Genomic DNA, 57671 nt, shown 5'->3' on the forward strand with positions numbered 1-57671 from the left:
CAATTCTCCAGTTACCATCTTCTTTTACCCAAAATTGATATACTGGTTGACTACTTCCTGTCGCTTTGGCTGTAAAAGTTATTGTTTGATCTAATTTTGGTGCTACTATATCTCTATTCAATTCTACAGCTGTGACTTTTTCTAAAGGTTTCACCTTAAAACTATGAGCTTGCATTGCTTCTTGTTGTGCTTTAGAACCTGCTTCTTTAGCATATACCGATACATTATAATCACCATTTTTGTTCGGTGTATACTTAAATTCATTTGTTTTACTATAATTTTGTGCCATTCTCCAGTTACCATCTTCTCTTACCCAAAATTGATATACTGGTTGACTACTTCCTGTCGCTTTGGCTGTAAAAGTTATTGCTTGACCTAATTTTGGGGTTTCTACATCTCTTGTTAACTCTACTTGATTCACTTGTCCGTTCACTTTAAAAGTCCCACGAGAGTATTTATCCCAATCTTTATCTATATACAATGAATTTCCCGCACGGTCCTTTATAGTTATGTAATCGTAAACCCATTCTCCACTCTCTGAAAACTCTGGTATATTGGCAGTTTTTACCCATCGACCTTTCTCATCTCGATCAAAATTATATACAGCTAACCTTCCACCTCCTGATGGACTCCTAAATGCAACATAGATACTTTCAATACCCGAATCTGTGTCCTCTGCATCTACATACACTTCCATTGATTCTCCTATTTTTACTACATCCTTACTAAATGTAATATTCTTTAGTACAGGAGGGGTTGTATCCACTTCCGTTTGACCTTCCACTTTAAAAGTCCCATGAGAGTATTTATCCCAATCTTTATCTATATACAATGAATTTCCCGCACGGTCCTTTATAGTTATGTAATCGTAAACCCATTCTCCACTCTCTGAAAACTCTGGTATATTGGCAGTTTTTACCCATCGACCTTTCTCATCTCGATCAAAATTATATACAGCTAACCTTCCACCTCCTGATGGACTCCTAAATGCAACATAGATACTTTCAATACCCGAATCTGTGTCCTCTGCATCTACATACACTTCCATTGATTCTCCTATTTTTACTACATCCTTACTAAATGTAATATTCTTTAGTACAGGAGGGGTTGTATCCACTTCCGTTTGACCTTCCACTTTAAAAGTCCCATGAGAGTATTTATCCCAATCTTTATCTATATACAATGAATTTCCTGCACGGTCCTTTATAGTTATGTAATCATAAACCCATTCTCCATTCTCTGAAAACTCTGGTATATTGGCAGTTTTTACCCATCGACCTTTCTCATCTCGATCAAAATTATATACAGCTAACCTTCCGCCTCCTGATGGACTCCTAAATGCAACATAGATACTTTCAATACCCGAATCTGTGTCCTCTGCATCTACATACACTTCCATTGATTCTCCTATTTTTACTACATCCTTACTGAATGTAATATTCTTTAGTACAGGAGGAGTTGTATCCCATTCTGCCTTGGCATTTGAGACACTAATAAAAAAACACATAAAAAATAAATTTAATATAATAATTTTCGTTAAAATATTTCTCTTCACTATTCGGCCCCTTTCAAAATAAATTTACTTAACTATGCAATTACCTATATCATTATATTCCAAAAATATGAATATTAAAATATAAATCTATCATTTCTTTTTCATTAGATAGAACCACTATAGACAAAGAAAGCATACCCATTTTAACAATTAAGAAAGAAAAATAAAATTTAAGCTTGATGAAGTTATTGATGTGAAATAACGTAAGGTTTACTTCATTCATTTTTATTTATGAATAATAAAGAACGACCCCTATGAGTCGTTCTTTATCACTTTATTATAATACCTTGCGATATAAAAGATTCTTGTATCTCCTTAGAATCTACATCTTTAGCATATACCGACACATTATAACTACCGCTTTTATTCGGCGTATACTTAAATACATTTGTTTTACTATAATTTTGGGCTATTCTCCAGTTTCCATCTTCTTTTACCCAAAATTGATATACTGGTTGACTACTTCCTGTCGCTTTGGCTGTAAAAGTTATTGCCTGACCTATTTGTGGTACTTCTATGTCTCTATTCAACTCTACAGCTGTGACTTTTTCTGAATTCTTTATTGTAAAGTCATTCACTTTTATTGCTTCTTGACTCGTTTTTGCATCCGCATCTTTAGCGTATACCGACACATTATAACTACCGTTTTTACTCGGCGTATACTTAAATACATTTGTTTTACTATAATTTTGGGCTATTCTCCAGTTTCCATCTTCTTTTACCCAAAATTGATATACTGGTTGACTACTTCCTGTCGCTTTGGCTGTAAAAGTTATTGCCTGACCTGATTTTGGTGCTTCTATGTCTCTACTCAACTCTACAGCTGTGACTTTTTCTGAAGTTTTTATTGTAAAATCATTCACTTTTATTGCTTCTTGATTGGTTTTTGCATCCGCATCTTTAGCATATACCGACACATTATAACTACCATTTTTACTCGGCGTATATTTAAATACATTTGTTTTACTATAATTTTGGGCTATTCTCCAGTTTCCATCTTCTTTTACCCAAAATTGATATACTGGTTGACTACTTCCTGTCGCTTTGGCTGTAAAAGTTATTGCCTGACCTAATTTTGGGGTTTCTACATCTCTTGTTAACCCTACACTTGTGACTTTCTCCTGCTCTCCCACCTTGAAGCTTTGTACTTTAAAAGATTCTTGTTTCCCTTTTGAATCTGTCGCTTTTGCGTAAACTGATACATTATACTCTCCAGTTTTATTTGGCTTGTATGTAAATGTATTTATTTTACTATAATCTTGTACAACTCTCCATTTGCCATCTTCCTTCACCCAAAATTGATATACTGGTTGACTACTTCCTGTCGCTTTGGCTGTAAAAGTTATTGCTTGACCTAATTTTGGGGTTTCTACATCTCTTGTTAACTCTACTTGACTCACTTGTCCGTCCACTTTTAAAGTCCCAAGTGAGTACTTATCCCAATCTTTATCTATATACAATGCATTTCCTGCACGGTCTTTTATAACTATAAAATTATAACTTAATTCTCCACTCTCTGAAAATTCCGGTATATCGAAAGTTTTTACCCATCTACCTTTTTCATCTCGTTCAAAATTATATACATCTAAGTTTTTATTTTTTGATGGATTCCAGAATGAAATATAGATACTTTCTATACCTGAATCTGCGTCCTCTGCATCTACATACACTTCCATTGATTCTCCTGCTTTTACTACATCCTTACTAAATTTTATATTCTTTAGTACAGGAAGAGTTGTATCCCATTTCGTTTGACCTTCTACTTTTAAAGTCCCATGTGAGTATTTATCCCAATCTTTATCTATATACAATGCATTTCCTGCACGGTCTTTTATAACTATAAAATTATAACTTAATTCTCCACTCTCTGAAAATTCCGGTATATCGAAAGTTTTTACCCATCTACCTTTTTCATCTCGTTCAAAATTATATACATCTAAGTTTTTATTTTTTGATGGATTCCAGAATGAAATATAGATACTTTCTATACCTGAATCTGCGTCCTCTGCATCTACATACACTTCCATTGATTCTCCTGCTTTTACTACATCCTTACTAAATTTTATATTCTTTAGTACAGGAAGAGTTGTATCCCATTTCGTTTGACCTTCTACTTTTAAAGTCCCAAGTGAGTATTTATCCCAATCTTTATCTATATACAATGCATTTCCTGCACGGTCTTTTATAACTATAAAATTATAACTTAATTCTCCACTCTCTGAAAATTCCGGTATATCGAAAGTTTTTACCCATCTACCTTTCTCATCTCGTTCAAAATTATATACATCTAAGTTTTTATTCTTTGATGGATTCCAGAATGAAATATAGATACTTTCTATACCTGAATCTGCATCCTCTGCATCTACATATACTTCCATTGATTCCCCTGCTTTTACTACATCCTTACTAAATTTTATATTCTTTAGTACAGGAGGAGTTTTATCCCATTCTGCCTTGGCATTTGAGACACTAATAAAAAAACACATAAAAAATAAATTTAATATAATAATTTTTGATAAAATATTTCTCTTCACTATTCGGCCCCTTTAAAATAAATTTATTTAACTATACAGTCACCTATATCATTATATTCCAGCAATGTAAATATTTAAATATAAATCTATAATTTCTTTTTCATTAGGTAGAATCACTATAAACAAAGAAAGCATACCCATTTTAACAATTAAGAAAGAACGAAAATACATTTTAAGATTGATGAATTTATTGATATGAAATAGTGTAAGATTTAAAATGAAAAATCATCAATTATAACAAAAAAAAAGCCGACTCAATTAAGAGCCGGCCCTTTTTATTTAAATGAACCCCAACTACTAACACGTTTCCCGTTACTAGTCTCGCCACTTGCAATATAGCCATAACCATCCGAACGTTTTTGACGTAACCAAACATATCCATCTTTTTCATAACCGAATGCATCATACTTTACTTCATCGCCTGCATTCAGTGTAGCGATAACAGGAGCATCAGTGAATGGTTCGGTACGAAGTTTAATAGATGTATTTAATTTTAATACACCGTCTTGTTTTATAAACCAACTAGAATCATATTGACCAGTTGCAATTGTTTTATCTACTCCTATAAACCACTCTAAACTCTTATTACCAATTAAATAATTCAAGTCGCATTTACCAATACCAGAAACATTTCCTGTTTCAGTGTACTGCCAAATATCACATAGATAATTAGGCTTATTACCGCCATAACGTGGAATCCAAACAAAGTCCGCTGAAATATTACGTGCTTCAAATTGCTCATAAGTATGATGACCTACATATAATCCAACCTTTTTAGCGCCAAGTCTGCGCAATTCATCAATGAAAGTTTGCGTACCTGCTCTCATGTCTCCCATTGTTTTTACTTCCACATCAGCAACCCAGAATAATGCATCTTTGTCACCACGATTCCAGAAGTCGCGAGCTTCCACTTTTGCATCTTCTACAGATACGAAACGACAGAAAGCATAGTTACCAAACGGCACATTACGTGCTTTCATAGAAGCTACATAAGACTTATACATGTGGTCAACATAGTTGGAACCGTCTTGAACACGAGCAATCACTAAGTCTAGTTGACCTGCTGCTACGTCCCAATTAATATTACCATTCCATTTTGAAATATCTACAATATGTCCCATTATTGAACATCTCCTTCAAAAAGTTTTTGTTTAATTTCTGTTACGTCTTTAGAAATAGATCCAAAAGCTTTTGCCTGCTCTTCAATAACTTCTTGGTTCTTTTGAATAACCGCTTGATACTGTGTTTCGCGTTGTTCATTCTTTTTTTGCGTGGTAAAAAGCATCCACACGAATAATCCTGCGAATGCTCCTTGTTGAATGACTGAATTGAAAATTGCATCTTCCATTTTTCCATCTCCTTTTTAGGCAAAATAAAAAGACCAGCTTATAGCTGCTCTGTAGGTTCCGTTTGCTCACCAGTTTTTCCTGAAGGTTCTTCAATTTTTTGGCGGTGTAAATGGGGCTGTCGGTTTCTCAGGTTCAGTTACAGGTGGTTGTTCTGGTTCTTTCGGCTCTCCTTTAACAAGCACAACTTGTTTTACATCAATTCGAGAGAAGATATAATCCCCAATTACAACAGTAATGTTATTACTATTGTTCAATTGTTCATTTAAGTAAATTGGATCATAATCATTTGTTACAATCTCAATTTCTTTTCCACCGCTTGTATGAACTTTTAACTTTGTTGTTCCTTCCACAGTAGGTAAATTGACTGGTAAAATACGTTTTACATCAATTCTTTGAATAATAAAATCACCGATAAGCACGGTGATCAAGTCATTACTATTCAATTGTTCGTTTAGCACCTGTGCATCGTATTTTTCGGTTTGTACCGTGTGTTTTAATCCGCCTTGTGTATGAATTCCAATCGTTTGCATACTATTCCATCTCCCTCTATATTTTTAATAATCTATCTTAATACGTACCGCCACTTCTTGACTGGATAAACAATCGCCCTGTAACAGTAGCGTTTATTCTAGCTAAACTATCTGGTGTAATTTTAATCTCAACATAACGACCACGTTGCAATTTCCCTTCACTATCCTTAGCTAAATACGGAATTAAATTAATATCTTGTCCCCTTATTGAATCGAACGGCAATGTATTTCCATCCACTTCAATCGTTACTTTCGATGGGGTTTGGTATAATTCGAAGATACCGAACTCAATTTCATGTGTGTGATCTGGCAATGTTATATCATGGCTGTGCGGGTTCAGGTGTATCTCGTGTTGGTGATCTGGCAGATTGATAGAGTGCTGATGGCCCGGGATAGTAATAGAATGTTGATGATTTGGTATTGTTAGGCTATGCGTATGCTCGCCACTAGAACCATGTGTGTATAGACTAGCTCCCGTTCCTTTTGCATAAAATGAAGCTGCTGTATTTCTCCCAGGATCAGAAAAAGCTGTGTACAATCCTATAGTTGATGGTTCAGAAGGAACAATCCCCCCACCATGAAACATTTTATGAACGTGATCTCCACCCCCACTAGACGTTTGTACACTTCCTCCACCACTAGTTGATGTTTGCGTACTACCACCTCCACTAGACGTCGACTGTACAATAGCTCCTCCAGAGGACGTGGATGACACTGTCCCACCGCCAGCAGATGTCGAACCTACGACAGCTCCACCGCCTTTAATCGCCCGTTCATACGCCCTAAATCGTAACGTTTCAAATGTCAGTATCAATTGATTCACATTCTTAACATCATTAGGTATTTGAAACCTTATAATAGCCGGATGTTCTGGATCGCAATTGTCTTGGAAAGGTTGACTATCAATATTAGTTGTCCCTTGAGAATACACTTCGTTGACTTTCTGTCGCTTCTCAATATCCGCTTGTATTGTCCCTAAATCAGTTACCTTATTTTCTAATACAAGCTTTACATCAAGAGGATTTCCGGTGACGTCATCTTTTTGGCGGTCCATTACTCGTAAGTCAACAAATATATTAAAATCCTCATCATACAAGCGTACTAACTTGCCAGTCTCATACTTTTCTATTTTGTATGGATCAATTAACTCATAATCAATTGCATCAATTTCATATGTGATCTTTGGCATACAAGCTTTTAACAACATTGCTTGAGCGGAAGCGTAAAGAGTTTTTGGGTCTTCGAATTTTCTATCTACCCAAATATAATCAAATCCATCATGCAACTCTCTGACAAAATCAGGAGCATCAATATATGGAAGACCGTTGTTAACACTTTTGATTGTGAGCTGATTAACTCCCTCACCATAACCAAGCGGGTAAATCCTTGTCATAACATCTTTAGCTTCTACTTTCCGCTTAATGCCCTTCATATTCTTCCGGTATCGAAGTTCACCCGTAATTTCTTCAGAATATCGGACAATGTTTAAAGTCCAGGGATAAGATGAATCATCCCAAGTCCATTGGAACTTTTCATCAAACGGTTTCGGTATACTATATATCGGACCTAATAACGTATCTTCATTTTCCCAACTATATGAAAAATATTTTGTGAAATCACATTGACCAAGTGTCCAATGCTTGATTCTTTGTTTACTAAGGAGGTACTCAATGTTCTGCCTTGTAGTTAAATTAATTCTTTCGTGATAACCAAAAAGCACGCTATCCATTAAAGTGGATAAAACGTGCTCACAGTCATAAGTTATTATTTTTTCGTGTACTTCCCTTTCTTCCTCGCTGTCCATAATACGGAACATACCAATACGTTTACCGTTATCAAATATCTCCACATAATCAAACGTTTCAATTTCATCTCGCTTTGGATCAGTAAATGGCAATGAAAAACCCGCCGTCCAAAGTTCATTGAGTGGCGGGTTGTACTTTATATTATATGCATTTTCAAGATAAGCCTTGAGTTGCATTTGTTTATTGTAGATTTTTAGCAATGTATCACCTACTTTCAAAATAAAAATTATACACCTATTCCATTACTATCGATCCAACCGTTATTATTTTTATTTCTGTAAATAGGCTTATTCAGATCAGTATCAAAGTAGCGTTGTCCAACTCTTGCAATCGTTGGGCGTTGTGAAGTTGTCCCACTTTCGATGTACTGTATGTTTTTCCAAGTCGAACCGTCTCCAATTCTAAGATCACCAATCACCTTAAAAAATCCATCCTTTGGGATAACACGCATATTTCCTGCCTTCGCTTCAAACATCATCCCACTGGTTTGGCTGGGTGGTGATACTATGTCTACTCTTGTCTTGTTGACCGAATTGTTGATATTTAAGATGTCATTAGTTCCATTCGTAAGAGCCAAGACATACGCATGAGCATTATTAACTTTTAATCGAAATGCAAAAGTAGCATCGTCTACTTTATTTTGAATAAATGTAGCAATTCCTTTTACACCCGTCCAAATGAATTCGCCAATTTTTGAAATATAGAATATTTCTTTTGAATACCCAGCGCTAGCGTCATGTTCGTGAAGCGCTAAAAATTTCCCGCTTCCAACGAAATTAGCCGGTTTATCTGGTCTTCTATTTGAATTATTAGCATTTTTAAGGGTAAGGATTGTATTAGCTTCACCGACATTGTCAATTTGATATACTCCCCCTTCAGTGTAGTGATGATAAACGAAACCAATTGGAGCATTTGTGTTTCCTTGTCCGGCAAAATTGGCTACATCAAGAGCACCTTTTGTATCAGTGGCAGTATTTATTACCTCTGCCCTTTTTTTAAACGTATCCAATTTCTTTTGTCCGTCATCAATTCTAGCTTTGAGGGTCGGAAACGTTTTTCCTTCACTGTCTACCCTTGCTTGCTTGGTTTCTGGATCAATAGAGCCTTCGATAACTATTTGATCAAACTGTTCTTGTACAGAATTAGCTTTTGTTTCTGCTGTATTGGCAGTATTCACCGCACTATTAGCTGTATTAATAGCGTTATTAGAGATTTTTTCTGATTGAAGAGATTTTTTTAACGCTTCATTAGCATTATCAATCCCCATATTAATTTTATAATAACTCTCTCCAAGTCTTTCTGTACCTTGCAACTTAGGCGCATCAGCCATTAATGTCACCACCTTATTAATATTTAGCGCGGTATTTGAATGCAACGTTGATATTTAGGTTGGAACCTGCTATTGGTATTGCATGAGCGCCTGGCATTAACTCTAATTTTTCTAAGTTTCCTTGCAATTGAAATAAAAAATTTTGCTCATTCTTTATTGCCGCATATCGCTCCGCGTCGATTAAAAACGAAGAATTTGTAAAAGACCCCAAGAAAAAACGCTCACCTTTTAAAGTGAACGCTAGATTATTAGCACTTCCGTTTATTTCAATTACAGGCCTCACAACTTTCTGTCCATAATTCTCTACAGTTAAAGTTTGAGGAGTCGTAACAGTATAAGATGTCTGTTTAAAATTAATAGGAATATCAGACATCCAAGGAACCATATCCTGCCAGCGGATTTCCTGTGTACTTTGCAATACTGAATATGCGTGGGGATCATAGGCAATTAAAGGTAATTCAAATTTACCCATTCTAAAATAACGATCAATTGGTATTGAACCGCTATATCGAACTAAATAATACTTATCTGGTTCATAATCGAATATCAATTTAACTTCCTTCGGTTTACCATAAGGATCAATAAAAACAGCCACCATTTTCCTGATAGCTGCCGTTAATAAAAACCTATCTTCTTGTGGCTTTATGATTAATGGTAAGTTAATTTGTAACGGATCAATATCTGAGCCAAAATAATAAGCACCAGGACGCCCCGGAATTGAAACAGTATAGTCGCGAATTGGTGGAGCGGCTGGATGTTGGAATCCTGGTAAAAGCGCTAAATTTAATTCATTTAGTCTTTTCCCATCTATCGTTAAACTCATGATTGCCCCACCCTTCTTCCTGATGTCTTTATATATTTCCCTAATTCTACTGCTATTTTTTTAATATCAGCTTCTTCACGAATAGGGAATGTAGCACCTTCAAACATTCTTTCGAAATTATATGAAATATTCCCATTTGAATTATTAGAATTACCGTCCGCACTACTTTGACTAGCGCTTTGACTCATTGCCTGTGTACTACTAGCCATACTGCCATATACATTGCTCATGACACTTTTTAAGCCGGATAGCTCTTTCATAGAACTAGCCATTGAATAGCTCATATCGCCAATTAATCGGCTCATAGTACCAGTAATACCAAGAGATTTTTCATTTGAGGATAAAGGCGTTACAGAAACACGATTTCCTCTCTTAGTAAATAACTCTGGTCCAGCTTCTCCAGCGATAAATGATCCGTCTCCAAGAACATGTCCGCCTGTTGCTAACATTGGGATTGTAGGGATATGAGTTTTCCCACCACCGACAAACGGGACCCAATCTGGCATATCTATACTGTTAATACCCTCAATTAATGCATTAATCATTGAAATAACAGCATTTATTGGAGCTTTTGCCGCGAGTTCTATTCCATTGAAAACTCCATCGAAAATTTCCACAATTCCTTTCCAAGCTTTATCCCAGTCTCCTGAAAAAGCACCAGAAATGAAATCGATAATTCCGTTTAAAATTGGTTTTAAAACTGTATCCCACACAACTTTTATCCCATCAAATGCATCTGATACAACACTCCCGATAACACTAAATACAAATTTAAATGCTGGTAACAGGACATTTTCTATGAATGATGAAATTTTTGAGAAAACAGGTGACAGTATTTCTTCCCAAACACGTTTGATAATATCAAATGCATCTTTAACAATATCTTTTATGATTGTGAATCCTTTATCAAACACTGGTTGCAATGTTTCAGTGATTATAGATACTATTTGATCTATCGTCGGCTTAAAATATTCGTTGTATATAGCCATGATTTTATCACCGAATAAAACCCAAATAGCAATTAATCCTGCTATAGCCGCAACTACTAAAGTAATCGGGCTTGTTAAAACAGCCATAACTCCTGCCCAAGTTAAAGTTTGGGTGGTGATTAATAAAAGTAAGGGTGCTAATGCAGCACACAGACCAAGAACTATTCCTAATACAGTAACTATCCCTGTAATTGCAGCCGCTAAAACTGGATGAGCCGAAATAAATTCTGCTATTTTAGAAACCATTTCAGCTACTGTAAGTAATACTGGTTCAAGAGCTTCTTTTAAATCGTTCATCGCTTCTTTCAACTTGACCATCGGTGATGCGTCCGTTTTGCTTACGGACTGTTGTAAATCATCTATTCCTTGTTTTAAGTCAGCTTGTTTTTGTTCAGTTTGTAAAATCGTATTTATGATTTTTTGACCTTGGTCTTCCCACATTGTTCCGAAAAGCTCTACACCAATTGCTTCTTTCAAATCCGCATCCTGGATTTGATCTAGCCATTTAACCATATCCACAAATGCTTGTTTACCTTCTTCTCCACCTTTAGCGATTGCTTTACCCCAGCCTTCTAATTGAGCGAATATTTCTTGTACCGCTGCACTATCGGGTGGATTTTTTGCAAGTTCTAATTTCTGTGCATTCATTTCTTTAAAAGACTCTAATTCAGCTCTATGCGATTCGCGAACAGCGTCCATTTCATCACTTAAACGTTCGCTTAGCACTTGTTTTCGATCATTATGATTTTCTTTTAAAGCGGATAAGTTCGCTTGATTCACTTCTCTTAATGAATCGAGTTGCGCTTTATTTGATTCACTAATAGCCTTTAAGTTTTCTTGTTTACTTTGCTGAAAAGCTTCTTTTTGTTCTTGTTGTCGTTCTTTCAGAGCTTCCTTTTCATTGTTTATTTGCTCTTTAACTTGTTCTTTACGACTATCAATTTCTGACTTTAGCGCTTCTTTCTTTGCGTCAGATGCTTCTTTAATACCGTCTTTTTCTTCTTTTAATCTATCAATTTGACTTTTGCGTTCTTCACGTATTTTATCCAAGCGCATTTTTTCTTCAAGTTCTTGTAACGCTTTGATTGCCGCCTGCCGTTCTTCTTCGTTTTTTGCTTTGCTTATTTTAACTTTTAGATCAGCACGTTTTTCAGCATTCTCACGATCTTTAAAATATTTATCTTCAGCTGCTGTTTTCGCATCCAAAGAATTAATTTGATCATCTACCGCTTTGAGACGATTATATTTTTCCTCATCGATTAATTTCATACGTTCCATGTATTCTTTATCGATGAGCTTTAATTTCTGTTCAGAAGACTTTTCAAATGCTTTAACTTCCGCTTCGAGTGACTTCTCAAGTGCTTTTTGCTGTCTATCATAATTTTTTGATGCTGCATCATATTCAGCACTAAGTTTCTTCTCTAAATTCTTTTGTTGATTTTCATAACTTTTAGAAACCGCATTGTATTCAGCATCGAGACTTTTAGCTAATGCGTTCTGTCTTTGACTATGACTTTTAGAAAGTGCTTTTTCTTGATTGCTAAATGAATTTGCAAGTGCGGATTCTTGTTTAGCAAATCCTTTTTGCATCGCTGATATCTGTGCATCAGACATTTTTTCAGTATCGTCTACAGCATCACGGACAGCATCCTTCATAGAATTACTTAATCCACGCGACATTTCAACAGAACGAATACGACCTTCTTTTAATCCATCCAATAGGTTATCTATATTCCAAGATTTTTCCTTTGCTGCACTTGCCATAATACTTTGTACTTCTTGTGCCGTATAACCAACTCGTCTTAACTGCGCGCCATATTCAGCGATAATATCAAGTTGTTCTGGTGGGAATCCGATTTTTAAAAGAGAATTAACTAACCCTAGCGCTTCTTTATTCGATATATTTAATTCGCTACCAATTTCATTGGTTTCTTGTATTAATTCTGTAAAATCAATCTGCGAATAAGAACTAGAAATGTTTGCTGCTCCTTTTACAATTTCCCTATTAGCTGCATCAGAAGCATCTTTATTCAATGACCATTGTCTTCGTACACCTTCCAATGCTTCCTCAGCGTCACCGCCATAGGCTGTAACAGTTCTGATTGCATCCTCCACAGATCTCTTTGATGATTCTGGAACGTCAAAGGTAATATCAATTTTTGTTTTTAATTCTGACATGTCTAGGGCCTGTCCAATGACTTCTTGAATTCCACCACCAGCAACGATTCCGCTTAATACGTTTTCTAACTCAATACCTAATTCTTTAACACTTTCACCTGTTTGATCGGCATCTTGAGAAAGCTGATTTAAATCATTTCTGATATTTTGAATGGAATTTCCATCATCAACAGAACGGAGTGCCTGTTGTAGCTTCTCAATATCAGCTTCAGTTCCTAGAGCTTCCCTTCCGATTATCTCAATAGCTTGTTCTAACTGCCTGCTTGATGCCGTTCCGTTTTTAATTGCATTCACAAGACGATTCCCTAATGCATCCGCAAAATCATCAACACTTTTCCCTGTGGTGCTAAATAAAGTCTCTAATTGTCTTGTTGAACTTGCTGCTTTTTCTTGCTCAGCCTTTAATCCTGCAAGGCTGTTCTTGAATCCATTAAGTTGCCCTTCTGTCAATTCAATTTCACGCCTAAACGCCCGATATTGCTCTTCATTAATCGCGCCACTTTCAAACTGTGCTTGCACTTGCTGTTGAGCTGACTTTAAGCTATCTAATTTCTTTGTGGTATTCTCAATTTGTTGTGTAAGTAACTGTTGTTTTTGCGCTAAAGCTTCCACGTTACCTGGATTGAATTTCAAAAGCCGTTCAATATCTTTTAGCTCTTTGGATAGTTCGCCACTTCGTTTATTGACATCTTTCAAAGCGTTTTGAAGACCGGTTGTTTCTCCGCCGATTTCTATCGTTATTCCCTTAATTCTTCCTGCCATGTTATCACCTCACTTGCTTAGAAATTATTAAAGTCCTCTTGTGTAGCTTTTCTTGTATTTTCTTTCTCTTTTTTCGGGTTTTGTAATTCTACATACTCATCGATATAATCCAAGCAATCACCGATTGTCATGTCTTCTAAATCTTCTTTTGAGAGTTTGCATGAATAACAAAGGGCAAGGAAAGTATCAACAGAAAATCCCTCTTTTCCATCGTTACTTCCTTGCCCCTGTTCATCTTCTATTATTTTTTTTTTGACTGAACCGTACTTTTAATTAAGTCTTGAATTTCAGTAATGATTTCAGCAATCGGAAACTCTCCGAATGTATCTAGCCAAGTTAACGGATCTGGAACACCTTTGTTTGCCGTTTTAGCAAACGCCCATACTAAGTTATAAATAACTTCGAAATCTAATTTACTTAAATCAACCTGTGAAAGATCAATATTACTTTGTTCGCCATCTGTTGAAATATATGAAGAAAGTACTCCTAAACTAAGGATATCAGCAAACATATCACGTCTAAATTGCGATTTATAACGAATAGCCGTACCAGCAGTGCTTTTCAAAAGTACTGCCTTTTCATCAATTACAATTGTTTTTTCCATCTAGTTACGCCCCCACAACTTTCTCATACACTTTTGTATACCAAGCGTCATAAATACCAGCTGGTGTAGTTACCTTTGTAGAAGTTTTTACTTTAAGAGTTTCAGGATGCTGGGATGCAACAAATTTTAATTCAGTTGTATTAGGTTCTGTTTTATCGCTCTTTGTAGAGGAACCAAAACCAGGGCGTGATACAGACACATTGTATAGTAAATGACGAGTTGCTTTTACATCACCATCAAATTCAAACATAAGAGCGATTCTCTTAATTTTTGCATTTGAAACTTCTGTTAGAACTTGATCGTCTTCATCCAAGATTTCACCTAATACATCAGTTCGAAATGCCTCAGTGATATTAGCGATATTCAATGTACCCTCATATCCTTGGTTACTAGAATCAGTGTAATAGTTACTATCATCAGCCCAGAAGTCCGATTGTTCACCTTTTGGATCTAACTTCATTTCAACTGCTCCTGGTAATTTTGCTGGTGTTCCATATATGATTTTCCCTGTTGGATCTTCAGTAATCAAGCTATAGTGTACTTTCTTTAGACCAAAAGTAACTTTATTTTCTGCCATTTATATCAACCTCGTTTCATATATTTTTTGATACAATTTTTCAGATTCGATAAAAGTTCCATATGATTCATAAGGAATTTCACAATCATCCAGGATCTTTTCAAGTTTTGCTTCAGCAACTAAATCTTTTCTGACTGTGTAAAGTTCAATGCTTAAATCATTTATTTTGTGATATACCTTGTTATCCGCCATTAAGTTTGCCGATCCATCCACAAGAAAACAAATATAAGGTGGCGCTGGAACTGAATTACCTGGCGTTGCTGTAAAATGCGAATAAGCCACAGGATAGCCTGTAGCTTCAAGAACTTTTGTTAATTCACCTAATGTCATTGTTGAACCACCCCTTCAATCCGTCTCGGCAATTCATCAATTATATAATCTTCAACTGGACTGATGTGTACTTGAGCTGGAACTCGACCACCCTCAGCTTTAGCATGACCTTTTTCTAAAAGATGTGTCAATCGCCCCTGTGTATTATAAATAGTAATATTCTTACCATCTTTTTTCTTACGCCATCCTTTACGATAAGCACCAGTTTTTTTAGGGCTATTTTCCTTTAGTTTATCAACAGCAACATCAGCTACTTTTTCTTGTACAGCTATTAGTTCTTCTTCCACAACATTCGCATACCTTTGTAATTCTCTAGCAATCTCACTCGCAAAATCATTCATATTAAGTATGCTCCTTTGCGATAATAGTCAATGTTTGATACATTTCATCATCATTCATTGGTTGCTCAATAATATCAAAGATACGATTCTTCATTTTAATCCGCATTTCTTCTGTAATACCCGATGTATAAGGGATAACAAACCGATAAACCCGAGTCGCTTGTGAAACGGAAGCTTCAATATACTCAGAACCTTTTACCGTTTTTATCATCGACCAGGCCTTTTTAACTTCCTTCCAATCTGTTTCAATTGGTTGATTTAATTCATCTTTTATTACTACAGATTGCTCAATAATAATTCGATTCCTACAATCTCCTGTATTTAATGGCTTTTTATACTGAAAAGGACGCATATTAATCACCGTCCAACTTTATTTCTTCTAAAGCTTTTGCAATACCGAAACTATTAATCTCGGTTAAAAAATTCTTAGAAAAATACTCGAGCGCATCATTATAAACATAACGAGAACGCTCAAAAACTAATTCTTTGAACGTCTCATCTTCGTTTATGTCATATGCTCCACAATCTTTTATTAAAGCTTTGGTGGATGCAAATAGAATGCGCTTTAGGTTGTCATCTTCATCATCGCCCAAGTGCATCCTATCTTTAAATTGCTGTAATATTTCATTTGAAATTACTGTATCCATTCACATCATCCTTATGCTGAGGGAGTTGCCGTTTCTTCAATCTTCAATGTATAAACTTGAGAAGCATATTTATCTTTTGGCTTACCTGTAGCAAATTGTTTAGCAATATAAACTGTTGCGTCTTCTAATGCTAGAGTTTCTTCGAACTTTTTAATAGGCTCTGTGCCACCCATCGCTGCAACATACTGACCTTTAACAAAGAACAATACTCTCCCTTGTGGCACAAACACTGATTCCGTAGGGATTGGATTAAATGGCAAGCTTGTCACGTATACCCCAGCTGCATTTTGAATTGTCGCGTTTGCTTGAATATCAAAAGTATCAAATGGGTTTGTTACCATGACTACTTTTCCAGCAATATTTTTCGGTCTATCTGCATCTGAACCATCAGCGTTTAATTTTTTAGCTAGTAATTTAACTACACCTTTTAATTCATTAATTGTTTTACGACCTGGTTCAAACGTTAAAGTCCCAACTGGTTTTTTATCTGGATATACTCCATTCGTAACACTTCCACTAGGATCTTTTAATAAACCGATAGGCTCATTTTTACCTGTACCAGCTACAAATCCGCGTTCTAATCCTACTGTCATCGCTTCTGTAATCATTGTGCGAACATATCGTTCTACCCATACTGGACCAAGTTTTAACATGTCATTTGCTAATGGAATAAACGCTGTTAATTTAAGTTGGGAAATGCTATCTTTACGGAATGTAGCATTTAATTGACCTTTAATCCCATCAAATAACGGTCCCCATACAGCTGCACCCTCTGGATCTCCATAAATAAATTCTGTTACAGCCCCTAAATTTTCTAAACCAATATGTTGTAAGAAAGGATGATCTTCAACTAAATCATCAAAAATACGTTCTTGCGTTGTTTTAGGTAAAGTTTCAGTAGATTTAAATCCACCTTCTTCAACTACTGCATTAAAGAACTTCATTTCTTCACTTGTTAATACATTAGCACCACGAGACTGCATAATAGAACGATCTACCATTGATTCATTCACTTGATTTAAAATATCTGCTCGTACATCTGTAGCAAGTGCTTCAATCATAGTATTTAATGCTGCCGATTGTTCTTCAGCTGTACCTTCCTGTGTTGCTTTCGCAAATGCTAATTTCTTCTCTTCAAAATTATTAAATTTAATCACCATATTTTATTTTCCTCCTAAATTTAAAAAGAGCGTACCCAAATTCTGTTTTGTATGAACAGGCTCTTGAATAGGCTCTTTTGGATTTGTATTCGTTTGTAAATCATTGACGATCTCGTTTTTCAGTCCTGATAATGCTGCATTTAAATCTTCTTTTGTAATCCCTTGGCTTTTGTTAATTGTTCCATTCCTAAAACCATCGATCACCTTCTGTGGAAGCATGGCAGTAGTAGAAACTGAAGCTGTCATTTTAACTGGATTCTCCATGAACATGATTTCATCCACAAAGTTATTTTCTAATGCTTGTTGTGGACCCATCCAAGTTTCTTCACCCATCATATTAAGTAGTTCTTCTTCTGATTTACCACTTTTAATGACATAGGCATTTACAATTGCTCGATCTGTTGTTTTCAACATCTCGGCAGCTTTTTCCATATCACGATGATCCCCACTATTCCACATAGAAGCATTATGGATCATAATTTGTGCTGTAGGTGAAATTCGGACTTTATCACCAGCCATCGCAATAACAGAAGCCGCACTTGCAGCCAAACCAACGATTTGAACTTCAACCTGTCCTGGATAGTTTTTTAATGCCGTATAAATTTCTGATCCCTCGTGTACATAACCACCAGGACTATTAATTGATACGATTAAATCATCACCATTGGCGTTAGTTAGTTCTTTTGAAATTTTACCTGGGCTTGCAGCCTCCATTTCAAACCAATCATAAATCCAAGCTTCATCATTAGAAATAATTGGCCCTTTCACGTCAATTTTCACCGTCATTTTCTTTCTCCCCTCCCTCAGATTCATTTAATTTTGTATAGTTCTTCGTAATATGGTGGATATTTAGGTTTGGATCATCAGAATCTTCATAATCTACTTCTGATCGAATCTCATTTCCTGTAAATGCACTTGAAGAAATTAGTTTATCAATACTTGTCGCAAGATCAAATATACTTTGATAGGAAACAGCCTTAACCTCAATTCTTTGCCCCAAAAGATATTCACTCATTTCAAAGAATTTAACGTTCGCTTCATCAGACAGCTTTTTTAATAATGGCCGTACTGTAAAAAGCATATAATTTTTTGTTTGCTTTTCTACATCAGACATTTCCCCATATATTAAAGCTGTTGGAATACCAATTGCCATAGCTACTTGATTTAAGAAACCATTTGTTACTTTATTGATTTCTTCTACACTTGGACCATTCGCAACACCGTTGTATATCTCGTTATAATTAATACCCTTTTGTTGTGGAACAATAGCTATATCTTTTGAGCCAATAGACTTATACATGTTGTCTATAAACTCTTGTAACTTCGCTATTTGTTCTTCTGTTTTAGCACCAATCATATCCAGATCAACCGTGCCGCGAACTTGATTTTTACGCTTCTGTGAGTTTAATATCCTACCAAATAAATCACCGTAATCTGCAAATAAACCATCAATAAGTGGAGATAATTTATCATTTCGATACTTTAAATGAATTACTTCGCTTTGTTTAAAACTTCGCTTAAATGTGTAATCTTTTACTGTTACATCTGTAAAAGTATCTTCATATACAGCATATTCGTTATGCTCAAATCCATCAGCAATAAGCAAATCACCATCATCCGCCTGTACAACTAAACACTCATTATCATAAATGAGTTTACGGATAAATCTTTCCCAAAAAGTGCTGGCTGTCATATTCTTATTCGGTCTAATATTTAAGCGATAATAAAGCTCATTCTTCTCAAATGTTTTACCGTTTCTTACCCTGAATTCAGATTGACTAATCGTTCTTCCTAGAAAAGATACGCATGTATCAAGTGCTAATCGTTTCATGTGAAGCCTGTTTGCTGTATCAGCAATCAAATCCAGATCTAGCATAAATTCTAGTTCTTTATTTCTTTTAAATACTGAACTTAACCATCCAATGGTTATCACCCCCTTTATTAAAATTTAATGTTACCTATAACAAAATCAGTTGCTTCTTGTATCTCATCCGCACGATAAAGAGCATGAACAAAACACTGAAACCCATCGGTTTTTCTGCGTACAGGTTCTTTCTTTTCATATATTTTATTTCCATCACCTTTGATAACAACCAACACATTTTGCGTATACCAACGCATTAGCGGATTATCATCAAAAACAATTTGTTTATTTGCAAATGCCATTTCAATACGTGGAGCTAATAAACTATGAATTGCTTTTGGGTTTCGTATAACTTCTATTTCAAACCCCTCTGCTACTAATAATGGCCTTATCGCTTCCATTCTGAAGTTATCAGCTATAATCTTTTTAACCCCATATTGTTCTCTCATTTCTACAAACCAATCAACAATGTGTTGAGGATTAATAGTTGGTTCATCCACAACTGTTAGTAAACCTCGCTCTTCCCAATCTTTTATAGGAGCAAATTTCTGCTTTTTAAATTCACCTGCTTTTTTAGAATATCCGTAATAAATATCAACAAATTCTTTTCGAACAAAGGAATGAGTTTTAAAGATGTATTCACCATTTTGTCTAAATAAAAGACCACATGCTGCAAAGTCTCGAATACTTGCAAAGTCTAATGCCCCTATGCATTCTTGAGCATATAAATCAGGAAATGGACGATTTGTAGCAAGAATTTCTGACCATTTTGCAACAGATCGTTCTAAATTAGTAACAGGTAAGTTCATACGCTTTGTCATGAACTCTTCTCTATTACTCGGGTCGTCTTCTAAATCTTCATATTCTTCCTTAATTGTTTCAAGTAACCCTTCTGCATACTCACTTAAAGGCTTTGATAACATGGGATTTGCAAGCTCCCAATTATCAAGATCATCAACTTCTGTTTCATCATTCAGTTTACAAATAAAAGGAAACACTGCATTTGGACGAGATTCACCATTTAAAACTTTCATTGCCTTTTCTTTTAATCTATCTAAAAAACCATCTCGTACATATCCATCTGTACCAATGTAAAACTCACGTGGATTTTTCTTTTTTCCCAAACCACTAATATGAACACGGACATCTTTATTACTTTCGTATTGGTGAATTTCATCAAACAGAACAGCTCCATCACGCAGTCCATCTTTTGTGTCTCCGTTTGAAGTCCTAAACTTTAATACACTTCCAGTAGCCTTTGAGGTGGTCTGTGATTCGGTTGCTTTAAAAGCTTTTTTTAATACTTCATTCCTACGAACAGTTTTCTTTACTTCGTCTGGACTTGTTTTTGCTTGCTCTTCACTATTCGCAACAACAGAAATGTTATACTCAGGAATACCATGTAATTCACTTATTAAAAAGTGAATTACAACAGACATTAAACCGTTTTTACCGCCACCTCGTCCTAACATCCACAGGAATTTCCTATAAAATACACGCCCGTTTTTCTTATAAAATAAAAAGACGAATGCTATTAAGAATTTTTGAAATGGCTGCAACGGAAAATACCACTTCTCACCAAAGTTGATACAATCCTCAATCATTTCATCATCAAAATACAAATCGTCTCTATTTAAAACATATTTTTCTAGATATTTAATTAACAGTTCTCTTTCTTTATTGAATTTTACTTTCCCACTTCGATAAAGTTCAATATATTCTTCCACATACTTTTGCTTAATCATGTAAGATCACTTTTGCTATAACCTGTATCAGGGATAGTATTCTTAACAACAAATTTTATATCTCTCCCTAATGCAATTAAAGAACTATTAATTTTATTCCTCTCACTTATAAGAGGGTGGGCTTTAACAAAAACTTGAGAACCATTTTTTACTGTTACAGATTCACCTTCTTTATTAATGGTTTTATTTATTTTTCTAAATGCTTTGACTAAATCAATGTATCTTTCTACCTTTTCAACTTCGACTAAATCTGTGATATCAATACTATTCATGAGCTGTTCTTTTAACCTCACAATACTAACAGCCATCTACCCACCCCCCCTTACGTGCGTAATTTCGAAAAAAACCTGACAGTTAACCCCCTCCTCCGGTGCCCCTTAGAGCAATTTTTGATGAAATATTTTAAGGGGGGGGATTACTTTCAAATTGTTTTACCACTTTTCATCGTGTTCCCATTTATTTTGTTTCTTTTCGTAAACTCTTCCATGTTCTTTATTGTGGCAATTTACACAAACTGTTTCAAGGTTATCTATATCAATTGCAAGCTCTGGATGATGCTCGAGCTCTTTGATATGATGGACAACTAACTGTATCTTCTTTCGCTTCGCACTCTCACTGTACTCATTGGTATCAGTTTGAACGCGACCATTTCGTTTACATTCTTGGCACTCATAGTTGTCACGCTTCTTTACTTGTTCACGTATACTTTTCCACTCACCACTGTCATAGAATTTACGCTTCTGTTGTTTCGTTTTGTATTCATTCATCATTTATCCCCCAAAAATAAAAAGCACCCGAATGGATGCTATTATATTGGTTCATTTTATTTTAGATTGATAACTCATTCTGCGTTTTATTATCGTAAAGAGTAATCCCATTCTGTTCATAAAAGAAATTTCTAACTAAAATTAAATTCAAGTTGGTATTTGTACTCACATTAACAATTGCATTCCCAGTAGAAATATCAACCTCCATGTCTACTTTGCAATCTATCGTAGGATGTTTCTTGTAAAATTTATTGATTAGTTCTGGAACTTCTTCCATTGCAATTATTGATCCATCAATCTGAATTCCAAAATTATATTTATTTCTAGGTTTTTTAGGTTTCACATCATTTATTCTACTATATTTATTATTATTTAGAGCATTTATAAGATCCGACAAGTTATTTTCTAATGAGTCTATACGATTTAACATATATCTTGATGGGTCAGTTTCATCAACATTTTTCATTATCGAATTACTTTCAATGACTCTATAAATAGGATTATCTGGTTCTTCATCACCTATAGCTTCCGCAACCATCTCTTTAAAATTATTATTTAATTCTATTACTCCAGCCATGTCATTAGTATAAAAAATAGTACGTTCTTCCGTGATATCAAATGGTAACCTTGTACCTTTTTGACAAATTTGAATTACTGGTTTTCTTGCAGCATGTCTAATGGCAAGTTCATACATTACATTTGGATTTAAATTTGTAAGGTTTGCTATAGCAAGATCGCATTCTAAGACACTGGTAATAACTTGTTTATTTATCGAACCAGGACTTGGCATCCTATGAGCTACTTTAATATTGTCTTCATCCAATCCCATATAAACTAGCGCCGGAATAATTACAGCATCTATTACCCCGTCGGCCGCTCTTCTTATATCAGATTGATCATCACCAATTGGCGTGATAATAAAACAGGTTTTATCTTTATTTGGATTATCCATTGCTTATCCTCCATATTGTTTTAATACGATTTTATCATTTACTTCCAAATTAAAACAATACAAATCCATACAGATCATAAAAATAGAGCAACTGTTTACCAGTTGCCCTTTCTTCAATCTCTTATGTTATTACTATAAATACGGTAAATGAAGTTTTATTCTTCTTCCAATCACTTAATGCCATTACATTCATCCGCTCCAAAAATATTAAGTAACTGGAAGAAGAGCAAAAGCCCTTCTCTGTTTACACCACATGAATTACAATTGAATGTGAAAACTAGAAACAACTATTCATGCAATCTGTAACCATCGCCACCGGTTATGACGATCCATTTTCAGTTATCAGGAATTTTATGAGCAATGTTTCCCGCCACTACTCACAATACAAATATATCACGTTATTTCCAAAACAACCGGCACATTTACTGCCAAAAAGCGGTCACGACTCTGCCAATATATTTTGTTCTTCTTTTTCACATATGAATTCTAAAAATCTACTTCCATACTTACTAATCTTCACTTTATCTCTGTGGATTTCGTATTCTTCACCACTAAATTCCCCCACGCGTTTTTGTATAAAAATTAAACCCATTTTCTCCAACTTCATATCCATTTACCTTAAATGTGCATATTCCTCACTATCAAACTCACGTAGAGGATAAGCTTCTATACGTCCCACTAAATAAAACAATCTTTTTATATCCTCGTACCTTAGCTCTCTTAATGTATCCAAATAATTAATTATCATGCTTTCATTGTTTTTTTCATCAAGAAATACATTCTGGAATCCGTTTAATATAAGATTAATCTTTGCATCTTCATGTTCTTCTAAAATATCAGAAAAAACAATTGGTGCAATTTTTTCATTTATATATTCTCTTGATAATTTTGAATACCCACATAAGACAGAAATTGTATTAAGTTGCTCTTGATGTTCTTGTATCCTTGTTTCCATGCGATTAAGCTTTCTAACTCGCAAAACTCCACCGATATAAGGCGCATATTCCATTGCAATTCCTATTGTTTCTTCTAAACCAGGAACAATTGTTTTGACTGTAGTCTCTAATTTTCCCCATACATCTATAATATTATTCATTTTATTCCTCCTTATATTTATTCTAATAGTTTACCTATATTATGAAGCTATTAGAAGGACATACCCATATCTTATATTGTGTGTAACTGACCCCTTCGCTGAATCCCTTGGTATCATTGATTTCATTTCACTTTCTCTTTTGAGTTACACAGTACGAAAATTATGAGTAACTGTATAGGGATAACACCAGCATTTTGCAAAATAACCTATGCTATGCGGAAAAATAAAATAAGCTGCCCATGTGGACAGCTTATTTACATAATTTTCGTTAACGGTAGTCAATGTATCTATAAGTCTACAGTTATTCGTTTCTGAAATCGTATGTATCCTCAGGAACATTTAACGTATGTCCATTAATGATTACTGTATCATTGTCTTTCCATACAATCTTTGCTGTATCTTCTCGGTAATTCCAATATACATTCTTTGTCTTGAAATATTCACGATGATTAAATACTAACTCTCCCCTAACAGCAAAACTTGTTGTTGCTCCGCCATTTGTTACATAAGCTTTAAATGTATATGTTCCGTCAGGAGATTGTTTTTCAGCAATCTTTTCACCTGTAGGTAGTCGATCCATACTGAAGAATGCCCAATACACTCCGTATACGAACAAACCAGCTATACAAAATAATATAATTAACACTTTTTGTTTGGTTTTCTTAATTTCTTTCTCTGCAAAATTCATGTTTTAGCTCCTATTAATGATTTTTATAGCAAATCACTTCTGTTTGGAGGCAAGGTCAATCTTTGTTTTGTTTTTCTAACAGTTGAATAATCCTATCTAACTTTTGCTCAACTGGATCTTGCTTTTTGCGATTGCTGGTATGTCGAATTATACGTATAATCCCGCCAAACATTGCACCGATGATTACTAAAATAATAATAACTCCTATGTAATACATAGAGTTTTCTAAAGGCATTATTTAGAACCTCCTTTTTTCCTATTTTACCATTTAAAAGAACTGATATGTTGTTTGATTTTGGTTGTATATTCTATACATGTCTGGTTAACATAACGTCCTATTATCGGCAACAATGAAAAGGAGGAAACTACACTCTCACCAAGGAACCTTCTTTTTTTGTTCTATGGATCTATGCATTTTTTTATACATCCCTATCCTAGCGCGGTTTTAGGGTTCTTGTTTGTTACTGGAACTGTATAAAATCTTGCATACTCTTAGCGTAGTTTTTTACCAAAATGCTACGATACCCCTAGACTAAAAAAGGAATAAGCAATGATTAGATTTTAAACCTAGTCATTGCTTTATCCATTGCATCTTGGTTAACACCTATATAACGTAACGTGACCTTCTCTGACGAGTGATTGAATATCTCCATGAGTAATGCTATGTTTTTTGTTTGCATGTACATGTGATACCCGTATGTTTTTCTTAACGTATGTGTTCCTATTTCATCTAATCCGAACTCTGCCGCCGCTCCGCTTAATATCTTATATGCCATGCTACGACCAATTGGACGATTCTTACCTTGTCTGCTTTGCAATAAATACTCATTGTCTTCTCTTTCTATAATAAACCATTTAAGTTCTCTTTTCAGTGCGGCAGTAATTTGTATTCGTTTCTGTTTCCCCGTTTTCTTTTCCCGCATAGATATATGACTGCCTTTAACATCCCCTACTTTCAATTTCAAAATATCTGAGATTCTGAGGCCTGTATTAATACCCATAATGAAGAGAATGTAATTACGTAAGCTCTTTCCCTTAAAATACTCCTTTAACTGCTGTATTTGCTCTGGATCACGTATTGGTTGAACAAAATTCATTATTCATTACCTCCAGCTTCTTCTGCCTCATATACTTCTAATCTAAGAGCAAAAGCTAGTTTATAAAAAGCATTAGATTTATTTCGTCTATACGTACGCTCACTCATACCAATTTCGTTATAAACCATGTAATCAAAAACCTCTTCATCTTCTAAATATCGTTTTACAATAATATCTCTTTGGTTTTTACTAAAACGACTTAATGCCTTATCAATTTGAAAAGATAAACGTTGTAGTTTCACTTCCCTTTCACTCATAGCAATATTTGCTAAAGCAATATCTTCAGCTGGCTTCCCAACTATATTTGTTGGACCGTGATATCTTACCTCACTAGATGCTGTAACCTTCATCTCATGTCTAATCATCCCAAATTGTCTATAAATACGAACATTTTCAAGAATCTCTTCTAAACGAGCCTGCGTTGCTTTACGATCGATTTTAGGTAAAAAAGTTAATTGCGTCATATTTACCGCACTCCTTGTCTCTTTTTTATACAAATACAAAAAGCGGACAACAAACTAAAGAGCAATATCATTAATGCTCTTTAGTTTGTTGTCCGCTGGTTCTTCCAGTAGGACTAAATATGTAATTGGTATTATTATAGCATTTCCTCATATTTTAGTAATTTTTTTATTAGAAAAGGTTTATTTTGTTATCTTCCTTTTACTTCCTTCTTTTCCTCTTCCAGTTCATCAATATATATATCGATAACCTCTTGCATTATCCTGATTCTAGTTTTATCAGTATAACTCATCATATACGCGACTATAATCATAATAAAGAACCATAAAAAAACAGAACCAGATGCATAGTAAAAGGTTCCCAAAATCTTCCCCTCAGAAATAGGTATAACATAATTTTTAGTAATTTCTTTAACTTTACCAGTTGTTATTATACTAACAAAACCAGATGAGATTATAGCAAATATAAATGTTTGTAATGCAATAAACGTATTGTCTTTTTCCACCACATTCAAATATGCTTTAAAATTTTTCAATTTTTTTATATCTTTTTGAAAATACAAACCTATTTGATACTTTATATTTTCCAAATTAACAACAATATTTGATGTTGCCCTAGAACGGCCAAGTATGGCTTGTATTTCACCATCTATATCCTGTGTATAACTAGTCCAGTCAACTAATGTCATTTTTTTCTTTTTTAAAATTTTCCCACTCATACTTTTCCCTATATAACGAGAAAATCTCGCTATGAATATACTCGCTAAAAGTTTTAAAAGCAGAGTCAGTACCACTAAAGTATACTCCGTCAATTTACCTATATACATTTGAAAAAAACCTGTAAAAACGTACAATATCATCCATCCTATTGCTAAAAAAAATGTAACTAAATATAATTTTTTCATTACGAAAAACCTCACAATTCTAATATTGAAACCAATAAAATTCTAACCAATAAAGCATTAAATTTCAATATAAAGAAAAACAGATTTATAATCTAACTTTCACTCCATCATATAGATAATAGTTATTCCTTATCCTCTTTATAACGTATGAATAATTCAATTAGAGATAAAAAGAAGATACCAAATTTGGCATCTTCTTTTCCTATGATATCCACAAATTAATTTTCCATATTTTAATGAATTTATTATATCAACTGCGTTTTCCGTTCATCCATGCGCATTACTTTCCCATTTCTATATACAAAGGATTGTTCACCATGACCACTTATTGGTGGTTTAATAGGATGAACCTGTCCATCTTTTACAACATAAACCATATTTTCATTTAAAGAGATTTCAGCTTTCATCTCCACAATATTTTCACTAATAATTGCCATCACTACCACTCCCAATTATGTTATAATTACTTTGTCGAATAATTATGTCGGGAGCAATCTCGACTTTTTTATTTGCTTATAAATACTGCACAACATTTTCTGGAACAAATGATTGTTCAAAAGATAAATGAAGCCGTATTGGAATCGGCTCTTTGTTATCCCTTGCTCTCTTACATATTTCTTCAGCCTCTTCCCACACAAATTCTTTATCCTCCACTCGCTTATAACGCCAAATCCCAATTGTATAATCCTCAAATAATTCGTAACGTTCATCAGGTGCTGTCGTTGCTTTTAATTCATCAATCGCTTTGGCTTGGCGTGGTATTTGCACAACCACATCTGCATACCGTAATTTTGAATTCAAACGGTGAATATGAGCTTTCTTAGGATCAAATGATACAACTGGCTCCACGTCAAAAATTGTTAATTGCTTTGGCATTGTTTTTCCCCTCCAATACCTGCAAACTTGCAATTAAAATTCCTTCAAGCTGCGTTAACGTCAGTTGATCTAATGTTTGTCCGTTAATTTCAGTTAATCCTAACCCCAATAATTTACGAATGATTATTAGTTTTCTACGTTCTACTTCCTGACGTAACAACATGATTAAGCCTCCTGTTGATGATTGAACTTTCTCTCTAAATTTACAAACTTACTAAATTCTTTAATGAATGCTAGTTCAACAACACCAACTGGGCCATTTCGCTGTTTTGCTAAAATAATTTCTGTTATGTTTTTATTTTCTGTCTCGCGGTCATAGTAATCTTCACGGTATAAGAATGCGATTAAATCCGCATCTTGCTCAATTTGACCATTCTCACGTAAATCTGATAGCAATGGTCTCTTATCTTGCCTGCTTTCTACAGCACGGCTTAACTGTGATAATGCAACTACACATACATTTAATTCTCTTGCCATCAGTTTTAACTTACGACTAATCTCACCGATTTCTTGCATTCGGTTTCCTCTATGCTTTGGGTCCCCTAGGATAAGCTGCAAATAATCAATTGCAATTAAAACCTTTTTATCAGGGTACTTACGCTTTAATTTCCTAGCCTTTGCATAAATCTCTTGCATCGTTACATTTGCTTTATCGTAAATTTCTAATGGCAAATCATTAATTAATCCCATCGCTTGACTAATTTTTTCCCAATCCTTTAAATTACATAACTTCTTAGGATTCTTTAATTTGGTAGCATCAATATTTCCAGTACTTGAAATCATCCTCTTAAGTAGCTGCTCCTCCCCCATCTCGAGCGAGAAGATTCCTGTTGCTGTATGAGCACTTGCTGCATGAAAAGCAACGTTTAATACAAATGCTGTTTTCCCCATTGAAGGACGGGCACCGACAATGATTAAATCACCTTCTTGTAACCCTGCTGTCATTCTGTTCAAGTCGTCATAACCAGTTGGTATACCGGTTAAATCTCCTACATCAATTTGCATGTTCTTATACAAATCAACAAGCGTATCTTTCAAGTTAAATTCATCTGAGTAACCCGTTTCTTCAATGGCGCTTAATTCATCAATTGATGTACTAATAGCACTCATATCCCTATCTTGCTGAAGGCGGTTATATAAGTTACCAGCAACCTCTTGAGCATGTCGCATTTTCCAAGCTTCGATAACTAAGCCTTCGTGATACGAGAAATTTTTAGTAGTCGTAACAACTTCTGTCAGGTTTACAAAGAATTCGATTCCGCCAATTTGATGCATAAAGCTTTCATCAAATTTTCCAATGAGAGCAACAAGATCTATCGGAACCTCAGCATCCTCTAATTCTCTCATCGCCTTGAAAATCACTTGATGCGTTGGTGAAGAGAACTGTTTTACCTTTAGCTGACAATCTTTAATTAAATCGCCTTCTTGGATAATGCTACCTAAAACACTTTGTTCAGCTTCTACATTACGAATCATATCGTTACTCATTTGGCCAACCACACATTCTGTTGGTTAAGTACTGCAAGTTCTTCTTCTGTTGGAATGTTCTGCTCCCATGCTTGTTGCTGCTGTATTACGTTTTTAGTAGATTCCGATAAACCTTTTTGTTGATAAGGAGCTTGTGTCTGTTGTTGCGCTTTTGTTAATCGCTGAGCACGAAATGCTTTATCAGCTGTCTCAACATCAGTTACTGTTTTAAAGCCTTTAAGGTGCCAATCTCTTAAAATCGTATTTACGTAAGACATGTTTCTCGTATTCTTCTCTAAAGCAATCTCCATAGCCTTAATAACTAGCTCTGCATTTAAATCATCTATCCAAGCATGAATACCATCTGCAATAAAAGGTGTAATCAGTCCGAAGTTTTGTTCGTAAAAAGAAATTGGATTAACCTCAACAACTTCTTCCGCGCCTGCGCGTTCTTCTTGTTGTTGTTCTTTTTCTTCTTCTTTTTCTTTTTCTTCTTCCTTGCTAGGGTCTTGGAAGCCCCTTATAAGCCCCTCCAAACGGACTGATAAATACTCCTTAATACGAGGGATTTTAAAATCTTGTTCTCGTTCTAATTGCAAGCAAGTTTCATAGAAATCAACTAAAAAATCCTGATCCTTCACAGATTGAATTTCTTTTAAAACACACTTTTCAATGTTTACATTTTTAATTGGATTGAATTTCAACCAGTTGATTAAGAACAATTCTTTTGTTTTTTGGTTGTAATTAATTTTTCCGTATTCAGCAAAACGTTCTAATAGCTTCATAACAGTTTCACGGTTATATCCTGTATCAGTTTCAATGATACGAAGTGGAAGCTCATAGATTCCTGATTGAGACGTCTTACTGTTTGTCATCAAATATAAGTAGAAATACTTCTCCTCCGGCGTAAGATCTAAAACAAATGAATCCTGCCAAAATGAAACGTGTACTGGTCTATAAACTGCCATATTATTCATCCTCCCGTTTACATATCGCGAATCCGTCCTCTACACGTAATAAGCGATAATTCTTGTATCCTATTTTGAGATATTGTTTTATTAAGTAAATTAGGTGTTGCTCTGATGTTGCTTGTTGAAACACTTTAGGGTTCAGCAACACTCTATGTAACGATTTGTCTAAAAGCATGTAGCACACTCCGTTGTTATACGAATGCTAATTTGATATAATTAATCCTAAGATCTTTTGCAAGACCGTTTGTCTATCACTCTGCCAAGTGATAGATCTTTTTATTTTCTACGTGTTACTAACGAAGCGTTAACTCCTCTTGCTCTTAAATCTTTAATTACTACACGATAACTCATCGATGCCTCATGTTCCTCTTTTGTATCACGAAGCATTTTAAATTCCCTTATACATCGCTCCAGCTCTTCTTCCCAGTGATTTGATTCTTCGGTTGATTCTGCATTAAACATGTTATGAATACATTCACTCATACAGTTACGAAGTTTATTCGCAAATGAAAAATCTCCAGGAAGAACTAGATCATGAAGACGATTGTTTCTATCGTTCATGAATTACATCTCCTTTCTATTTAAATTAATGCTGTACGCATCGTTACAACCAGAAAGGAGTTTTGTAGGGGTAAGGGAGGAACAATCCCTTTCTGGTCATAACGACAAGCACAGTGCTTGTCTAGTTAATAAAAATATCTAAAAACCTATTATTTTGGTATAATCTTCCTTGAAAGGAAGGTGATAAAATGGATAAGTTAGAAAAAATTATTGACGTTCTTAAAGAGTTAAGGGAATCTTCTTTAGCAATCGATTCTGAATCAGATTTAAAATCAACAATGCAAAAGTACAGTATGCTTTTCTTAGGCGGCAGTTTTAATAAAATAACTTCTATGGAACTTCGCCACTGTCTACTGACTATCTTTGAATACGAGATTTCGGAAGAAGAGTTTCTTAAATTAATACCAGTTGCTTGCAAATCTCTAGGCATGGAAGTTGAACCATTATCGCGTTTGAAAGAACCTGGACAACTAGTTGGATATTACATTCAACTTTTTAAATAATCTCTCATGGCTAGGGTCTTCAATTGGCTCTAGCCCTATTAACGTTCTAGATTCTTTTAAAGATATTCTCCCTTGTATAAATAAATTGTTTATTAATTCATTTCTCCTATCCTGACAATCTATTTCAGGAGCCTTCTTTTTCGTTTCCATCATCTACACCTCATTTCTTCTTTTATGGATGCTGTACGCATCGTTACAACCAGAAAGGAATATTGTAGAGGTATGGGGAGAAACAATCCCTTTCTGGACATAACGACAAGCACAGCGGCTTGTCCAAATGATTTATATAATGTTATAATTGCTTTACGATATTTTTCAGAGCTACTGTTGTCTAGGCGGTAGCTTTTTTATTTGCCCATTTATGTTTCAAAATAAATGATGCTTCAATAATTTTGATTCGAATCCCCAACAATTTCTTCTCTTGCTTTAACTCAACTGTTTTTGAATCCTCATTAAGTAATTCTGCTATTTTAATTTCACCAGTTAGTTTTGCATCATATCGAATTAATTCCTTGTATTCTCTTAGGCTCGGTTTCTTATAATCTACTGTCATTTTCCTTCCTCCCTTAAAGCACCTTTGTTAAATTCATTAAGCTATCCACCGATTGAATAATAACGTTCTCCGCTATAGCCTTTTGCAACCAACTTCTTTGTATTTGTTCCATAATGCCAAAATGAACTTGCTCAAGAGCTTGTACTACACATTGAGTAGCTTGGATTGTATCGAAGATTTCTTTTGCATGAACTGCGTATTCATGTTTCTTTTTTTCATCATGCTTCCATGACCTTGTTGTAACTTGTAAGTTCATGATTTCCTTTGCTGCCGCAATCCCCTCTTCAGCCTGTTTAATGTAGTTCATCAGTTGTAAATTAACATCTTGAGTTAAGCGTGGATCTGTAGGCGGTAACCCAACACCATAAATATGTTTGATTGCTTGTTGATTCAACTTTGCCCCTGTTGCATGGCACCAATCCATCGCAAGTTCAAATTCTGGTTTAGAAAGTCCAGATTCAATACGGGTTAATCTTTCATGTGTAATACCAAGGTACTTAGATAGCCCTTTCTTCGTTTTCAGCTGAACATTGTCACAACATTCTCTAGCATTCTGTAATAATTCCCCTATCGCTGAATTGCAGTATATGCTTGTTCCCATATCTGTTCGCCTCCATATTTAGTTTTCAAATGGTTACAATGAACTTAGTACATATGTAACTTGTCTACTTTTCGTATAAAAAGAGAGGAACTATTCCTCAACGTTTTCTTTTACTTGTATCTCTTTGATGATGGCCCAACCAGCCTTGTAATATGCTTGACGGATTTTATCGATATCCTTTTGTGATTTTGGCTCAGGAGCCACAACATGGACTTTCGTTTTTCCAAATTCATAAGTCGCCGCATATTCTTCTTGTTGGCTCATGGTGTCACCTCTTGAAGTGCTTTTTATATGTTTATGCGCCGAATTTGTTGGTACTGCCATGTTAGTTGTTGGCATTTTCTCACCCCCAGAAACATTTCGTTTCCTTTTTAACTAAAAAAAAGATCATCAATTGTTGTTTTATAAAAATCAGCTATTCTTTTAGCTAATTCTAATGAAGGTGTTCTATCACCACGTTCAATTGCCCCTAGCATTTGAGGCGTAATTTTCAAATGCCTTGCTACGACTATTCTTGATTGATTACTTCTAAATGCAATCATTTTATTTCTTTTTTTATTCAATATACCACCCCCAAAAGAAACATTTCGTTTCCTTGTAACTCCAATATAAAGAAACAAATCGTTTCTGTCAATATTTATTAGAAACTTTTTGTTTCCTTTGTGGATTTAGAAACTAAACGTTTCTATAATTAATAAAAAGCGCCTATTCTTATTTAGAAAGAAGGAAGAATTTATGCTTGGAAAAAAGATTTCAGAACTTAGAAAGAAACAAAAACTAAGTCAATATGAACTTGCTGATCGTTTGGGCTTTTCAAGAGGCAAATTAGCTAATTATGAGCAAGGTCAGCGTGAACCAGATTATGATACTTTAAAGAAAATTGCAGACTTTTTTGAGGTATCAACAGATTATCTGTTAGATAGAACACAAACAAAAGAAATGGTATCTAAGAATCCATCTAAATTATCAATTAAGGAAGAACGTGATATCGCACGTGATTTAGAAAAAACCTTAGAAGAGCTAGAGAACAGCGATGAAGCGTTAATGTTTGACGGAGAACCAATAGACGAACACACAAAAGAAATGATTCGCATTTCTCTAGAAAACTCTATGCGCATGGCAAAACAATTAGCAAAACAAAAATTCACTCCAAACAAGTATAAAAAAGATTGAACGGAGCGAGAAATGGAAATTAAAGACTACGTACTGAAAATCGTAAAAAAACACGGCACAACAAATCCGTTTGAAATTGCTAAACGAAAAAATATTATAGTGTTGTTTGAAGACCTTGGGAATACTCTTGGTTTTTACAACACTTATAAACGCTTTAAATTCATTCATATTAATAATAGAATTGACGAAACCATACAACGATTTGTTTGTGCACATGAATTAGGGCATGCTGTACTTCACCCTAAAGCAAACACCCCCTTCTTACGTAACCAAACATTTTTTTCGGTGGATCGCTTAGAAATTGAAGCAAATACATTTGCTGTAGAGTTATTACTTACCGATGAAATGATTTGTGCTTATGAAGATACTCGTTTATCTATTCAAGAAGTTTCGGAAATTCATGGGGTCCCTGGAGGATTTGCACTATTAAAAACATATAAATAAAGTCAATAGTTAAAGGGGGATATTTTACTTTGTCAGACATTATGAAATTTATTACAGTACTTGTACCTTTGCTTACTTTAATTCTAATGGCATTCTTTAAATTTATACACCGTACCGAAGTTGAACATTTATTTGAAACAAAAATTGATCAATTAAAGCTAAATTTTAGTAATAATGTTATTCAATTCACAATCTTAGTAACAGTATTTTTTTTAGCTCCTACCATAGCTTTTTACTTAACTGGTGGATTAAACATAATAAAAATAGATGGTAACAAAGAGGAAGTTCACAACCTCATAGCTAACATCATAGATATAGATATTCTTTTATTTTATCTATCCTTAATTACTACTCTTATTTTTCTTATGAAATGGCCTCATAAAACTACTATTCTTAAATCATTAACAATATTGACTTTGCTTAGTTCATCAATATTTTACGGTCTTGGTACTTCAATGATTATACAAAACAAAGCTTGGAGCTTTTTACCCGTCATTATTATTTTTCCGCTATTAGTTACTTTTCTAGCAACCCATGTTTTTTATAAAACTACACCTAAAAAAAACAATCAAGTTTTATGTAGAATCGTTACCGAAGAATATATAAAAGAATTAGACTTAATTCATTCATATATGCTAAATGACGGTAGAGCATTATTATATGATAAATATCGTTCTAAAGATAAAGTCTTTTATGTTTGTGACTACTCTTCAAAAGTATATTTAGAATTTATAAAAGAACAACCCGATGAAGACGATATTTAATAAAAGTACAACTACATTTATTAAAAGGGGAAATGATACTATGAAGGAATTAATATATTTAGACAAAGATTTTTTACATTCATTTATTGCACAAACAAATGACGGGCTTATTACATCAAAAAGTACCGAGCTACAAGAACAAAGAACAGAAACGCATCAAGAAAGTAAAGGTGCACAAGCAAGAGGATATTTTGAAGTTCAAGGGGATACTGGAAAATTTGACATTCCATTTGTTATTAAATCGCCATCCGCTAAAGCTACATTACGCCTAGCTCCAGGTGAAAATCATTCCGAATCTTTTACAATTGCTGATTTAGAAGCTGGAAAAGAAATCATTTCTACCCAATTACATGATAATGCATTAAATGATTTTGAAAAATATTTTGAAGAAAAGGGCTTAATCGAAGTAATAGAAAATTCTTTCTCGACTCCTACTTTATCGCCAGGTACATATATCAAAACAACTTCAAGCTTTACAGCAATGAATTTCGAAGTTATCGAAAAAATAGTAGGAGAAAAATTTCTTGAAATTTCACAATTAAACTTTAAAGAACAAAAAGATAAAAGTATACAAGAAATAGAAAATGAACGTAATATGAAACCTGCTCAAAAGAAAGCCGCCATTAAATTAATAAATGAACAATTCGAAAAAATCCAAGAAGCACAATCATCGCCAATTAGACAAATCAAACTCATGCTAGAGTATATTAATCAAACTGTGCCAGCTAGCGCATTTTTGAAAATGGGCAAAATCTTTATTCCATTAAAACAAAGTTTTCTACGCGAAAGCATTGACGAGTTAACTTTTAAGTATGGACAAAATAATCCATCAGTTAAAGCAACCCTAATCGGAAAGATTACTAGAAAAATTTCTTATGACGAGGCCAAGATACCTGATTTTTCAAATATAACGTCACAAAACCCTCATAGCGTCTTTAATTCAATTTTAGGGTTACCTCTCGGTGTATTAGGTACATTTGATATACTGACAGCTGAGGATATAGTAGTATCACCTGTTGCTATTTATTTTGAATAAGCCTTCGTTTTTTTGATTTTTCATCCATTCTTTTTTTAGATTCACCGATACTATTGGAGATACGCTCATGATTTTTTCGAAATTCATTCATACTGTCCAAGATATGATTTGTTTCATTGGCCAGTAATTTTTGGAGCTTTTTAGACAACATAAAATCACACTCCTTTTATACCATAGTATTAACAAACAAATTAATTGTAAACTATTTTCTTATTACAATTAATACTATTCTAAAAGCCCACTTTATGAGGGCTTTTATTTTAATTATTTCTTTATCTTCACTCTATTTTATATAATGACTATTACGAAGGAGGTTCCCACTATGAAAACTGCAATCTACTTAAGAAAATCCCGCGCCGATCTCGAAGCTGAAGCACGTGGCGAAGGCGAAACATTAGCAAAGCACCGCACTACCCTGCTGAAAATTGCCAAGGAAATGAACCTAAATGTTTTATCTGTCCGTGAGGAAATCGTTTCTGGTGAGAGCTTAGTGAAACGTCCTGAGATGTTAGCACTGCTCGAAGAAATTGAAGATAACAAATATGATGTTGTTCTTTGTATGGACATGGACCGTTTAGGTCGTGGTGGTATGAAAGAACAAGGAATCATTTTAGAGACGTTTAAACGCTCTAATACGAAGATTATGACACCTAGGAAGACTTATGACCTTAATGATGAGTGGGATGAAGAATACAGCGAATTTGAAGCGTTTATGGCTCGTAAGGAGTTAAAGATTATTACACGACGTATGCAACGAGGTCGTGTCGCCAGTGTAGAGGCTGGTAATTATCTCGGTACCCATGCGCCTTATGGTTATGATATCCACCGTTTAAATAAGCGAGAACGTACTTTAACAATTAATTCAGAAGAAGCTTCTGTCGTTAGAATGATATTTGATTGGTATGCAAATGAGGATATGGGCGCAAATGCAATTAGGAGCAAATTAAATGATCTTGGCTACAAAAGTAAGCTAGGTAATGAATGGAACCCCTACAGCATCTTAGATATATTAAAGAACAATGTGTACATCGGAAAAGTAACGTGGCAAAAACGAAAAGAAGTAAAACGTCCTGATGCTGTAAAAAGAAGTTGTGCAAGACAAGATAAATCAGATTGGATTATTGCTGATGGTAAGCACGAGCCAATCATACCTGAAAGTTTATTTGAACAAGTACAAGAAAAATTAAACTCAAGATATCACGTTCCTTACAATACGAACGGAATTAAAAACCCTCTAGCTGGCATTATTAAATGTAGTAAATGTGGTTATAGCATGGTCCAACGTTATCCAAAGAACCGAAAAGAAACGATGGATTGTAAACACCGTGGCTGTGAAAACAAATCAAGTTATACTGAATTAATTGAGAAGCGTTTACTCGAGGCATTAAAAGAATGGTACATCAATTATAAAGCTGATTTTGAAAAACATAAGCAAGATGACAAATTAAAAGAAACACAAGTCATTCAAATGAATGAAGCTGCATTACGCAAGCTTGAAAAAGAATTAGTGGATGTCCAAAAACAAAAAAATAATTTACATGATTTATTAGAACGTGGCGTTTACACAGTCGATATGTTTTTAGAACGCTCGAATGTAGTTTCTGACCGTATAACTGAAATTACTTCCACTATGGAAAACTTAAAGAAAGAAATTAAAACCGAAATTAAGAAGGAAAAAGTCAAGAAAGATACAATACCTCAAGTGGAGCATGTTATTGATCTATACTTTAAAACAAATGATCCCAAAAAGAAAAACAGCCTCCTAAAGTCGGTTTTAGAAAAAGCTGTTTATAAAAAGGAAAAGTGGCAAAGGCTCGATGATTTCGAACTTGTGCTTTACCCTAAGCTCCCTCAAGATGGCGACATATAAGCGTTTATGCTTTGTCGTCACCTTGTTGGTGTAATTAGATTTACCCCATTTAATCCTAAAGCATCATTCGTCGAAACTGCCAATACGACAGGCTTGCCATTTCTTAGCGTCGCTTTTGCTGCCATTAGTACTGGAGAGTCTGTCATTGCATTTGCAAATTTACTCATAGAATTTCCTGTTAAAGGAGCGATTACCATGCAGTCTAATGGAATTTTAGGTCCAAGTGGCTCTGCTCCAACAATTGAATTAATTGCTTTAAAACCTGTTATTTCTTCAATCTTCTTAATCCACTCTGCTCCTTCTCCAAATCTAGTATTTGTTGATTGAACAGTGTATGAAACAACAGGACGTACTTCTGCTCCTTCAGCAATTAATTTTTCTAAGTGCGGCATAACTTCCTCATACGTACAATGTGAACCTGTAAATCCGAAACCAATTCGTTTCCCCTTCAAACTCATTTCTTTTCCTCCTCCTTTGCGATTGCATCTGCTGCTAATAACTGAGAAAGAACATTTGCTAAGATTTGCCCAGCCGTTTTTGGGGCAACAATACCTGGTAATCCAGGTGCTAGCAATGCTTTGACTCCTCTTTTTTCTGCATATCTAAAGTCGGTACCGCCTGGTTTAGAAGCTAAATCAATCACTAACGTATGAGCTGGCATTTTTGCAATAACATTCGCTGTTACAACGAGGTGCGGAATCGTATTAATTACAATATCGATATTTCCTACTTCTTTCTCTATGTCTTGCATATGAAAAGGAGAAAACATCATTTCTGTAATACGTGCAATATGTTCAGATCGTCTTGCTCCAACTTTGACATGGGCTCCTAATGATTGAAATGCTCTCGCAACACTCATTCCTGTTCTACCAAATCCTAGAACCATTACATTGGACCCATGAATTGTATAGTCGGTATGTTGAATTACCATCATTAATGTACCTTCTACCGTTGGAATAGAATTGTATATTGCTACATCATCACGATCAAATAATTTAACAAGTTTTCGGTTCGTAGTAGATACGAGATTTTCCAAGTAAGGTGTACCAATACCTGAATATATAGTAAAGTGTTCTGGTGTATTTTCAATTTGTTCTTTCGTTATTGAAACTTTTTCATTTGAAAAAATAGTATCTACTTCTCCTTTGGCATTTGTACCGGCAACCGGCAAAATAATTGCGTCTACAGAAGTGAAATCTAAATTTTGTATACTTTCTTTTGCTGCCCCTGTGAAACCATGATCTAACTGATCAAAACCTATCAAAGAAAGTTTCGCATCCAATTCAACTAGCTTACGAATTACTTCTAGCTGTCTTGCATCTCCTCCTATGACAGCAATATGCATCTCAGTCAACATTCCCTAATTCACCTTCTTTTTCTGTCATTTATAAGAAAAGTGCCTACTTTTTCTTTTTCCTCCACATCATATGTAATGTACGAGTTTATGGTGATTGAAAATCCAAATGCACATATGATTTATCAGGTTTCTATGTAGATACAAAAAAAGATGACCAAAATGGCCATCCTTCACTCCGAATTTGAACGATCTATACTATCACAAAGGAGCACGTGTCCGACTTTCTTTATTTGACTCCATGCCACCCTTACTTCTTGTGGTTCCTTTTTAAAACCTCCCCACTTCCCTACAGGTATTATAAGTGTTTGTATTTGCCCGTCTTTCTCATTAATCTCTAAATCCATATAACCTAAGACTCCCATTTTTTCCGCTTTTTCTATATCTACAACCTCTTTACCACTTAATTCACTTAATCGCATACACACTCCACTCCCCTAATGAATTTTTCATTTGCATTGTCTATAATTAGTACCTATTCTATATGTATAAAAAAAATAACCTTCTCTCATTTAAAAAGAGAGAAGGTTATTTTTTATACATCGTAAAAATTGATTATAGTTTTATTCCTTTTGGAAGTTTTCCGTCTGGACTAATAAGTGCCGCAGAGAACTCGTCAGTAAACATATTGCGAATTAATCCGTCCACATTTTCTTTTGTTACAGTGTTTACACTTTCAATAATCTCATCAAGTGAACGATGTTTACGAAGAAGCAATTCATTTTTACCGTTACGGCTCATACGGCTATTTGTACTTTCTAAACTTAACATTAAGTTTCCTTTTAATTGCTCTTTACTATTCATAAGCTCTTTTTCTGTAATACCTGTATTTTTCAATGTCTCTAATGTTTCTTGCATTGTTTCATACAATGTATCTAATTGTTGGCTACCTGTTCCACCGTAAAGTGTTAACATGCCTGTATCTTCATAAGAAGAGTGGTAAGAAAATACTGAGTAAGCTAATCCACGTTGCTCACGTACTTCTTGGAATAAACGGCTACTCATGCTACCGCCTAAAACATTATTTAATACAATTAAGTTATAAATATCTTCGTGTCCCATTTGTAAGCCTTTATATCCTAGACATAAATGAGCTTGTTCCGTTTCTTTTTTACGGGCTACCTTATTGAAATGGAAAATTGGGCTATGTACTTGTTCACGGTTTGTTGTTCCTTCATAACTACCGAAATATTGCTCCACTGTTTGTAAAAATGCTTCATCAATATTTCCTGCGATTGATACAACTACATTTTCAGGTGTGTAATGATCTTTTATATATTGACGTAACGTATCACCTGTAAACGTATTAAGCGTTTCTTCTGTTCCTAAAATAGGATATCCAAGTGGATGCGTTTCATATGTTGCTTTCGTTAACATATCATGCACAATATCATCTGGAGCATCTTCGTACATTTTAATTTCTTCACATACGACATTCTTCTCTTTTTTCAGTTCTTCCTCATCAAATGTTGAATTAAAGAACATGTCTGCTAAAACATCTAAAGCATATTTAGCATGCTCATCTAATACTTTTGCATAGTAACATGTATATTCTTTTGAAGTAAATGCATTCACTTGACCACCAATGCTATCAAATGATTCTGCAATCTCTCGTGCACTACGTGTTTCTGTCCCTTTAAAGAACATATGCTCTAAAAAGTGAGAAATCCCGTTATTTTTTTCATTTTCATTTCTTGATCCCGCATGGATCCAAATACCAATCGCAACCGATCTTACAGTTGGTATATTCTCCATAACTATTCTTACACCATTTTTACAAGTATATTTTTTAATCAAAAACTTTCCTCCTACTGCCAGTTTCTCTAAATAAGTGCTATTATTTAATGATAACAAGTTTAAGGATGAATGTCATGCAAATGTATTTAATCCACACGTTTTTCATCCAGTAATTCTGTTATATTCCCCACTTTATATCCTTGTTCCTTCAATTTTTTAATCATTGTATCTAATGCTTCTGCCGTTGACGAAGTAGGATGCATTAATACGATAGCACCTGGGTGTATTTTTCTCATTACTCTCTGCAATAGTACATCTGGCTCAGGTCGCTTCCAATCGATTGTATCGACAGTCCACATAATCGTTCCCATTTGGAAATCATCAGCGATTTTCACGACTTCATCCCGAAAACTTCCACTCGGCGGGGCAAACCATCTTACTTTTTGATTCGTTACTACTTCTATCATTCGATTTGTTTTTTGTAACTGCTCTCGTATTTCATCAGACGATAGCGTTTTCATATTAGGGTGCGTATAAGAATGATTTCCGACTTCTTGATTTGCATCGACAATCATTTTTGCAAATCGTAAATTTTCTTTCACCCAACGTCCTTCTAAAAAGAAAGTGGCCTTCACATCATGCTTTTTCAATATCTCTAATATGCGAGGCAAATACTCATTTCCCCATGCCACATTTATTGTTAATCCCACCATCTTTTTATTTGGATGGCCTCTATAAATTGGAGCGGGTGATAAATCTTCTAAATGAACACTCGGTGAGACTTCTTTGAATTCAAGATATTTTTGATCAAATTCCTTTAGCTTCTTCATATTATTATACGATGCTTCAATATCCACTTGTCTTCCATTATATCCAGGTGTTGCCTTCCATATTTTATCAATCATCGCATTTTGAGGTGCAATCTCATACTTTTTTGCATGCTTTTGAATTTCTTCATGCAAGTTATCTTGTGCAAAAACAGAATAAGAGCCTAAACTGACATATAAAGAAAATATACATATGTATGCCAATATACGAACTTTCATATAAACCCTCCCAAATTAACTATATAAAAACATTTTCTTCTTATCTTTGTTAATTTGAGCGTTATAATGAAAACTATACCTATGCTGACATAAAAATATATATAAATCATATTTTTACATAACAAAAAAAGCCAGTTTAACTGGCTTTTACTTATTGCTGCTCTTGTTTGTTTTCTTCTTTAGCAGCTTCTTTTTCTTGCTCTTCTTTTAGCAATACTTTTCTAGATAGATTTACGCGACCTTGCTTGTCAATCTCGATAACTTTAACTGTAATTACATCACCGATTTTTACAACGTCTTCTACTTTACCTACACGCTCAAGTGCAAGTTCAGAAATATGAACTAATCCATCTTTACCGCTGAATAATTCAACGAAAGCACCGAATTTCTCAACACGTTTCACTTTTCCTTCGTAGATTTCACCTACTTGTACTTCGCGAACGATATCTTCGATAATTTTCTTAGCTTTGTCGTTCATTTCTTGGTTTATTGAAGAAATGAATACTGTGCCATCTTGCTCGATGTCAATTTTAACGCCAGTTTCTTCAATAATTTTATTGATTTGTTTACCGCTCGGTCCGATAACGTCACGGATTTTATCTGGATTAATTGTCATTGTAATAATCTTTGGAGCGTACGCTGATAATTCAGTGCGTGGCTCTGGAATAACAGATAACATATGATTTAGAATGTGCACACGACCAACTTTCGCTTGTTGTAATGCCTCTTCTAAAATTTCACGAGATAGACCATCGATTTTAATGTCCATTTGTAGTGCAGTTACACCTTGTGCTGTACCTGCTACTTTAAAGTCCATATCACCTAAATGATCTTCCATACCTTGAATATCAGATAAAATTGTGTAATGCTCACCAGTTTTAACTAGACCCATTGCAATACCTGCAACTGGAGCTTTAAGTGGAACACCAGCATCCATCATTGCTAAAGTACTACCACAAATACTTGCTTGTGAAGTAGAACCATTTGATTCTAAAACTTCAGATACAAGACGTACTGTGTATGGGAAATCTTTTTCAGATGGAATTACAGGCTCAAGTGCGCGTTCTCCTAGTGCACCGTGACCGATTTCACGACGACCTGGTCCACGCATTGGTCTTGTTTCACCAACACTAAATGATGGGAAATTGTAATGGTGCATAAAGCGTTTTGATTCTTCTACACCAAGACCATCTAAAATTTGCACATCGCCTAATGCACCTAATGTACAAATACTTAATGCTTGTGTTTGTCCACGAGTGAACAAACCAGAACCGTGTGTACGAGATAAAATACCAACCTCTGATGCTAATGGACGGATTTCGTCACCTTTACGGCCATCTGGACGGATTTTTTCAACTGTAATAAGACGACGTACTTCTTCTTTTACAATTTTATATAAAATCTCATTTACTTGTCCTAATGTATCAGCGTCAGCTTCCTGCGCTTCGTAATGCTCAATAACACGCTTTTTCACTTCGTTAATTGCATCTTCACGTGCATGTTTCTCATGTACTTGAATTGCTGAATGCATATCTTCTTCAGCCATTTCACGTACAGCTTGGTTAAGATCAGCGTCAACTTCATAAAGTTTCACTTCTGATTTCTCTTTACCTACAGCTTGTACAATCTCTTCTTGGAATGCAATTAGACGTTTAATTTCGTCATGACCAAACATAATTGCTTCTAACATTGTTTCTTCAGGTACTTGATCTGCTCCTGCTTCAACCATGTTAATCGCATCTTTCGTACCAGCTACAACTAAGTGGATATCACTTTGTTCTTGCTGTTCTACTGTTGGGTTAATAACGAATTCGCCATTAATACGGCCAACTGTCGCACCAGCGATTGGACCTTCAAATGGAATATCTGAAATCGATAACGCTAATGAAGAACCAAGCATAGCTGCCATTTCAGAAGAACAATCTTGATCAACACTCATTACAATGCTGACAACTTGTACTTCGTTACGGAAGCCATCTGCGAATAGCGGACGAATTGGACGGTCGATTAAACGACTTGCCAAAATTGCTTTTTCACTTGGACGACCTTCACGCTTAATAAAACCGCCAGGAATTTTTCCGACTGCATATAAACGCTCTTCATAGTTTACTGTAAGTGGGAAGAAATCTACATTTTTTGCTTCTTTTGATGCAGTTGCTGTAGATAGAACCGCTGTATCGCCATATCTTACTAATACTGCTCCGTTCGCTTGTTTTGCAAGCTGACCAGTTTCAACTGTTAGCTGGCGACCAGCTAAATCTATCGAGAAGACTTGCTTTTCTTGACTCATTTAAGTACCCCTCTCAATTTAAAGTATTCAATTCTTCTATGTAAATGGATAGTATATCACAATATTCTACCTCTAGTATTGCCTAAAATTAAGTAAGCTATAAAGCGTAGAAGATATATTTTTACCTAACAAAAAAGCGGGAATATTCCCGCTTCTTTGACTATCGACGTAAGCCAAGCTTTGTGATTAATTCACGGTAACGTGTGATATCGCTATTACGAAGGTAAGTTAGTAAGTTACGACGTTTACCAACCATCTTTAATAGACCACGACGTGAATGATGATCTTTCTTGTGAGTACGTAAGTGCTCGTTTAGAGTGTTAATTTGCTCCGTTAGGACAGCAATTTGAACCTCTGGAGAACCAGTATCAGTCTCATGAGTTCTAAATTGTGCAATGATTTCATTTTTACGTTCTTGTGTTAAAGCCATCCTATTTCACCTCCTATTAATTAAACCCCCAATTACCTAGCAAGCGTCGGTGAGTCGCAATGCCAAGCAATGGTTGTCATAAAGTACATAACATAGAATACTACTTTTCATTTGAAAAAGCAAGTATATTCTTTTCGCTCATAAAATATTCTTGTGCTGTTTTCTTATCTTTTGCGATTTGTTCAACTAACTCATCAATACCGTTGAATTTCTTTTCTGCTCTTATACGCATATGCCACTCTACTGTAACATTTTGATCGTATATATCTTTGTTAAATTCAAATAAGTGCACTTCAATTGATAATTGACGCTCATCTTCTTTAAAAGTCGGTTTATATCCAATATTACATACACCATCGTACCATTCATCGTGAACTTTTAATCTCACTGCATAAACACCTACAGGTGGCAATAAATACTCATCACTTAAACCTACATTAGCTGTCGGGAAACCAATTTGACGCCCACGTTTGTCGCCGTGTATAACTGTTCCCGCTACAGTATAGGCTCTACCTAAAATAGATGGAATTTGCTCCATTTCGCCATTTCGAATTAACTTTCGTAATGCTGTAGAACTTACTTTCTCTTCTTGAAATTCAACTTTTTCAATCACAGTCTGTGTAAACTCCCCTCTTGCATGAAATGGTAAAGTCTCCATCTTTCCTTTTCCTAAACGTCCATATGAATAATCAAACCCTGCTACTACATGCTTTACATTTAAACCAATAATATAATCATCTACAAATTGTTGCGGTAATAACCCTGCAAATGATTCATCAAATTTAATCACATATAATATATCGATTCCTAAGCTTTCGACTATTTTTTCTTTATCACGCATTGGTGTAATATACTCCACATGCGCATCCTTTTTCCCTAAAACAACAGATGGATGAGGATGAAATGTCATAACTGCACTTTTATATCCTCGTTCGTCCGCTATTTTTTTCGCAGTTCGAATTACACATTGATGTCCTAAATGAATGCCATCAAAAAATCCTAATGCCATTACAGTAGGTGGTAATTCTAATTTATTTTGTTCATGTGGATGAGTTAAATGAATAAGTTTCACGCTTGAATTCACCTTTTTCTGTAATAATCCTTCCAATAATTCATTATAGCTTTAGTTCTTGATTATTCACAAGTACTTTCATCGGCTTTAACATGCCAGGATGTTTCGGATGATGTTCATAAATTGCTAAGCAACGATCATTTTTATCAAACACTGTAATAAATGGTGCTGTTATTTCTAATTCATTCTTTAAGAACATACCATTCTTTATTTTCTCTGCTTGCTTTTCATCTACAACCATTTTTGGAAACTTACTTAATGCTTCATCAATTGAAATGAAGATAGACTCTACTGTTCCATTTTGCACGTTTTCTTCAATTTCTTCAAATGATATGCAATCTTCTAATAAAAATTCACCAGATGCCGTTCTTACAAGGTGAGACATATGTGATGGGAAACCAAGTTTCTCCCCGATCATTACAGCTAACGTTCTTACATATGTTCCTTTACTACACGTTACACGGAAACGGAATGAAATATTTTCTCCTTCAAAAACTTCACGATCATCAAGTAATACGAATTCATGAATTGTAATTGTACGAACTGGACGTTCCACCTCTTGTCCTGCTCTTGCATATTCATATAATTTTTTCCCGTTTACTTTTACAGCCGAGAACATTGGTGGCATTTGTTCAATCGTGCCTGTTAATTCCGCAAGGACTTTCTCTACTTCCATACGAGTAATAGTACGATCTACATTTTTCGTTTCAACAACCTCACCAGAAGCGTCTTCAGTTGTCGTTGAAAACCCTAATGTTACTTCACCTTCATATGTTTTCGTTTCACTTGTTAAAAATTGTGCAATTTTCGTTGCTCTTCCAACGCAAATTGGTAATACTCCTGTTACATCTGGATCTAATGTTCCCGTATGACCAATTCTCTTTTCTCGCAATATCTTTCTTAATTTAAATACACAATCATGTGATGTCATGCCTTTTGGCTTATGTAATAATACTACACCTTCCATATATGTTCACCTCATCATAATTCTTTCGTATTAAATATCCAAAACTTATTTTGCATTGAAAAAATGGATAGACAAATGTCTATCCATTATTCTTCACGTTTACCGTCTTTATTAATTTCATGTAAAAGTGTATCAATTCGATGACCATATCCGATAGACTCATCAAACTCAAAGGTAATTTCCGGTGTTTTACGAAGACGAATACGTTGGCCAATTTCTGAACGAATAAAGCCTTTTGCCTTCGCTAAACCTTTTAAAGTATTTTCTTTCTGTTCTTCGTCACCTAAAACAGAAATATATACTTTAGCAATTTGTAAATCACCACTCACTTGTACATCTGTTACTGTAACAAATCCAATACGTGGGTCTTTAATTTTACGACTGATAATATCGCCTAATTCTTTTTTCATTTGCTCGCCCACACGGTTCGCACGTAATTTCATAACTCTTCACCTCATTCAATACCATTCCAAATGTGTTATTGTACGTTCAATTTCAGGAAATGAATCGATGTACTCAAGTACACGATTCATTTCTTTTTCACAGATAACACGATTTGAGGATACGGAAACAATTGCAATTTCTGTACGTTGCCATACATCTTGGTGCCCAACTTCAGAAACAGCTACATTATAGCGCTGTTTCACACGAGTTAACACACGTTGTAAAATTGCACGTTTCTCTTTTAAAGAATGCACATCGTAAATCATACACTCGAATGAGAGTGAAGCGATAATCATCGCTTCACTTCTTCCATAATGTACGCTTCAATGATGTCCCCTTCTTTAAGATCATTATATCTCTCAATTGTAATACCACACTCATAGTTTTGTGCAACTTCTTTTACGTCGTCTTTGAAACGTTTTAACGTATCAAGTTGTCCTTCGAAAATTACTACGCCGTCACGGATAATACGTACGCCACTATCACGCGTAATTTTACCGTCTGTTACATAACAACCTGCGATTGTTCCAACTTTTGTTACTTTAAACGTTTGACGAACTTCTGCTTGACCGATTACTTTTTCTTCGAATTCTGGATCAAGCATACCTTGCATCGCTGCTTCAATCTCTTCGATTACTTTATAAATAATACGGTGTAAACGAATATCAACGTTCTCTAATTCAGCTGTACGCTTCGCGTTCACATCTGGACGTACGTTAAATCCAATTACAATTGCATTAGATGCAGAAGCTAAAATGATATCAGATTCTGTAATCGCACCTACACCAGTGTGAATGATTTTAACTTTTACGCCTTCAACATCAATTTTACGAAGTGATGCTGCCATCGCTTCAACAGAACCTTGTACGTCTGCTTTTACGATTAAGTTAATTTCTTTTACATCGCCCTCTTGGATTTGTTGGAATAAATCTTCAAGGCTTAATTTAGATTTCTCACCACGTTGTGCAACTAACGCTTCTTGTGCACGTGATTCACCAATTTGACGAGCTTTCTTCTCATCAGCGAATGCCATGAAACGATCTCCAGCCTGTGGTACTTCGTTTAAACCAGTAATTTCAACAGGAGTTGATGGACCAGCAACTTTTACACGACGACCAATATCACTTACCATTGCACGAACACGTCCGAATGAAGTTCCAACAACGATTGGATCTCCAACTCGAAGCGTACCGTTTTGAACAAGTAATGTCGCGATAGTTCCTTTACCTTTATCAAGCTGTGCTTCGATTACTGTACCAGTTGCATAGCGGTTTGGATTTGCTTTGTATTCTTCTACTTCACTTACAAGAAGGATCATTTCTAGTAAGTTGTCAATGCCTTCGCCTTGAATTGCAGAAATTGGTACGAAAATAGTATCTCCGCCCCAAGCTTCTGGAACTAATTCATATTCTGTTAGTTCTTGCATTACGCGATCAGGGTTTGCAGCTGGTTTATCCATTTTATTCACAGCAACAATAATTGGTACTCCTGCTGCCTTCGCATGGTTAATTGCTTCAACCGTTTGTGGCATAACACCGTCATCCGCTGCAACAACAAGGATTGTAATATCCGTTACTTGTGCACCACGAGCACGCATCGTTGTAAATGCTGCGTGACCAGGTGTATCTAAGAATGTAATCTTCTTATCGTTTACTTCAACTTGATATGCACCGATATGCTGAGTAATTCCACCCGCTTCGCCTGCAGTTACTTTTGAGTTACGAATAGAATCCAGTAATGTTGTTTTACCGTGGTCAACGTGTCCCATGATTGTAACTACAGCTGGACGTTCTTTTAAGTTCTCTTCATCATCTTGCTCATCAATGAATGTTTCAAACTCAGTCTCGCTCACAATTACTTCTTCTTCTACTTCAATACCGTAGTCGTTAGCAATTAACTCAATTGTATCTTTATCCAAGTCTTGGTTAATTGTTGCCATAATTCCAAGCATGAAGAGCTTCTTAATAATTTCAGATGGCTCTTTGCTTAATTTTTTAGCAAGATCTCCTACTGTAAGGCTTCCAGAGAAAGTAATTTTATCTGGTGTTTCTACAATTTGAGTTTGTTGTCTACCAGCAAAGTTCTCTTGACGTTTGTCTTCGTTTCCTTTGCCTTTTTTCTTTTTCTTATTGCTGTTCTTTTTACTGCGAACAACTTTTTCTTCTACTTCAAACTCATCTGCAACAGAAGGTTTTTCAGTTTGATATTCATTATCTAATTTATTTACTACTTCATCGTCTAACATTGTCATATGATTCGAAACCTCGATATTCATTTCTTTTAGTTTTGTCATAAGATCTTTACTTGAGATATTATGTTTTTTTGCATATTCATGCACTCGAATTTTACTCATACCTTCACCCCCGGTAATTTGTATCGAGCATGCTACGCAGCTTTTTCGCAAAGCCTTCATCTAACACAGCTACAACGACTCGCTCATCTCTCCCAATCGCATGCCCTAATTGTTGTCGATTTTCGACCTTTCTCATTGGTACGTTGTAGTACGTAGTTTTATCTGTGATGCGTTTTGTAGTATTTACTGACGCATCTTCAGATAGCAATACAAGTTTTGCTTTGCCACTTCGTACTTCTTTTAAAACGAGTTCTTCACCCGAAATAATTTTCCGAGCCCGGTTTGCTAGTCCTAAAAACGATTTCCAATCGGACACTTATTTCGACTCCTTCTCAACAAGCTCAAGAAGCTCTTCATATAAAGAACCGTCGATTTTCGCTTTTAGATGATGTTCCAAAACATTTTTCTTTTGAGCTTGAAGAATGCTCTCCTTGTCCTTCGACAAGTAAGCACCTCGTCCTGATTTTTTCCCAGTTAAATCAATGGACACTTCTCCCTCTTTGGAACGAACAATGCGAACGAGCTCTCGTTTTGATTTCATTTCTTGCGTTGCAACACATTTTCGTAACGGAACTTTTCGATTGCTCATACTCATCACCTCTATTCGATTTCGTCTTCCACTGAATCGAATCCAAATGCGATTACGCTATCTTCTTCTGTTACAATACCAAGTTGTTTCGCATCAGACTCACTCTTAATGTCAATTTTCCAGCCTGTTAATTTAGCTGCAAGACGTGCATTTTGTCCACGCTTACCGATAGCTAATGATAACTGGTGGTCTGGAACAACTACTGTTGTCGCTTTTTCTTCTTCATCTACAAGTACTTTAACAACTTGTGATGGGCTTAATGCATTTGCAACATATTCAACTGGATCATTTGACCAGCGAACGATGTCAATTTTTTCACCTTTTAATTCGTCTACAATGCGTTGTACACGTTGCCCTTTTGGTCCTACACAAGAACCAACTGGATCAACATCAGTGTTCTCTGCATATACAGAGATCTTAGAGCGATCGCCAGCTTCACGTGCTACAGAACGAATTTCTACAGTTCCATCATAGATTTCAGGAACTTCCATTTCGAATAAACGTTTTAAAAGACCAGGATGTGTACGTGATACGTAAATTTGTGGTCCTTTTGTCGTTTTTTCTACTTTCGTAATGAATACGCGAATACGATCATGTGGTTTGTATTGCTCATTAGGCATTTGCTCACTTACAGGTAATAAAGCTTCTACTTTTCCTAAGCTTACATAGATGAAACGAGCATCTTGACGTTGTACAATACCTACCATAATATCTTCTTCACGATCACTAAACTCAGAGTAAATAACACCGCGCTCTGCTTCACGCACTCGTTGTGTTACAACTTGTTTTGCAGTTTGTGCTGCAATACGACCAAAGTCTTTTGGTGTTACTTCAATTTCTAGTACGTCACCATCTTGGTAGTTTGGATTAATTTGTCTTGCTTCCTCTACAGAAATTTCAAGACGTGGATCAAACACATTGTCTACTACGTCTTTACGTGCTAAAACTTGAATTGTTCCCACTTCTGGGTTAAAGCTCACACGAACGTTTTGTGCTTGATTAAAATTGCGCTTATAAGCAGAGATTAAAGCTGCTTCAATCGCATCAATAATAATGTCTTTGCTAATGCCTTTTTCAGATTCTAATACGAGCAAAGCATCTAATAACTCAGTGCTCATGAAGATCCCCCTTCTAACTAAAACGTAACAGCAAGTCGCGCATTTGCGACTTTATCCATCGAAATTTGGATTTCTTTTTTACGTGTTTTAATTGTTAATAATAATGTTATTGTTGTACCATCGTAAGAAAGCAGTTTTCCTTCAAACATCTTTTCACCATCAATCGGCTCATATGTTTTAATTGCCACTTGTTTTCCTACCGCTTGCTGGAAGTCTTTTTCTTTCTTTAATGGGCGTTCCGCTCCAGGAGATGATACATCCAAAAAGTAAAGATGAGGAATTGGATCCTCTTTATCTAAAGCTTCGCTTAAACGTTCACTTACCGCACCGCATTCTTCAATGTCGACTCCCTTTTCAGAATCGATGAATACGCGTAAGAACCAGTCTTGTCCTTCTTTCACATACTCTACATCTACAAGTTCAAGATTTAACTCTTCAACGATCGGCTGCGCAAATGCTTCTACAACTTCTGTGACTTTCTTATCCATAAACAGCCTCCTTCCTGCCGTCATGTACCATTTAAAAGAAGAAGACCCCGCCAATTTAAAAACGGTCTATCTTATTCTTTCTCGTTAGCTAACAAAAGCCCCTGCTGTTCAGCAGGGATTATCTGTCTTAGTATTACCAAATTTAAGAAGTAAAACTTGTAACAAAATATGTATATACGACAGAAATCTTTTACCTATCTACGTAGATAAAACATAGATAGTAACACGAAAGAGTGGGTTTCCCCACTCTTTTCTTTACACAATATACATGACATGGTTATCTCGGTTAATAGTATATCATAGGAAATGTTGATTTGCAAAGACTTTTCCTACCTACTAGAACAGTGATAACTGGTTTTGATCTGGTAAGTCTCCTAAACAACCTTGGCTATCTAAATACTCAATAATTGTTTTCGAAACCTTACTTCGCTGTTGCAAGTCTTCTTTTGATAAGAAGTCTCCATTTTTACGTGCTTCTACAATACTTAAAGCTGCGTTTGTGCCAAGACCAGGTACTGCATTAAATGGAGGGATTAATGTATCTCCATCAATAATAAATTCTGTTGCATGTGAGCGGTATAAATCCACCTTTTGGAATGAGTATCCACGCTCACACATTTCAAGTGTCATTTCTAGTACCGTTAATAAACTCTTCTCTTTCGGCGCAGCATCGAGTCCCTTTTGAGCAATTTCATCAATTCTTGCACGTATAGATGCTGAACCTTTCGCCATTGCCTCTACATCAAAATCATCTGCACGAACTGTAAAATATGCGGCATAGAATAACAGTGCAAAATGTACTTTAAAGTATGCGATACGTACAGCCATAAGTACGTAAGCAGCCGCATGGGCTTTAGGGAACATGTATTTAATCTTCTTACATGAATCAATATACCAACCTGGTACATTATTATTTTTCATGTCTTCTTCCCATTCTTCCGGTACACCTTTACCTTTACGAACCGACTCCATGATTTTGAAGGCTAATGATGGATCTAGACCTTGATAGATTAAATATACCATGATGTCATCACGACAACCGATAACTTCGCTCAGCGTACATGTACCGTTATAAATTAACTCGTTTGCATTACCAAGCCATACGTCGGTACCATGTGATAGTCCAGAAATTTGGACTAACTCTGAGAATGTCGTCGGTTTTGTCTCTTCTAACATCTGTCTTACGAATTTTGTACCAAACTCTGGTATACCAAGTGTACCTGTTTTACAGTTAATTTGTTCTTCCGTTACCCCTAACGATTCTGGACCAGAGAAAATTTTCATTACTTCTGGATCATCCGTTGGGATTGTTTTCGGATCAATACCACTTAAATCTTGTAACATACGAATAACGGTCGGATCATCGTGTCCTAGTATATCAAGTTTCAATAAATTATCATGAATCGAGTGGAAATCAAAATGCGTTGTTCTCCATTCAGCACCAATTGAATCAGCTGGATACTGTATTGGTGAGAAATCAAAGATATCCATGTAATCTGGCACAACGATAATACCGCCTGGATGCTGTCCTGTTGTACGTTTTACACCGGTACACCCTGCTACTAAGCGATCAATCTCTGCATTTCGAATCGTTAAGTTATGATCATTTGCATAACCTTTTACATATCCGTAAGCAGTTTTTTCCGCAACTGTACCAATCGTTCCTGCACGATATACATAGTCTTCACCGAACAGTACTTTCGTATAGTTATGGGCACGTGGTTGGTATTCCCCGGAGAAGTTCAAATCGATATCGGGTACCTTATCTCCTTTAAATCCAAGGAATGTTTCGAACGGAATGTCATGTCCATCTTTTACATATGGAATATTACAAGCAGGACATTCTTTATCTGGTAAGTCAAAACCAGAGCCTACAGAACCATCATTAAAGAATTCTGATTGCTTACACTTCGGACATACATAGTGTGGTGGTAATGGGTTTACTTCTGTAATTTCCATCATCGTTGCAACAAATGATGATCCTACCGATCCACGCGAACCTACTAGATATCCGTCTACTAACGATTTTTTCACAAGCTTATGTGAAATTAAATAAATTACGGCGAATCCATGCCCAATAATACTTTTTAATTCTTTTTCTAAACGTGCTTCTACAATTTCCGGTAGCTCTTCACCATAAATGCTACGCGCCATTTTATAACTCATATCACGCGTTTCATCATCAGCACCTTCAATTTTCGGTGTGTATAAATCGTCTTTTACTGGATGCACATCACCAATTAATGACGCAATCTTTTGTGTATTTGTTACAACAACTTCTTTCGCTTTATCTTCACCTAAGAATGAAAAACATTCTAACATTTCATCAGTTGTACGGAAATGTACTGGCGGTAATGAATGTCGATTTAACGGATTGGCTCCGCCCTGCGAACTGACTAAAATTTTACGATACATTGCATCCTCAGGGTCTAAATAATGCACGTTTCCTGTAGCAACAACTGGTTTATCTAACGTCTCACCTAGTTTTACTAAGTTAGAAATAATTGTTTTTAATTGACCTTCGTCTCGAACAAGTTCACGTTCTACTAAATGACGCAACACCTCTGGAGGCATTACTTCAATGTAATCATAGAACTGGGCAATTTCTTCTACCTCTTCAGGTGCCTTTTGCATCATTGCCTCGAAAACTTCACCTTTATCACAAGCCGTTCCTACTAAAATTCCTTCACGGTATTTTTTTAATAGTGACCTCGGCACACGTGGTACACGGTAAAAGTAATTAAGGTGAGAATATGAAACAAGTTTATATAAATTTTTCAATCCAACATCTGATGTGGCAAGTAACGTCATATGACTTGGACGGCCACGCTTATACGCATCCCCTTGTCCCATGCTATCATTTAATTGATCGTGATATTCAAATCCCTTTTCAATTACGTCTTTCAACATTTTCACAAGTAAATATCCCGTCGCTTCTGTATCATAAATCGCACGGTGATGTTGTGTTAATTCAATATCAAGTTTTTTACACATCGTATTTAATCGATGATTTTTCATTTCTGGGAATAAGAATCGTGCAAGTTCTAACGTATCAATAACGGGGTTATTCGTTTTTTCTAGTCCAGCCTTTTTAAAACCTACGTTAATAAAGCCCATATCAAAGCTCGCATTATGGGCAACAAGTGTATGGTCGCCCATCCATTCCTCAAACTTTTTAAACACTTCGTCCACTTCAGGTGCATCAGTTAACATATCATCTGTAATACCTGTTAATTCAATGATCGTCGCCGATAATGGTTGATGCGGATTTGCAAAAGATTCAAAGCGGTCAATAATTTCGCCACCCTTTACTTTTACAGCAGCCAACTCAATAACTGTATCGTATACAGCTGATAAACCTGTCGTCTCAACGTCGAAAACAACATACGTTTCCTCTGCAAGTAAACGATGCGCTTCGTTATATGCTATCGGTACACCATCATTAACTAAATTTGCTTCTACACCATATATAACTTTAACTCCAGCCTTCTTCCCCGCAGAATACGCCTCTGGGAAAGACTGAGCCACGGCATGGTCTGTAACCGCAATAGCCTCATGTCCCCATTTACCAGCTTGAGCAACAAGCTTAGAAACTGGAGTGACAGCGTCCATTTGACTCATCGGAGTATGGAGATGCAGCTCTACTCGTTTTTCGCCTTCTGGTGCTTTATCTTTACGAGACGGTCCTGTGATTTCATTAATATCATTTGCAATCATTACTAAATCTCGAACGAATGTATCGTTTTGAACAGAACCACGCGCTTTCACCCACATTCCTTTTTTCAAGGATTGCAGCATTGGAATATCTTCTTTGTCACGCGAGAACATTTTGATCATAATAGAATCCGTATAATCCGTTATTTTTAAAGTTAATAACGTACGTCCACTACGAAGCTCTTTTGTTTCTACATGGAAGACATATCCTTGAACCGTTTTTCTTCTTTCTTCATCTTGAATTTCTCGCATCGGTGTAATCTCTTCATCTGGCTTAATAAGATACCCGAGTGTAATCGGTCCTTCATACACAACGCTGCTTTCTTCAGCTTGCTTCTTCGCCATTTCTTCCATAGCTTGTATAACACGCTCGCGGTCTTCTTGCTGCGTTTGTTCACGAAACTTTTGCATTTCTTCTGTATTTTGCTGTATATGTGTGTCTAACTGAAAACGCGGGAATCCAAAAACTTCGTATTGATCCCCTACTGGTTTCGCAACGTTTTTCTTTAAAGCAGTAGACTCCAACTCGTTATTCACATTTATTAGCAACTTCACTCCATTCACCTGTGGAAGCTGCTTCTTTAAGTATGCGAACATAGGTGAAAATGTAATTCGTTCCGTACAAAGCGGCCAATACGCCCTCACTTCTTCTTCTGTAAATTGTTTATTCTCTGTTTCTAATGCAAATGTTGTTCTTGCAATATGAGAAAATGATTGCTTAAGCTTTGTTTCTAGCAATTCATATAATTCTGTAGGCAAAATACGTGGCACTTGTAAATCAAAATGCCAACTTTTATTCGCTTTATCAATAACGAGCCTTTCAATACCACCGCCTTGTAAATATTGATTTATAAGGTCGTCTGGTATTTGCAACTGCTGGAGCAAAATTTGAAATCGCTCTTGTTGTTCATTTGTTAAAGACATAAGCACTCTCCTTCCATTTGCTATTATAAATTGAAACGTACCACAAAGAAAGATTTCTCACCTCTTCTTTTACAAAATACGTTTACAAAGAAAGAGAAGGTACCCCATTACGAGGTACCTCTTCTTATTTTAAAATATTTGCAATATATGTTTGAAGTTCTTCTACTTTTACTTCTTCAGACTCACCTGTAGCACGTACTTTCACTTCTACAATACCTTCGTCTGCTTTTTTACCAACTGTAACACGAACTGGAAGACCAAATAAATCTGCATCTGCAAATTTAACACCTGCACGTTCTGCACGATCGTCTAATAACACTTCATAGCCTTGTTCTTGTAATGAGTTGTAGATATTTTCACCCATTTCACGTTGTGCATCCGATTTCATATTTACTGGAATTACATGCACATGGAACGGTGCTACAGCTTTTGGCCAAACTAAGCCGTTCTCATCGTTAAACTGCTCTGCAATTGCTGCCACTGTACGAGATACCCCGATACCGTAACAACCCATAATAAGTGGTTGTGTTTTTCCGTTTTCATCCAGGAATGTTGCGTTCATTGCTTCACTATAACGAGTTCCTAATTTGAATACATGACCAACTTCAATTCCGCGTGCAAAAAGAATTGTTCCGTTTCCATCTGGAGATTGGTCTCCTTCTTGGATGAAGCGTAAATCTGTATATTGACTTACTTTAAAGTCACGTTCTGGATTTACATTTACATAATGGAATCCTTCTTCATTCGCTCCTGAACATCCGTTAACAATTGATGCTACAGCATGATCAGCAATAATTTCGATATCACCTGTTACATTAATCGGTCCTAATGAACCAACTTCACAATTTAATAATGCTTTTACTTCTTCATGAGAAGCAAGCTCAACAACTGAAGCGCCGTATACATTTTTCACTTTCACATCGTTTACTTCGTGATCACCACGAACAAGTACCACTACTAATTTCTCATCTACTTTAAACACCATAGACTTAATGCACTTGTCAGCTGCAATGTTTAAGAATGCGGATACTTCTTCAATTGCTTTTTGGTCTGGTGTTGCTACTTTTTCAAGTGCTTTTTCTGCTTCGTCACTCTTCGTATACGTAGCTACAACAGGAGCCATTTCGATGTTTGCTGCATAATCAGATGTGTCAGAGTATGCAATTGTATCTTCACCAACATCAGATAATACCATAAATTCATGTGTATCTTTTCCGCCCATTGCTCCAGAATCAGC

Annotated in this window: 62 protein-coding genes and 1 pseudogene (2 of these 63 only partly in view); 6 read left to right on the top strand and 57 right to left on the bottom strand. The window is 35.4% G+C overall.

Annotation, left to right across the window (positions count from 1 at the left end; translation table 11 throughout):
• The 34 genes from GD442_RS18050 to GD442_RS18215 all read right to left on the bottom strand — a co-directional run.
• On the bottom strand, window positions 1-1555 hold the 5' portion of the coding sequence (locus tag GD442_RS18050) for a triple tyrosine motif-containing protein (RefSeq protein ID WP_159365136.1). It extends 710 nt beyond the left edge of the window; the window shows 1555 of its 2265 coding nt (coding positions 1-1555); its start codon is at window positions 1553-1555; its stop codon lies beyond the left edge, outside the window.
• 269 nt (window positions 1556-1824) lie between these two features.
• Window positions 1825-4089: a triple tyrosine motif-containing protein gene (locus GD442_RS18055; RefSeq protein ID WP_159365137.1), complete on the bottom strand. Its 2265-nt coding sequence runs from the start codon at window positions 4087-4089 to the stop codon at window positions 1825-1827.
• Window positions 4090-4364: 275 nt separating this feature from the next.
• Window positions 4365-5210 (bottom strand): GH25 family lysozyme, encoded by an 846-nt coding sequence (locus tag GD442_RS18060; protein WP_086407720.1) that lies wholly within the window; start codon window positions 5208-5210, stop codon window positions 4365-4367.
• On the bottom strand, window positions 5210-5437 hold the full coding sequence (locus GD442_RS18065) for a BhlA/UviB family holin-like peptide (protein WP_086407721.1): 228 nt from the start codon (window positions 5435-5437) through the stop codon (window positions 5210-5212). The genes GD442_RS18060 and GD442_RS18065 overlap by 1 nt, the downstream gene beginning before the upstream one ends.
• Before the next feature lie 90 nt (window positions 5438-5527).
• Entirely contained in the window at window positions 5528-5968 is a 441-nt protein-coding gene (locus GD442_RS18070; RefSeq protein ID WP_086407722.1) for a hypothetical protein, read from the bottom strand.
• Window positions 5969-6005: 37 nt separating this feature from the next.
• A complete protein-coding gene (locus GD442_RS18075; protein ID WP_086407824.1) occupies window positions 6006-7949 on the bottom strand; it encodes a phage tail spike protein in 1944 nt (647 codons plus the stop codon).
• A 50-nt stretch (window positions 7950-7999) separates the two neighbouring features.
• Window positions 8000-9103, bottom strand: a complete 1104-nt coding sequence (locus GD442_RS18080; protein ID WP_086407723.1) for a hypothetical protein — start codon at window positions 9101-9103, stop codon at window positions 8000-8002.
• Between the two features lie 16 nt (window positions 9104-9119).
• Entirely contained in the window at window positions 9120-9926 is an 807-nt protein-coding gene (locus tag GD442_RS18085) for a distal tail protein Dit (protein ID WP_086407724.1), read from the bottom strand.
• Window positions 9923-13855: a tape measure protein gene (locus GD442_RS18090; RefSeq protein ID WP_086407725.1), complete on the bottom strand. Its 3933-nt coding sequence runs from the start codon at window positions 13853-13855 to the stop codon at window positions 9923-9925. The genes GD442_RS18085 and GD442_RS18090 overlap by 4 nt, the downstream gene beginning before the upstream one ends.
• Window positions 13856-14096: 241 nt before the next feature.
• Window positions 14097-14459 carry a hypothetical protein gene (locus GD442_RS18095; RefSeq protein ID WP_086407727.1) on the bottom strand — a complete coding sequence of 121 codons (363 nt, stop codon included), beginning with the start codon at window positions 14457-14459 and terminating at the stop codon, window positions 14097-14099.
• 4 nt (window positions 14460-14463) lie between these two features.
• Window positions 14464-15036, bottom strand: coding sequence for a major tail protein (locus GD442_RS18100; RefSeq protein WP_086407728.1), 573 nt, complete (start codon window positions 15034-15036; stop codon window positions 14464-14466).
• Entirely contained in the window at window positions 15037-15366 is a 330-nt protein-coding gene (locus GD442_RS18105) for a hypothetical protein (protein ID WP_086407729.1), read from the bottom strand.
• Complete coding sequence (locus GD442_RS18110; protein WP_086407730.1) at window positions 15363-15707, bottom strand: HK97 gp10 family phage protein; 345 nt, start codon at window positions 15705-15707, stop codon at window positions 15363-15365. The genes GD442_RS18105 and GD442_RS18110 overlap by 4 nt, the downstream gene beginning before the upstream one ends.
• A gap of 1 nt (window position 15708) precedes the next feature.
• Complete coding sequence (locus GD442_RS18115; protein ID WP_086407731.1) at window positions 15709-16059, bottom strand: phage head closure protein; 351 nt, start codon at window positions 16057-16059, stop codon at window positions 15709-15711.
• A 1-nt stretch (window position 16060) separates the two neighbouring features.
• A complete protein-coding gene (locus tag GD442_RS18120) occupies window positions 16061-16354 on the bottom strand; it encodes a hypothetical protein (RefSeq protein ID WP_086407732.1) in 294 nt (97 codons plus the stop codon).
• A gap of 11 nt (window positions 16355-16365) precedes the next feature.
• Window positions 16366-17514 (bottom strand): phage major capsid protein, encoded by a 1149-nt coding sequence (locus GD442_RS18125; RefSeq protein ID WP_086407733.1) that lies wholly within the window; start codon window positions 17512-17514, stop codon window positions 16366-16368.
• Window positions 17515-17517: 3 nt separating this feature from the next.
• Window positions 17518-18300, bottom strand: a complete 783-nt coding sequence (locus GD442_RS18130) for a head maturation protease, ClpP-related (protein ID WP_086407734.1) — start codon at window positions 18298-18300, stop codon at window positions 17518-17520.
• A complete protein-coding gene (locus tag GD442_RS18135) occupies window positions 18284-19447 on the bottom strand; it encodes a phage portal protein (protein WP_159365138.1) in 1164 nt (387 codons plus the stop codon). Before GD442_RS18135 ends, GD442_RS18130 begins: the two co-directional genes overlap by 17 nt.
• A gap of 8 nt (window positions 19448-19455) precedes the next feature.
• Window positions 19456-21123, bottom strand: a complete 1668-nt coding sequence (locus tag GD442_RS18140; protein WP_086407736.1) for a terminase TerL endonuclease subunit — start codon at window positions 21121-21123, stop codon at window positions 19456-19458.
• Window positions 21120-21431 (bottom strand): P27 family phage terminase small subunit, encoded by a 312-nt coding sequence (locus GD442_RS18145; protein WP_086407737.1) that lies wholly within the window; start codon window positions 21429-21431, stop codon window positions 21120-21122. Before GD442_RS18145 ends, GD442_RS18140 begins: the two co-directional genes overlap by 4 nt.
• A gap of 123 nt (window positions 21432-21554) precedes the next feature.
• Window positions 21555-21890, bottom strand: coding sequence for an HNH endonuclease (locus tag GD442_RS18150; RefSeq protein ID WP_048558710.1), 336 nt, complete (start codon window positions 21888-21890; stop codon window positions 21555-21557).
• A 61-nt stretch (window positions 21891-21951) separates the two neighbouring features.
• Complete coding sequence (locus GD442_RS18155) at window positions 21952-22842, bottom strand: hypothetical protein (protein ID WP_048558711.1); 891 nt, start codon at window positions 22840-22842, stop codon at window positions 21952-21954.
• 613 nt (window positions 22843-23455) lie between these two features.
• Entirely contained in the window at window positions 23456-23938 is a 483-nt protein-coding gene (locus GD442_RS18160) for a hypothetical protein (RefSeq protein ID WP_086407738.1), read from the bottom strand.
• A gap of 301 nt (window positions 23939-24239) precedes the next feature.
• Window positions 24240-24626, bottom strand: coding sequence for a DUF5412 domain-containing protein (locus tag GD442_RS18165; RefSeq protein ID WP_065705712.1), 387 nt, complete (start codon window positions 24624-24626; stop codon window positions 24240-24242).
• A 55-nt stretch (window positions 24627-24681) separates the two neighbouring features.
• Window positions 24682-24861 (bottom strand): DUF4083 family protein, encoded by a 180-nt coding sequence (locus GD442_RS18170; protein ID WP_086407739.1) that lies wholly within the window; start codon window positions 24859-24861, stop codon window positions 24682-24684.
• Window positions 24862-25180: 319 nt separating this feature from the next.
• Window positions 25181-25723 carry a site-specific integrase gene (locus GD442_RS18175; RefSeq protein ID WP_086407740.1) on the bottom strand — a complete coding sequence of 181 codons (543 nt, stop codon included), beginning with the start codon at window positions 25721-25723 and terminating at the stop codon, window positions 25181-25183.
• Entirely contained in the window at window positions 25723-26187 is a 465-nt protein-coding gene (locus tag GD442_RS18180; RefSeq protein WP_086407741.1) for an ArpU family phage packaging/lysis transcriptional regulator, read from the bottom strand. Before GD442_RS18180 ends, GD442_RS18175 begins: the two co-directional genes overlap by 1 nt.
• A 188-nt stretch (window positions 26188-26375) precedes the next feature.
• A complete protein-coding gene (locus tag GD442_RS18185; protein ID WP_098446947.1) occupies window positions 26376-27089 on the bottom strand; it encodes a hypothetical protein in 714 nt (237 codons plus the stop codon).
• A gap of 245 nt (window positions 27090-27334) precedes the next feature.
• The gene (locus GD442_RS18190) at window positions 27335-27526 is read right to left on the bottom strand and encodes a DUF3954 domain-containing protein (protein WP_086407742.1); all 192 of its coding nucleotides are present in this window, start codon (window positions 27524-27526) and stop codon (window positions 27335-27337) included.
• A gap of 76 nt (window positions 27527-27602) precedes the next feature.
• On the bottom strand, window positions 27603-27965 hold the full coding sequence (locus tag GD442_RS18195; RefSeq protein WP_086407743.1) for a cell division protein SepF: 363 nt from the start codon (window positions 27963-27965) through the stop codon (window positions 27603-27605).
• Window positions 27940-28128, bottom strand: coding sequence for a hypothetical protein (locus GD442_RS18200; RefSeq protein ID WP_001991829.1), 189 nt, complete (start codon window positions 28126-28128; stop codon window positions 27940-27942). Before GD442_RS18200 ends, GD442_RS18195 begins: the two co-directional genes overlap by 26 nt.
• A gap of 2 nt (window positions 28129-28130) precedes the next feature.
• Window positions 28131-29453 carry a replicative DNA helicase gene (gene dnaB / locus GD442_RS18205; protein WP_086407744.1) on the bottom strand — a complete coding sequence of 441 codons (1323 nt, stop codon included), beginning with the start codon at window positions 29451-29453 and terminating at the stop codon, window positions 28131-28133.
• Window positions 29450-30400, bottom strand: a complete 951-nt coding sequence (locus GD442_RS18210) for a DnaD domain-containing protein (protein ID WP_086407745.1) — start codon at window positions 30398-30400, stop codon at window positions 29450-29452. Before GD442_RS18210 ends, dnaB begins: the two co-directional genes overlap by 4 nt.
• Window positions 30401-30679: 279 nt before the next feature.
• The gene (locus GD442_RS18215) at window positions 30680-30964 is read right to left on the bottom strand and encodes a hypothetical protein (protein ID WP_086407746.1); all 285 of its coding nucleotides are present in this window, start codon (window positions 30962-30964) and stop codon (window positions 30680-30682) included.
• 188 nt (window positions 30965-31152) lie between these two features.
• Between GD442_RS18215 and GD442_RS18220 the strand changes: the two genes are divergently transcribed.
• Window positions 31153-31467 (top strand): hypothetical protein, encoded by a 315-nt coding sequence (locus tag GD442_RS18220; RefSeq protein WP_086407747.1) that lies wholly within the window; start codon window positions 31153-31155, stop codon window positions 31465-31467.
• Between the two features lie 331 nt (window positions 31468-31798).
• Here GD442_RS18220 and GD442_RS18225 read toward each other — a convergent pair whose 3' ends face one another.
• The 4 genes from GD442_RS18225 to GD442_RS18240 all read right to left on the bottom strand — a co-directional run bounded on the left by GD442_RS18225 (window position 31799) and on the right by GD442_RS18240 (window position 33184).
• Entirely contained in the window at window positions 31799-32020 is a 222-nt protein-coding gene (locus GD442_RS18225) for a hypothetical protein (RefSeq protein ID WP_000215316.1), read from the bottom strand.
• Window positions 32021-32033: 13 nt separating this feature from the next.
• Window positions 32034-32621, bottom strand: a complete 588-nt coding sequence (locus GD442_RS18230) for a sporulation sigma factor-processing peptidase (protein ID WP_086407749.1) — start codon at window positions 32619-32621, stop codon at window positions 32034-32036.
• Between the two features lie 90 nt (window positions 32622-32711).
• Window positions 32712-32960: a hypothetical protein gene (locus tag GD442_RS18235; RefSeq protein WP_086407750.1), complete on the bottom strand. Its 249-nt coding sequence runs from the start codon at window positions 32958-32960 to the stop codon at window positions 32712-32714.
• 32 nt (window positions 32961-32992) lie between these two features.
• A complete protein-coding gene (locus GD442_RS18240; RefSeq protein WP_086407751.1) occupies window positions 32993-33184 on the bottom strand; it encodes a helix-turn-helix transcriptional regulator in 192 nt (63 codons plus the stop codon).
• A gap of 172 nt (window positions 33185-33356) precedes the next feature.
• On the opposite strand from GD442_RS18240, the gene GD442_RS18245 reads away from it, so the two are divergent.
• Genes GD442_RS18245 through GD442_RS18260 form a run of 4 tightly spaced genes read left to right on the top strand, consistent with a single transcriptional unit; the run spans window position 33357 to window position 36038 of the window.
• Window positions 33357-33794 (top strand): helix-turn-helix domain-containing protein, encoded by a 438-nt coding sequence (locus GD442_RS18245; RefSeq protein ID WP_086407752.1) that lies wholly within the window; start codon window positions 33357-33359, stop codon window positions 33792-33794.
• 12 nt (window positions 33795-33806) lie between these two features.
• Window positions 33807-34238 (top strand): ImmA/IrrE family metallo-endopeptidase, encoded by a 432-nt coding sequence (locus GD442_RS18250; RefSeq protein WP_086407753.1) that lies wholly within the window; start codon window positions 33807-33809, stop codon window positions 34236-34238.
• A gap of 29 nt (window positions 34239-34267) precedes the next feature.
• Complete coding sequence (locus GD442_RS18255; RefSeq protein ID WP_159365139.1) at window positions 34268-35002, top strand: hypothetical protein; 735 nt, start codon at window positions 34268-34270, stop codon at window positions 35000-35002.
• Window positions 35003-35042: 40 nt separating this feature from the next.
• Window positions 35043-36038 (top strand): DUF6414 family protein, encoded by a 996-nt coding sequence (locus GD442_RS18260; protein ID WP_086407755.1) that lies wholly within the window; start codon window positions 35043-35045, stop codon window positions 36036-36038.
• On the opposite strand, the gene GD442_RS27830 is transcribed toward GD442_RS18260, so the two are convergent.
• A complete protein-coding gene (locus GD442_RS27830; RefSeq protein WP_176234565.1) occupies window positions 36022-36189 on the bottom strand; it encodes a hypothetical protein in 168 nt (55 codons plus the stop codon). The two genes, GD442_RS18260 and GD442_RS27830, sit on opposite strands and share 17 nt — an antisense overlap.
• 171 nt (window positions 36190-36360) lie before the next feature.
• Between GD442_RS27830 and GD442_RS18265 the strand changes: the two genes are divergently transcribed.
• Window positions 36361-37908 (top strand): recombinase family protein, encoded by a 1548-nt coding sequence (locus GD442_RS18265; RefSeq protein WP_086407756.1) that lies wholly within the window; start codon window positions 36361-36363, stop codon window positions 37906-37908.
• Window positions 37909-37940: 32 nt separating this feature from the next.
• Here the strand turns inward: GD442_RS18265 and dpaB are convergent.
• The 18 genes and pseudogenes from dpaB to GD442_RS18355 all read right to left on the bottom strand — a co-directional run.
• Window positions 37941-38366: pseudogene (gene dpaB / locus GD442_RS18270) on the bottom strand (dipicolinate synthase subunit B); the annotation flags it as partial.
• Window positions 38363-39265 (bottom strand): dipicolinic acid synthetase subunit A, encoded by a 903-nt coding sequence (gene dpaA / locus GD442_RS18275; protein WP_000954735.1) that lies wholly within the window; start codon window positions 39263-39265, stop codon window positions 38363-38365. The gene dpaA and the pseudogene dpaB, both read right to left, overlap by 4 nt.
• 170 nt (window positions 39266-39435) lie before the next feature.
• Complete coding sequence (locus tag GD442_RS18280) at window positions 39436-39684, bottom strand: YlmC/YmxH family sporulation protein (RefSeq protein ID WP_017656595.1); 249 nt, start codon at window positions 39682-39684, stop codon at window positions 39436-39438.
• A 133-nt stretch (window positions 39685-39817) separates the two neighbouring features.
• The gene (locus GD442_RS18285) at window positions 39818-41059 is read right to left on the bottom strand and encodes a M16 family metallopeptidase (protein ID WP_000592996.1); all 1242 of its coding nucleotides are present in this window, start codon (window positions 41057-41059) and stop codon (window positions 39818-39820) included.
• An 86-nt stretch (window positions 41060-41145) separates the two neighbouring features.
• On the bottom strand, window positions 41146-42045 hold the full coding sequence (locus GD442_RS18290; RefSeq protein ID WP_000868217.1) for a polysaccharide deacetylase family protein: 900 nt from the start codon (window positions 42043-42045) through the stop codon (window positions 41146-41148).
• A gap of 151 nt (window positions 42046-42196) precedes the next feature.
• Window positions 42197-44335, bottom strand: a complete 2139-nt coding sequence (pnp, locus tag GD442_RS18295; RefSeq protein ID WP_000076737.1) for a polyribonucleotide nucleotidyltransferase — start codon at window positions 44333-44335, stop codon at window positions 42197-42199.
• 160 nt (window positions 44336-44495) lie between these two features.
• Window positions 44496-44765: a 30S ribosomal protein S15 gene (rpsO, locus tag GD442_RS18300; protein WP_001229392.1), complete on the bottom strand. Its 270-nt coding sequence runs from the start codon at window positions 44763-44765 to the stop codon at window positions 44496-44498.
• Window positions 44766-44865: 100 nt separating this feature from the next.
• Window positions 44866-45837 (bottom strand): bifunctional riboflavin kinase/FAD synthetase, encoded by a 972-nt coding sequence (ribF, locus tag GD442_RS18305; RefSeq protein ID WP_000766706.1) that lies wholly within the window; start codon window positions 45835-45837, stop codon window positions 44866-44868.
• Window positions 45838-45880: 43 nt separating this feature from the next.
• The gene (truB, locus tag GD442_RS18310; RefSeq protein WP_000399352.1) at window positions 45881-46804 is read right to left on the bottom strand and encodes a tRNA pseudouridine(55) synthase TruB; all 924 of its coding nucleotides are present in this window, start codon (window positions 46802-46804) and stop codon (window positions 45881-45883) included.
• An 86-nt stretch (window positions 46805-46890) separates the two neighbouring features.
• Window positions 46891-47247: a 30S ribosome-binding factor RbfA gene (gene rbfA / locus GD442_RS18315; RefSeq protein WP_000776437.1), complete on the bottom strand. Its 357-nt coding sequence runs from the start codon at window positions 47245-47247 to the stop codon at window positions 46891-46893.
• Window positions 47248-47262: 15 nt separating this feature from the next.
• Window positions 47263-47544 carry a DUF503 domain-containing protein gene (locus GD442_RS18320; protein WP_000582363.1) on the bottom strand — a complete coding sequence of 94 codons (282 nt, stop codon included), beginning with the start codon at window positions 47542-47544 and terminating at the stop codon, window positions 47263-47265.
• Entirely contained in the window at window positions 47541-49601 is a 2061-nt protein-coding gene (gene infB, locus GD442_RS18325; protein WP_000036343.1) for a translation initiation factor IF-2, read from the bottom strand. Before infB ends, GD442_RS18320 begins: the two co-directional genes overlap by 4 nt.
• A gap of 4 nt (window positions 49602-49605) precedes the next feature.
• Window positions 49606-49917 carry a YlxQ family RNA-binding protein gene (locus GD442_RS18330; protein ID WP_001286523.1) on the bottom strand — a complete coding sequence of 104 codons (312 nt, stop codon included), beginning with the start codon at window positions 49915-49917 and terminating at the stop codon, window positions 49606-49608.
• Window positions 49918-50190 carry an RNase P modulator RnpM gene (rnpM, locus tag GD442_RS18335; protein ID WP_000071127.1) on the bottom strand — a complete coding sequence of 91 codons (273 nt, stop codon included), beginning with the start codon at window positions 50188-50190 and terminating at the stop codon, window positions 49918-49920.
• Between the two features lie 11 nt (window positions 50191-50201).
• Window positions 50202-51308: a transcription termination factor NusA gene (gene nusA / locus GD442_RS18340; protein ID WP_000102604.1), complete on the bottom strand. Its 1107-nt coding sequence runs from the start codon at window positions 51306-51308 to the stop codon at window positions 50202-50204.
• Between the two features lie 17 nt (window positions 51309-51325).
• Window positions 51326-51796: a ribosome maturation factor RimP gene (gene rimP, locus GD442_RS18345; RefSeq protein WP_000359096.1), complete on the bottom strand. Its 471-nt coding sequence runs from the start codon at window positions 51794-51796 to the stop codon at window positions 51326-51328.
• Between the two features lie 336 nt (window positions 51797-52132).
• Window positions 52133-56434 carry a PolC-type DNA polymerase III gene (locus GD442_RS18350; RefSeq protein ID WP_000060005.1) on the bottom strand — a complete coding sequence of 1434 codons (4302 nt, stop codon included), beginning with the start codon at window positions 56432-56434 and terminating at the stop codon, window positions 52133-52135.
• Between the two features lie 124 nt (window positions 56435-56558).
• Window positions 56559-57671, bottom strand: the 3' portion of a protein-coding gene (locus GD442_RS18355) for a proline--tRNA ligase (RefSeq protein ID WP_000814299.1). Its footprint extends 588 nt past the window's final position; the window shows 1113 of its 1701 coding nt (coding positions 589-1701); its start codon lies off the right edge, out of view; the stop codon is at window positions 56559-56561.

The sequence above is a fragment of the Bacillus sp. A260 genome (genome assembly GCF_009861435.1).
Classification (GTDB): domain Bacteria; phylum Bacillota; class Bacilli; order Bacillales; family Bacillaceae_G; genus Bacillus_A; species Bacillus_A cereus.

Coding starts and splice junctions, on each gene's coding strand:
- rimP (WP_000359096.1), bottom strand. CDS start 51,796: ATGGATAAGAAAGTCACAGAAGTTGTAGAAGCATTTGCGCAGCCGATC.
- dpaA (WP_000954735.1), bottom strand. CDS start 39,265: ATGTTGACTGAGATGCATATTGCTGTCATAGGAGGAGATGCAAGACAG.
- infB (WP_000036343.1), bottom strand. CDS start 49,601: ATGAGTAAAATTCGAGTGCATGAATATGCAAAAAAACATAATATCTCA.
- GD442_RS18235 (WP_086407750.1), bottom strand. CDS start 32,960: ATGCCAACAACTAACATGGCAGTACCAACAAATTCGGCGCATAAACAT.
- GD442_RS18225 (WP_000215316.1), bottom strand. CDS start 32,020: ATGACAGTAGATTATAAGAAACCGAGCCTAAGAGAATACAAGGAATTA.
- GD442_RS18250 (WP_086407753.1), top strand. CDS start 33,807: ATGGAAATTAAAGACTACGTACTGAAAATCGTAAAAAAACACGGCACA.
- GD442_RS18200 (WP_001991829.1), bottom strand. CDS start 28,128: ATGTTGTTACGTCAGGAAGTAGAACGTAGAAAACTAATAATCATTCGT.
- GD442_RS18060 (WP_086407720.1), bottom strand. CDS start 5,210: ATGGGACATATTGTAGATATTTCAAAATGGAATGGTAATATTAATTGG.
- GD442_RS18065 (WP_086407721.1), bottom strand. CDS start 5,437: ATGGAAGATGCAATTTTCAATTCAGTCATTCAACAAGGAGCATTCGCA.
- GD442_RS18155 (WP_048558711.1), bottom strand. CDS start 22,842: ATGGATAATCCAAATAAAGATAAAACCTGTTTTATTATCACGCCAATT.
- GD442_RS18210 (WP_086407745.1), bottom strand. CDS start 30,400: ATGGCAGTTTATAGACCAGTACACGTTTCATTTTGGCAGGATTCATTT.
- GD442_RS18350 (WP_000060005.1), bottom strand. CDS start 56,434: ATGTCTTTAACAAATGAACAACAAGAGCGATTTCAAATTTTGCTCCAG.
- GD442_RS18185 (WP_098446947.1), bottom strand. CDS start 27,089: ATGAAAAAATTATATTTAGTTACATTTTTTTTAGCAATAGGATGGATG.
- GD442_RS18195 (WP_086407743.1), bottom strand. CDS start 27,965: ATGCCAAAGCAATTAACAATTTTTGACGTGGAGCCAGTTGTATCATTT.
- GD442_RS18140 (WP_086407736.1), bottom strand. CDS start 21,123: ATGATTAAGCAAAAGTATGTGGAAGAATATATTGAACTTTATCGAAGT.
- rnpM (WP_000071127.1), bottom strand. CDS start 50,190: ATGAGCAATCGAAAAGTTCCGTTACGAAAATGTGTTGCAACGCAAGAA.
- GD442_RS18165 (WP_065705712.1), bottom strand. CDS start 24,626: ATGAATTTTGCAGAGAAAGAAATTAAGAAAACCAAACAAAAAGTGTTA.
- GD442_RS18230 (WP_086407749.1), bottom strand. CDS start 32,621: ATGGGAACAAGCATATACTGCAATTCAGCGATAGGGGAATTATTACAG.
- rbfA (WP_000776437.1), bottom strand. CDS start 47,247: ATGAAATTACGTGCGAACCGTGTGGGCGAGCAAATGAAAAAAGAATTA.
- GD442_RS27830 (WP_176234565.1), bottom strand. CDS start 36,189: ATGTTGTCTAAAAAGCTCCAAAAATTACTGGCCAATGAAACAAATCAT.
- GD442_RS18100 (WP_086407728.1), bottom strand. CDS start 15,036: ATGGCAGAAAATAAAGTTACTTTTGGTCTAAAGAAAGTACACTATAGC.
- GD442_RS18290 (WP_000868217.1), bottom strand. CDS start 42,045: ATGAAAGTTCGTATATTGGCATACATATGTATATTTTCTTTATATGTC.
- GD442_RS18085 (WP_086407724.1), bottom strand. CDS start 9,926: ATGAGTTTAACGATAGATGGGAAAAGACTAAATGAATTAAATTTAGCG.
- GD442_RS18070 (WP_086407722.1), bottom strand. CDS start 5,968: ATGCAAACGATTGGAATTCATACACAAGGCGGATTAAAACACACGGTA.
- GD442_RS18220 (WP_086407747.1), top strand. CDS start 31,153: ATGGATAAGTTAGAAAAAATTATTGACGTTCTTAAAGAGTTAAGGGAA.
- GD442_RS18265 (WP_086407756.1), top strand. CDS start 36,361: ATGAAAACTGCAATCTACTTAAGAAAATCCCGCGCCGATCTCGAAGCT.
- GD442_RS18105 (WP_086407729.1), bottom strand. CDS start 15,366: ATGACATTAGGTGAATTAACAAAAGTTCTTGAAGCTACAGGCTATCCT.
- GD442_RS18090 (WP_086407725.1), bottom strand. CDS start 13,855: ATGGCAGGAAGAATTAAGGGAATAACGATAGAAATCGGCGGAGAAACA.
- GD442_RS18145 (WP_086407737.1), bottom strand. CDS start 21,431: ATGGCTGTTAGTATTGTGAGGTTAAAAGAACAGCTCATGAATAGTATT.
- dnaB (WP_086407744.1), bottom strand. CDS start 29,453: ATGAGTAACGATATGATTCGTAATGTAGAAGCTGAACAAAGTGTTTTA.
- truB (WP_000399352.1), bottom strand. CDS start 46,804: ATGGAAGGTGTAGTATTATTACATAAGCCAAAAGGCATGACATCACAT.
- GD442_RS18080 (WP_086407723.1), bottom strand. CDS start 9,103: ATGGCTGATGCGCCTAAGTTGCAAGGTACAGAAAGACTTGGAGAGAGT.
- GD442_RS18120 (WP_086407732.1), bottom strand. CDS start 16,354: ATGGATACAGTAATTTCAAATGAAATATTACAGCAATTTAAAGATAGG.
- GD442_RS18320 (WP_000582363.1), bottom strand. CDS start 47,544: ATGATTATCGCTTCACTCTCATTCGAGTGTATGATTTACGATGTGCAT.
- rpsO (WP_001229392.1), bottom strand. CDS start 44,765: ATGGCTTTAACACAAGAACGTAAAAATGAAATCATTGCACAATTTAGA.
- pnp (WP_000076737.1), bottom strand. CDS start 44,335: ATGAGTCAAGAAAAGCAAGTCTTCTCGATAGATTTAGCTGGTCGCCAG.
- GD442_RS18215 (WP_086407746.1), bottom strand. CDS start 30,964: ATGAACGATAGAAACAATCGTCTTCATGATCTAGTTCTTCCTGGAGAT.
- GD442_RS18130 (WP_086407734.1), bottom strand. CDS start 18,300: ATGACGGTGAAAATTGACGTGAAAGGGCCAATTATTTCTAATGATGAA.
- GD442_RS18170 (WP_086407739.1), bottom strand. CDS start 24,861: ATGCCTTTAGAAAACTCTATGTATTACATAGGAGTTATTATTATTTTA.
- GD442_RS18110 (WP_086407730.1), bottom strand. CDS start 15,707: ATGAATGATTTTGCGAGTGAGATTGCTAGAGAATTACAAAGGTATGCG.
- GD442_RS18075 (WP_086407824.1), bottom strand. CDS start 7,949: ATGCAACTCAAGGCTTATCTTGAAAATGCATATAATATAAAGTACAAC.
- GD442_RS18280 (WP_017656595.1), bottom strand. CDS start 39,684: ATGCGATTAAGTGAATTAAGTGGTAAAGAGGTTGTAGATATAGAAAAA.
- GD442_RS18245 (WP_086407752.1), top strand. CDS start 33,357: ATGCTTGGAAAAAAGATTTCAGAACTTAGAAAGAAACAAAAACTAAGT.
- GD442_RS18125 (WP_086407733.1), bottom strand. CDS start 17,514: ATGGTGATTAAATTTAATAATTTTGAAGAGAAGAAATTAGCATTTGCG.
- nusA (WP_000102604.1), bottom strand. CDS start 51,308: ATGAGCACTGAGTTATTAGATGCTTTGCTCGTATTAGAATCTGAAAAA.
- GD442_RS18180 (WP_086407741.1), bottom strand. CDS start 26,187: ATGACGCAATTAACTTTTTTACCTAAAATCGATCGTAAAGCAACGCAG.
- GD442_RS18175 (WP_086407740.1), bottom strand. CDS start 25,723: ATGAATTTTGTTCAACCAATACGTGATCCAGAGCAAATACAGCAGTTA.
- GD442_RS18160 (WP_086407738.1), bottom strand. CDS start 23,938: ATGAATAATATTATAGATGTATGGGGAAAATTAGAGACTACAGTCAAA.
- GD442_RS18115 (WP_086407731.1), bottom strand. CDS start 16,059: ATGCGTCCTTTTCAGTATAAAAAGCCATTAAATACAGGAGATTGTAGG.
- GD442_RS18095 (WP_086407727.1), bottom strand. CDS start 14,459: ATGGAAAAAACAATTGTAATTGATGAAAAGGCAGTACTTTTGAAAAGC.
- GD442_RS18260 (WP_086407755.1), top strand. CDS start 35,043: ATGAAGGAATTAATATATTTAGACAAAGATTTTTTACATTCATTTATT.
- GD442_RS18190 (WP_086407742.1), bottom strand. CDS start 27,526: ATGGCAATTATTAGTGAAAATATTGTGGAGATGAAAGCTGAAATCTCT.
- GD442_RS18150 (WP_048558710.1), bottom strand. CDS start 21,890: ATGAATGAATACAAAACGAAACAACAGAAGCGTAAATTCTATGACAGT.